This window comes from Acidovorax sp. 62 (assembly GCF_002754495.1).
In the GTDB taxonomy this organism is placed as follows: Bacteria; Pseudomonadota; Gammaproteobacteria; order Burkholderiales; family Burkholderiaceae_C; genus Acidovorax.
Window position 1 is genome coordinate 624,280 of sequence record NZ_PEFJ01000001.1, and the last position, 56,134, is coordinate 680,413.

Sequence of the window (56,134 nt, forward strand, 5' to 3'; positions counted from 1 at the left end):
TGGTTTGTGCTGTGGCGGCTGGATGAAGAGACGGCAGAGGGCGCAGACAGCGCGCAGCGTCTGGCGCGCCCGGTGGAAGTCAGCCTGAGCTACCACGACGCGGGGCGCTGGCTGGATGCGCAAGAGACCGCTGAGCAAGTGCCCGTGCCCCCGGAGGTGTTGGCCGCCTTGCAGGCCTTTGTGGCCGAGCACTACCAACCCGAGCCCAAGCGCCGCAAGCGGCCCGACAGTTTTCAGCCGCTGCAGGACCGGTTTGGCAATCCGGCATCGGTCAGCACTGAAAAGCAGCGTGGGGGTGGTGGCCGTGGCTGATGGCTTTTTGGGCCGCTGGTCGCGGCGCAAGCAGGACGTGCGCGAGGGCAAGCCGCTCCAAGAGCCTGAACCACCACGCCCTGCACCGCCCGTGCTGGCCCAGCAGGCCGTGGTTATGCCCCAAGCGGCGGACCTGCCTGCCAACGCCCCTGAGCCTGCCCCGCTGCCCACACTGCAGGACGCGCAGGCCCTGTCCATCGACTCCGACTTCAAGCCCTTTGTGGGCCGCGCTGTGGCGCCGGAAGTGCGCAACACCGCGATGAAAAAACTGTTTACCGATCCGCACTTCAATGTGATGGACGGGCTGGACACTTACATCGACGACTACACCCAACCTGACCCGCTGCCTGCGGCGATGCTGCGCCAGATGGCCAGCGCGCAATTCATGGGCCTGGTTGAACCCGAGCCTGAACACCCTCAGGCGCTGGCGCCGCAGCCTGCCGATGATGCAGCTGGTGCCTCGAAAGACCCCGCGCCCGCGCCGCAGACCGGGGTCGAACTGGCGGAATCGGCGCAAGACGTGGCACAGTCTGGGGTATGCACAGCCATTCCTAGCCCGCTTGGGGCGGCACCCATGGGCTCAGAACCAGAGCCTGGGGTGCCCGCACCAGCCAGCCACCCAGAACATGACCACGCTCATCTGCGATTGCAACCAGACGATGCCGTTGAACGCCCAGGCCTTGGGCGCAGCGCTTCGTGAAGACCTGACCCTCCACTCCACCCTCTGCCGCCGTGAGGCGGGCGCTTTCACCCAAGCCATCCGTTCGGGCGAAGACGTGGTGGTCGCCTGCACCCAGGAGCAGCGCCTGTTTGCCGAGCTGGGCCAGCAGACCGAAGGGGCGTTGTCGCCCATCCGCTTCGTCAATATCCGCGAAACCGGCGGCTGGAGCCGCGATGCGGCCAAGGCCGGCCCCAAGCTGGCGGCCTTGCTGGCCGCCGCCCATTTGCCAGAGCCTGCGCCCGTGCCTGTGGTCACTTACAAGAGTGCAGGGCGCCTGCTCATCATTGGCCCGCTGGATGCTGCCGAGCAGGTGGCTGCCTTGGTGTCCGATGTGTTGAATGTGACCCTGTTTGCGCAAGGGCCTGGCCCCGCCGGTGGTGCGCAAGAGCGGCGTTACCCTGTGCTGGGTGGCCGCATTGAAGCCCTCACGGGCTGGCTGGGCGCCTTTGAGCTGCGTTGGCGCGATGACAACCCCATCCAGTTGGACCTGTGTACCCGCTGCAACGCTTGCGTAGCGGCCTGCCCTGAGAACGCCATCGGGCTTGAATACCAGGTGGACCTGTCTGCCTGCCAGTCGCACCGCGACTGTGTGAAGGTCTGCCAGGTGGCGGGGGCCATCGATTTCCAGCGCGCTGCCTCGCCTGAGACGGCCCAGTTTGACCTGGTGCTGGACATGCGCCGCGCCGATGCTACGCCCACCTTTTTGCAGCATGCACTGCCGCAGGGCTACCTGCGCAGCGACGGGCGTGATGTGGCCACAGTGCTCAAGTTGCGCGAGCTGGTGGGCGAATTTGAAAAGCCCAAGTTCTTTGAATACAAGCAAAAGCTCTGCGCCCACAGCCGCAATGCCACCGTGGGTTGCAACGCCTGCGTGGACATTTGCTCGGCCGAGGCCATCAGTAGCGACAAGGCCCGCCAGCGCGTGGTCGTCAACCCCAACCTGTGCGTGGGCTGCGGTGCCTGCACCACCGTGTGCCCCACCGGGGCGATGACCTATGCCTACCCGCCTGCGGCGGAGCAGGGCCAGCGCTTCAAGACCTTGCTCTCCACCTACGCGGCGGCCGGCGGCAAGGATGCCGTGCTGCTGCTGCACAGCCAGGAGCGTGGACAAGCATTGGTGAACGAGCTGGGCCGCGCCGCGCAGCTCAAGGTGGCCCATGGCGTGCCCGCCCATGTGATTCCGGTGGCGCTGTGGCACACGGCCAGCACAGGGGTAGACCTGTGGCTGAGTGCTGTGGCATACGGTGCGTCGCAGATTGCGCTGCTGGTGACGGATGAAGAAGCCCCGCAGTATCTGGACGGGCTGCGCGCCCAGATGGATGTGGCGCAGCGCTTGCTCAATGGCCTGGGCTACACCGGCACCCACCTGCGCATGCTGGAGGCCAAGCACCCCACGGAGCTGGACGCCGCGCTGCAAACGCTAGGCCAGACCCGCCAGAAAACCCCTGCGGTGGCGGCACGCTTTGCCGTGGCGCAGGAAAAGCGCAGCACGCTGGAGATGGCGCTGGATCACCTGATCGAGCAGGCCCCGTTGGGCGCTGCTGCCTTGCCTGGCGCCATTGAGTTGCCCGCCCAGGGCTCGCCGTTGGGTGCCATCACTGTCAACAAAGACCGCTGCACCCTGTGCCTGAGCTGCGTGAGCGCCTGCCCGGCCAGCGCCCTGCAAGACAACCCCCAAATGCCGCAGCTGCGCTTTCTGGAAAAGAACTGCGTGCAATGCGGCCTGTGTGAGACCACTTGCCCAGAGAATGCCATCACCTTGCAGCCGCGCCTGCTGCTGGCGCCTGAGCGCGCGCAGTTGCAGGTGCTCAACGAGGCCAAGCCTTGGTCTTGTGTGCGCTGTAGCAAACCCTTTGGCACCGTCAAAGCCATTGAAGCCATGCTGGGCAAGCTGGCCGGGCATGCCATGTTCCAGGGGGAAGCGCTGGAACGCCTGAAGATGTGCAGCGACTGCCGCGTGATCGACCTGTATTCCGCCCAAAATGAATCGAAAGTGACCGACCTGTGAGCGCTACCGCCTCTTTGACCTTGCCCGGCAGCTCCGCGCTGGACGAAGAAACTGCCCGTGCCGAGCTGTACGGCGTGCTGGCGCAGCTGTACTACGCAGCCCCCACGCCAGAGCTGCTGGCCGCACTGCGCGTGGCCGTGACGCAAGCGCCCCTGGAAGGCGGCTTTTTGCAAGAGCCGTGGCAACAACTGGTGGGCGCGGCGCGGGCGCAGGACGATGCAGCCATTGCCGCCGAATACGAGCGCCTGTTTGGTGGCGTGGGCAAGCCCGAGGTGTTTGTGTATGCCTCGCATTACCTTGCAGGTTTTTTGAACGAAAAGCCCCTGGCCCGCCTGCGCAGCGATCTGGACCGCCTGGGCCTGGCGCGGGGCGACACCATGCCCGAGACCGAAGACCATGTGGCCTATCTGTGCGAGGTGATGCGTTACCTGATTGCGGGCGACGACATGGCTGTCTGCAACCTGACGCAGCAACAGGGCTTTTTTGCAACGCATGTGCAGCCCTGGTGGCCAGCCATGTGCGATGCCCTGGAGGCGCACCCTGCCGCCCAGTTCTATGGCGCGGTGGCCCGGCTCACACGGGCCTTCGTGGCGGTGGAGTCGCAGGGCTTTGACATGCTGACTTGACGCAGTGTCGGCGACCCCCGTGTCTTGACATGGGGCAAAGCTCAAGTGCCGCGCTGGGGTTAGGGCCTGCCTCGTTGCGAAGCGGCCTTGGCTCGCTTAGACTCCCTATGCAATTCGTTTCATAACTGCCAGCCCTCCTGGAGACAAGCATGCAGGACCGCCAGCCTTCTGACCGTGTGGCCAATGCCACCGCGGCTTCTTCCTCTTCTTCCCGCCGCAGCTTTTTTGCAGGTGCCGCCGCCGTCAGCGCGGGCGCTGCGGCTGTGGCCGTTCTGCCCCGCGTCACTCCGTCCGAGGTCGTGGCTGCAGAACCCGCCCGCGTTGCGCCTGAAAAGGGGGGTGGCTACCACCTCTCTGCGCACGTCAAGCAGTACTACAAAACCACCCAACTTTGATTTCGGGGCGCACCATGTTGCTCACTAAAAAGTCTGCACATGCACCCCAGGGTGCATCGGCATCGTCTCCTTTTGTTCACAGCCTGCGCCGGGGCCTGGCCCAGGCGCTGCCCACCATGGACCGCCGCTCGTTCCTGCACCGCTCTGGCTTGGGCGTGGGAGTGGGCATCGCTGCATCGCAGCTCACGCTGGTCAAAAAGTCCCAGGCGGCCGAAGGCGCCAAGGTGGGGCTGGGCGACAGCAAGATCGAAGTGCGCCGCACCGTGTGCTCGCACTGTTCGGTGGGCTGCGCGGTCGATGCGGTGGTGGAAAACGGCGTGTGGGTGCGCCAAGAGCCCGTGTTCGATTCGCCCATCAACCTGGGTGCGCACTGCGCCAAGGGTGCGGCGCTGCGTGAGCACGGCCACGGCGAATACCGCCTGCGCTACCCGATGAAGCTCGTCAATGGCAAGTACGAGCGCATCAGCTGGGACACCGCGCTGACCGAAATCACCGACAAGATGAAGGAGCTGCGCCAGGCCAGTGGGCCCGACAGCGTGTACTTCATCGGCTCGTCCAAGCACAACAACGAACAGGCCTATTTGCTGCGCAAGTTCGTGAGCTTCTGGGGCACCAACAACTGCGACCACCAGGCCCGCATCTGCCACTCCACCACCGTGGCGGGCGTTGCCAACACCTGGGGTTATGGCGCCATGACCAATTCGTACAACGACATGCAAAACAGCAAGGTCGCTTTGTACATTGGCTCCAACGCCGCCGAAGCCCACCCCGTGAGCATGCTGCACATGCTGCACGCCAAGGAAACCGGCTGCAAGATGATCGTGGTGGACCCCCGCTTTACCCGCACGGCTGCCAAGGCCGACGAGTACGTGCGCATCCGCTCGGGCACCGACATTCCTTTCCTGTTTGGCTTGCTGTACCACATCTTCAAGAATGGCTGGGAAGACAAGAAGTACCTCCACGACCGTGTCTATGGCATGGACAAGGTGCGCGAGGACGTGCTGGCCAAGTGGACCCCCGACAAGGTGGAAGAGGCCTGCGGCGTCAAGGAAGAGCAGGTCTTCAAGGTCGCCAAGATGCTGCACGAGAACGACCCCGGCACCGTCGTGTGGTGCATGGGCCAGACGCAGCACACCATTGGCAATGCCATCGTGCGCGCTTCGTGCATCTTGCAGCTGGCATTGGGCAACGTGGGCAAGTCGGGCGGCGGCACCAATATCTTCCGTGGCCACGACAACGTGCAAGGCGCCACCGATGTGGGCCCCAACCCTGATTCGCTGCCCGGCTACTACGGCTTGGCCGAAGGTGCCTGGAAGCACTTCGCTGCGACCTGGGGCGTGGACTTTGAGTGGATCAAAAAGCAGTACGCATCGCCTGCGATGATGACCAAGAACGGCATCACCGTCTCGCGCTGGATCGATGGTGTGCTGGAGAAGAACGAGCTGATCGATCAGGACAGCAACCTGCGCGGCGTGTTCTATTGGGGCCATGCGCCCAACTCGCAAACCCGTGGCCTCGAAATGAAGCGCGCCATGGACAAGCTGGACCTGCTGGTGGTGGTGGACCCTTACCCATCGGCTACAGCCGCGATGGCGGCCATGCCTGGCAAACCCGAAGACCTGAACCCCAACCGCGCGGTGTACCTGCTGCCTGCGGCCACGCAGTTTGAAACCAGCGGCTCGTGCACGGCCTCCAACCGCTCCATCCAGTGGCGTGAGAAAGTCATCGAGCCGCTGTGGGAGAGCCGCTCCGACCACATGATCATGTACCAGTTTGCGCAAAAACTGGGCTTCGACAAAGAGCTGGTCAAGAACTACAAGATGCAGAAGGTCAAGGGCATGGACGAGCCCATGGTCGAAGACATCCTGCGTGAAATCAACAAGAGCGTCTGGACCATTGGCTACACCGGCCAAAGCCCTGAGCGCCTGAAGGCCCACATGAAGAACATGCACGTGTTCGATGTGAAGACCCTCAAGGCCAAGGGCGGCAAAGACAAGGAAACCGGCTACGACTTCGCGGGTGACTACTTTGGTCTGCCATGGCCTTGCTTTGGTACGCCCGAGCTCAAGCACCCCGGTTCGCCCAACCTGTACGACACCTCCAAGCACGTCATGGACGGCGGCGGCAACTTCCGCGCCAACTTTGGTGTGGAGCGCAACGGCGAGAACCTGCTGGCAGAAGACGGCTCCCACTCGGTGGGCGCGGACATCACCACGGGCTACCCAGAGTTTGACCATGTGCTGCTGAAAAAGCTGGGCTGGTGGGACGACCTGACCGACGCGGAGAAGAAGGCCGCCGAGGGCAAGAACTGGAAGACCGATCCTTCGGGCGGCATCATCCGTGTGGCGATGAAGGTCCACGGCTGCCACCCGTTTGGCAACGCCAAGGCGCGTGCCGTGGTCTGGAATTTCCCGGACCCCATTCCGCAGCACCGCGAGCCGTTGTATGGCACACGCCCCGACATGGCGGCCAAGTACCCCACCCACGACGACAAGAAGGCCTTCTGGCGCCTGCCCACCTTGTACAAGACCGTGCAAGAGAAGAACGTGGCCGACAAGGTGTACGAGAAATTCCCGCTCATCCTGACGTCGGGCCGCCTGGTCGAGTACGAAGGCGGCGGCGAGGAAACCCGCTCCAACCCTTGGCTGGCCGAGCTGCAACAGGAAGCCTTCGTGGAAATCAACCCCAAGACGGCTGCCGATCGCGGCATTCGCAACGGGGGCCGCGTGTGGCTCAGCTCGCCCACTGGCGCGCGCCTGAATGTGCAGGCCCTGGTGACCGAGCGCGTCGCGCCCGACACGGTGTGGATGCCGTTCCACTTCTCGGGCCGCTGGCAAGGGGCCGACATGCTGGCTCACTACCCCAAGGGCGCAGCGCCCGTGGTGCGCGGCGAGGCGGTGAATACCGCCACCACCTATGGCTACGACAGCGTGACCATGATGCAGGAAACCAAGACCACGGTGTGCAACGTGGAGAGCGCGTGAGCGCCCGCCACTGAGCAGGAGACACAACAATGGCACGAATGAAATTCATCTGCGACGCTGAGCGTTGCATCGAGTGCAACGGCTGCGTGACCGCTTGCAAGAACGAACACGAAGTCCCGTGGGGCGTGAACCGCCGCCGCGTGGTCACCCTCAATGACGGGGTCCCTGGCGAGAAGTCCATCTCGGTGGCCTGCATGCATTGCAGCGATGCGCCTTGCATGGCCGTGTGCCCTGTGAACTGCTTCTACCGCACCGAAGAGGGCGTGGTGCTGCACGACAAGGACGTGTGCATTGGCTGCGGCTACTGCAGCTACGCCTGCCCGTTTGGCGCACCCCAGTTCCCGTCGCAAGGCACGTTTGGCGTGCGCGGCAAGATGGACAAGTGCACCTTCTGTGCGGGTGGGCCTGAAACCCACGGCAGCCAGGCCGAATTCGAAAAGTACGGACGCAACCGCCTGGCCGAAGGCAAGCTGCCTGCCTGCGCCGAAATGTGCTCGACCAAGGCGCTGCTCGCCGGTGATGGCGATGTGGTGGCGGACATCTTCCGCAACCGCGTGGTGCAACGCGGCAAGGGCGCCGAAGTGTGGGGCTGGGGCACGGCCTACGGCTCCAAGCAGGCGGGCCAACCCCCCGCAGGAGCCAAGTCATGAAGCGCATTGTCTCCACCCTCTCCATGGCCCTTGCCTTGTGCGCAGCCCTGTCGGCCTGCTCCGAAAAGCCGCAGACCGGCGGTGGCGTCAAGCACGACGCCGCACCCTACGCTGGCACCGGCAGCAACTTCACGCAGCCCGGCTGGACCACGGGGGACAAGACCAGTTGGGAGCAGCAGTTGCGCACACGCCAGCAGTACGGGCAAAACGAGTACTCCCGCAACCAGAAGCCCTGAGCGAGGTCTGCCATGAAACACAGTCTCTGTGCCTTGCTGCTGACCTTGGGGGCCTTCGCTGCGCACGCCCAGGCGCCTGCCGGGCCGACCGCCTCTGGCACCGTGGGCGAGGTGCCTGCTGCCGCTGCGGTGGCAGGCGTGCAAGGCCAAAACATTTTTGAAGTGAAGCCCGACGCCAGCGCCGAGCCCGGCTATGCCGAGCAAACCAACGGCGAGCGCATGAAGGTGCAGCCCGGCAACAATGCGCCCGTGTGGCGCCAGGTGGGGCAGGGCGTGACGGGCTACAGCAGCCTGCCCAAGACCCAGGCCCCCGAGGCGGGCAACCTGATCCAGCCCTTTGTGCAGTACCCCGGCTCGCGCTTTACCAACGCAGGCCAGGCCTGGCGTGAGGTGCGCAACCAATGGATCATTCCGTACGGTGCTGCGCTGTTCGCCATCGTGCTGCTGGCCCTGGGCATCTTCTACTTCGTCAAAGGCCCCATGGGCCACGACCATCCAGAAACCGGCAGCAAAGGCATCGAGCGTTTCACTCCGTTTGAACGTGCAGCCCACTGGGCCAATGCGTTTGCCTTCATCGCACTGGCCGCTTCCGGCATCGTCATGGCGTTTGGCAAGTTCTTCTTGCTGCCTGTGCTGGGCAGCACGCTGTTTGGCTGGCTGACCTACGCGCTCAAGAACGTGCACAACTTCATGGGCCCGCTGTTTGCGGTGTCGCTGGCGGTCATCGTGCTCACGTTCATCAAGGACAACATTGCCAACCGCGCCGACTTTGTGTGGCTGTCCAAGGGCGGCGGCATGCTGGGCGGTGACGGCCATGAAGTGCCCTCGCACCGCTTCAACGCGGGTGAGAAGGGGCTGTTCTGGTGGGGCATCACCATCCCGGGCATCTTTGTGGTGGCCACGGGTTTGGTGCTCGACAAGCTCATCCCCGGCTTTGGCGATGTGCGCGGCGACATGCAGATCGCCCACATGATCCACGCCACCCTGGCGATCTGGATGATGGCGCTGATTTGCGGCCACATCTACATGGGCACGGTGGGTATGAAGGGCGCCTACAAGGCCATGAAGACGGGCTATGTGAGCGACGCCTGGGCCAAGGAGCACCACGAGCTGTGGTACGACGATGTTCAGGCGGGCAAGATCCCACGGCAACGCAGCGCAGCCCCCCAGGCGGGCGCTGCAGCAACGCCATCTGCGGGCCAGCCCGCACAGGTATGAGGCAACGCACCATGACGCATTTTTTTCGACCCTCCCTGCTCGCAACCTTGGCATTGGGCCTGAGCGCACTGTGCTCTGCGGCCTCTGCCAAGCTGCCAGCCCCCAGCCATGAAGCTGCAGAAAAAGCCGCCGAAGCCGCCGCCAAGGCCGCCTGGGCAGGCAAGGTAGATAACTACAAGCTGTGCCAGTCGCAAGACCGCGTGGCCGCGCACTATCGCAAGACCAATAAGGACGCCAAACCCGCAGCGGCAGCGCCCGCCACCTGTGCCGACCCAGGGCCCTTTGCTTACACCCCGCCAGCGGCCAAGCCGCAAGAGGCGGCCGGTGCCCATTCGCCACCAGGCACGGCCAGCAGCCCGCCGAGCACGAACACGCCAGCGGCCTCGGCGCCCAAGTCTTAAGAGCGGCTAACAAAACTCTTCTGGCGTCGTTGCCGCGTCTTGTCGTACTACGCGTACTGCCTGCGACGCAGCGCCTAGCCAGAACCGCTTCGCTGAGTTTTGTGAGCCGCTCTAACTCTGAAGGGGGCTGATCCCCCTGACTTTCTCAAGCCGCAAGCGCACTTCGCTTGCGGCTTTTTTGCGTGTACCCTGCCGCCATGACCGCTGCCATGCCTCACCCCGTTCCCGCCTCCACCTTGGCCCTGCCGCGCCTGACCCAGGCGCAGGCGCCGCTGACGCATGCGGTGGACGTGATCAATGAACGGGGCGAGACCGAGGCGGTGCACATTCCTGCCGAGCGGCCCCTGACGGTGTATGTGGACCGGCGCGAACTGGTCACCCTGATGACGCTGGGCGCCCACCCTGAGTTGCTGGTGCTGGGTTATCTGCGCAACCAACGGTTGGTGGAGTCGGTGTTTGACATCGAGTCCATCACCGTGGATTGGGACGTGCATGCCGCCGCCGTGCGCACGCGCCACGGCATTGCCCGTATTGAAGAGCGCACCGCCAGCAAGGTGGTGACCACCGGCTGCGGCCAGGGCAGTGTGTTTGGTGGCTTGATGGACGAGGTGGACCGCATCGAACTGCCCGAAGCCCAGCTGACCCAAGCGCAGCTGTACGGCCTGGTCAACGCCATCCGCCTGAAAGAGACCACCTACAAGTCTGCGGGCTCGGTGCATGGCTGCGCGCTGTTTCGGGGCGATGAGATGCTGACCTTTGTAGAGGACGTGGGCCGCCACAACGCGATTGACACCATTGCGGGCTGGATGTGGATGAACCCCGAGCCGGCGCCTCTGGAAGGCACCGATGCCGCAGCAGCGCAGGAGGGGCAGGGCAGTGCAACCCCCTTCCAGCCCATGGCCGGGGCCGACAAAGTGTTCTACACCACCGGGCGGCTGACCAGCGAGATGGTCATCAAATCTGCCCAGATGGGGGTGCCTATCGTCGTCTCGCGCAGCGGCATGACGCAAATGGGCCACGCCGTTGCGCAGCAGCTGGGCCTGTGCGCCATTGGCCGTGCGACCAACCGGCGTTTTGTTTGCTACACAGGCGTACACCGGCTGGTGCTGCAGCCCGAGTTGGCCTGAGCGTGGCGCCGGCCTCTTGGTTGAATGCATGGTTGCTATTAAAAACATAGCTGCTAGCGCTTGTTGAATAAGCGCTAGGTGCCATTTTTATCTAATGGCATGATTGGGCCATGACCGTCGAGCCTCAATCCGCAGAAGTCCCCGCGCCTTCCTCTGTTCCTGCCGCTTCTAGCGCCCCAGTCGCGTTCGTTGCACCAGCGGCATCGTCAGAGGCCGTGGGCGATGCATCGCCATCCCATCCCCCCGTCGCGCCTACTGTGCCTACTGCACCCACGGCGCCCGGGCCTGCTGTGTCCACGCACCTGCCCTGGTACCGCTGGGTGCTAGAGAGCCTGCGCGCCGCTGTCTTCATGGCCCCGCGCACGGGGGCGGCAGCGCCGACCCCGGCGCAGTTGATCAGTGCCATGGTGGTGAGCTGGGGCTTGGTGGTGCTGGGCGAATGGTGGGCTGCCGTGGCCGTGGGGCCGGTGGAATTCAATGCCCAGGCTTGGCTGGGCCAGCACTGGTTGTCGCTGGCATTGCTGGGCGCGGCCTGGTGGGCCATGTGGCCAGTGCAGAAACAGGCGCCTGGACCGGCTGGGGCGCTGGCGGGTGGTGTGCCAGCCTGGCTGTTGTTGAGTAGCCTGGCCGTGCTGCCGTGGGTGATTCCTTTGCTCCTGATTCCTGCGAGCGACGAGGCCAGTGCCGGCATGCCTGCATGGCAAGACCGTTTGGACTGGACGCTGCCCGAGCTGCTGCTGGGGCTGTCGGCCATTGCCGTCATCTTGTGTTCGTATGCCGCCATGGTGCGGCTCACGGCGCGTTTCGTGCGGTCGCGCTGGCGCACAGCGGTGTTTGCGCTGTGCCTGGTGGCGGGCACGGCTGTGCAATTGGGTGTGGGGGTGGAGCCCACCTGGAAGCCCGTGGTGGATGTGCAGGCAGCGGCCGATGCCGCCGCTGCCGAAGGGGCAGACGCGCAACCCGCCGGCATGCCCCTGTCCCAAGCGGTGTTTGAGGGCCAGCAACTCATGCTGGAGGCCTATACCCAAGACCTGACCCCCGAGCGCCCCGGTGTGGTGGATGTGTACGGCCTGGTGTTCGCCCCCTATGCGGGCGAAGAAGTGTTCCGCCGTGAAAGCACCATGGTGAGCGATCTGCTGCAAGACCGCTTCGATGCCGAAGGGCGCGTGCTGCACCTGCTCAACCATGCCGAGACGGCCGACACCCACCTGTGGGCTACGCCAGAGAACCTGCGCAGCGCCGTGGACGCCCTGGCTGCCACCATGGACCGCGAGCAGGACGTGCTCGTGGTTTACATGACCTCGCACGGCGCGCGCAACCACCAACTGGCTGCCGCCCATCCGCCCTTGCAGGTGGACCCCATGACGCCCGAGCTGCTGCGCCACATGCTGGACGATGCGGGCATTCGCCACCGCGTGATCGCGATTTCGGCCTGCTACTCGGGCGGCTGGCTCGATACGCTGGCCACCCCGTCCACCCTCATCATGACGGCTGCGGATGCCACGCACACCTCCTACGGCTGCGGCATGCGCTCTGAGCTGACCTTCTTTGGCCGCGCCGTATTTAACGAGCAACTGCGCAGCACTTACTCCTTCACCGAAGCGTTCAACAAAGCCGTGCCCATCATCGCCCAGCGCGAGGTCGAGGCGGGCAAGGCCGATGGCTTCTCTAACCCGCAGATGCGCGTGGGGGCCGAGATTGACCCGGTGCTCAAGGCCCTGGCCCAGCGTCTGTCGGCAGAGGCTGCAACGCCTTCCTCTGCGCCACGGCCCGGTGGCAAAGGCCTGGTGGCGCAAACCCCTATGGCGCACCGCGCCGTGCAATTGCGCTAAGGTTTGCGCCCATGAATCTGTCTTTCTTGCGCCTGGGTTGGCGCACCTTGCTGCGCGACCTGCGCGCTGGCGAGCTGCGTTTGTTGATTGTGGCCGTCACGCTGGCGGTGGCCGCGCTCACCTCGGTGGGCTTTTTTGCCGACCGCCTGCAAGGCGGCCTACAGCGCGATGCCCTGCAGCTGCTGGGTGGCGATGCTGTGGTGGCCAGCGACAACCCCACGCCAGCGGCCTTTGTGGACAAAGCCCGTGCGTTGGGTCTGCAAACCGTGGGCACCATGGGCTTTCCCACCATGGGCCGCGCCAGCGATGCGCAAGGCGGTGCCAGCAAGCTGGTGGCCCTGAAAAGCGTAGAGACGGGCTACCCGCTGCGCGGCGCCCTCAAAGTGACCGACGCGCCGGGCGGGCCAGAGCAGACCACCCGCGACATTCCCGCCCCTGGCGACGTGTGGGTGGATGCACCGTTGCTGGACGCGCTGGGCCTGGCCATGGGCGACAAGCTGCTGCTGGGCGATGCCCAGTTGCGCATTGCCCGCATCATCGTCATCGAGCCCGATCGGGGCGCGGGCTTCATGAGCTTTGCACCGCGTGTCATGCTCAACGCGGCCGATGTGCCTGCCACCGGCCTGGTGCAGCCCGCCAGCCGCATCACTTACCGATTTGCCGTGGCGGGGGCACCCGCCGCCGTCAAGGCCTTTGCCGACTGGGCCAATGCCGAGGTCAAAAAGCCTGACGTGCGCGCCGTGCGGGTCGAGTCGCTGGAAAGCGGCCGTCCCGAAATGCGCCAGACGCTGGACCGCGCCCAGAAGTTTTTGAACCTGGTGGCCTTGCTGGCCGCGCTGCTCTCGGCCGTGGCCGTGGCGCTGGCGGCACGCGGCTTTGCCACCGACCACCTCGATGCCTCGGCCATGCTGCGCGTGCTGGGGCAAAGCCAGCGCACCATTGCGGGCGCGTACACCACCGAATTTGCGCTGATAGGCCTGTTTGCCAGCGCTTTGGGCGTGGCGCTGGGCTACCTGGTGCACAACGTGTTTGTGATGCTGCTGGCCGGGCTGGTGGAGTCGGCCTTGCCCGCGCCCAGCCTGTGGCCCGTGGCCTTTGGTTTGGGCATGGGGCTCACGCTGCTGTTTGCCTTTGGCCTGCCGCCCGTGCTGCAACTGGCCCAGGTGCCGCCGCTGCGCGTCATCCGCCGCGACGTAGGCGGCCTCAAGCCCGCATCGCTGGCCGTGCTGTGCGTGGGCGTGGCGGGCTTTGCGGCGTTGCTGCTGGCCGTGAGCAGCGACCTCAAGCTGGGCTTCATTGCTGTGGGCGGCTTTGCCGGGGCCGTGGCTTTGTTCGCGGGCCTGAGCTGGGTGGCCGTGAAGCTGCTGCGCAAAAGCGTGAACGAAGCCACGGCCCCGCGCTGGCTGGTGCTGGCCACGCGGCAAATCTCGGCCCGCCCGGCCTATGCCGTGGTGCAGGTCAGCAGCCTGGCCGTGGGCCTGTTGGCGCTGGTGCTGCTGGTGCTGCTGCGCACCGACCTCATCAGCAGCTGGCGCCAGGCCACCCCGCCCGATGCGCCCAACCGTTTCGTCATCAACGTGATGCCCGAGCAAGCTGACGATTTTCAGAAGACCCTGCAAACCAGCGGCGTGGCCAAGTACGACTGGTACCCCATGATCCGCGGCCGCCTGCTGGCCGTGAACGGCCAGCCCGTGGGGCCTGACACCTACACCGAAGACCGCGCCAAGCGCCTGGTGGACCGCGAGTTCAACCTCTCCACCGCCGTGCAGCAGCCCGCCCACAACCAGATCGTGGCAGGCCATTGGACCGACAACGAGGCTGGTGCCGTGAGCGTGGAAGAGGGCATTGCGCAAACCTTGGGCCTGAAGCTGGGCGACAGCCTGCTGTTTGACATTGGCGGTGTGCAGAACGAAGCCCGCATCACCAGCCTGCGCAAGGTGGACTGGGGCTCCATGCGTGCCAACTTCTTTGTGATGTACCCGGTGCAGCAGCTCGAAGGTGTGGCTGTCACCTACCTGGCGGCTTACCGCGCGCCCGAGGCCCAGGGCTTTGACAACGCGCTGGTGCGCCAATTCCCCAACATCACCAACGTGGACATGGCCAGCACCATCACCCAGGTGCAGCGTGTGCTCGACCAGGTCATCCGCGCGGTGGAGTTTTTGTTCGCCTTCACCCTGGCCGCTGGGCTGGTGGTGCTGTTTGCCGCCGTCACCGCCACACGCGAAGAGCGCGCCCGTGAGTTCGCCATCATGCGCGCCGTGGGCGCCCGCGCCAGCCTGCTGCGCCAGGTGCAGCGGGCCGAGCTGATGGGCGTGGGGCTGCTGGCGGGCTTTTTGGCCAGCGCCGTGGCCGTGGCCGTGGGCTGGGCCCTGGCCCGCTACGTGTTTGACTTTGCCTGGACGGCATCGCTGTGGGTGCCCCTGGCCGGGGCCTTGGCCGGTGCCGTGCTGGCCCTGTTGGCGGGCTGGTGGGGCCTGCGTGACGTGCTGCGCCGCCCCGTGGTCGATACACTGCGCCGCGCTGCGGAGTGACGGGACTGATCGCCCGCAGAGGCGCTGGCTGTTTTATGCAGCCAGCGCAAAGGGCGTGCGGATGTCCGACAGAAACTGCTGGGCCCGTGGGTGCTGGGGGCGGTTGAAAAAGTCGTCTGGGGTGGCACGCTCCAGCACCTGCCCTTGGTCGAGAAACAGCACCCGGTCGGCCACTTCGCGGGCAAACCCCATTTCATGCGTGACGACCACCATGGTCATGCCGTCGCGGGCCAGATCGCGCATCACCAGCAGCACCTCTCCCACCATCTCGGGGTCGAGCGCACTGGTGGGCTCGTCAAACAGAATCACCGGGGGCTCCATGGCCAGCGTGCGGGCTATGGCAACGCGTTGCTGCTGACCGCCAGACAGCTCGGTGGGGTACGCCTGGGCTTTGTGCGCCAAGCCGACCCGATCAAGCAAGGCCAGGGCGCGGCGCTCGGCTTCGGCCGGGGCGAGTTTGCCGAGCTGGGTGGGGGCGAGCGTGCAGTTTTGCAGCGCCGTGAGGTGCGGGAACAAATTGAACTGCTGGAACACAAAACCCACCCGTGAGCGAAACTGGTTCAGCGGGAGCCCAGGGCGGTAAATGTCTTCTCCCTGCACCAGAATGCGCCCGCCCTGAATGGGCTCCAGCCGATTGATGGTGCGTATCAGTGTGGACTTGCCAGAGCCCGATGGACCGCACACCACCACCACCTCGCCTGCGTGAATGGTCTCGTTCACATCGCGCAGCGCCTGGTAGCTGCCAAACCATTTTTGTACGTTGTCAAACCGGATCATGCGGTGGCTCCTGCCAGGGATGTGGGTGTGGGTAGGGCTTGGGTGGGCGGCTTGGCGCGCCGAGCCAGCCGCTGCTCCAGCCCATAGGCCAGGCGCGTCAGGCCAAAGCACAGGACGAAATAGGTGAGGGCCAGCACGGCATAAATTTGCGCGGGCAGCACGAACACCAGGGAGTTGATTTGTGTCGCAATCATGGCGACCTCATTGAGGCCAATGATGAAGCCCAGCGATGTCTCCTTGATCGTGGACACCAGCTGGTTCAGCAGCGAGGGCAGCATGTGGCGCAGCGCCTGTGGCAGCACCACCTTCCGCATCGCCTGCAGGTAGCTCAGCCCCAGTGCGCGGGCGCACTCCATTTGCCCGCGTGGCAGGCCTTGGATGCCCGCGCGCACGATTTCGGCCAGGTAGGCACCATTGAACAAGGCCAGTGCCAGCAGCATGGTGGTGAACTGGTCGGTTTTGTGGCCTGTCACGCTGGGCAAAAAGAAGTAGGCCCAGAACACCACCATGAGCAGTGGCGTGCTGCGCACCAGGAACACCAGCGCAGTGACAGGCCAGCGCAGCCAGCGCCAGGGGCTGACACGGCCCAGCCCCAGCAGAAGCCCCACCGGCAGCGCCGACACCAGGCCCAGGCTGGCCAGTATCAAGGTGAGTGCCAGCCCCCCCAGTGGCCCCTGTGGGTACTGGCCCACCAGAAAGTACAGCCAGTAGGTGTCCACCATTTCCAAAAAACTCATGTGCAATGCCTTGGAGAGGAGGGCTGCAGCGCCAGCCTCTGCGGTGCGCGGGGCGCCTGTTGGCTGAGGGTTTGTGCCATGCTGCCCCTGTCACGTCCGCACGGGGTAGCTGTGCTGGTACCAGGCTGCCAGCCCGGTGATCACCAGCGACAGCGCCACGTAGCTTGCCGTCGCAAAAACAAACGCCTCGAAGCTGCGGAAGGTGGCGCTTTCCACTTTGGCGGCCTGGTACATCAGCTCGGCGGCACCAATCACGGTGGCAATGCTGGTGTTCTTCCACAGGTTCAGCGTTTGGGAGATGAGCGGTGGCACCGTGACGCGCAGTGCCTGCGGCAAGATGACCAAGCGCATGGTGGCCAGAAACCCCAGACCCAGCGCCCGCCCCGCCTCGAACTGCACGGCAGGTATGCCGCGAATACCGCTGCGAATGTCTTCCGCCATGAACGCGGCCGTGTACAGGGTGAGCGCTGCCACGGCTGCGGTAGCCTCGTAGTTGTGTCCGTACAGCCATTCCTTGGCGGCTTCGGGCAGCAACTCGGGCGCGCCAAAGTACCAAAACAGCATGTGGGCCAAAAGGGGGACGTTGCGGATGGATTCCACATACACAGCCCCCAGCCAACGCAGCGCAGCCACGGGTGCCAGCCGCAGCAGCGCCACCACCACCACCACCGCCAGCGGCAGTGCCAGTACCAGCGTGGAGGCCAGCAGCGCCAGCGACAGGCGCAGCCCGGCCAGCAGCATGCCAAGGTAGGGGCCCGAGAGCAGCAGTGAAAAATCTAAAACAGGCATGGAACAAAGGCGGTCAGACCACACAGAAAAGCCCGCCGTAGCGAGCTGTCGGCCGCATGTCCGGTATTTAGCTGTCTACCTTGTCGCTCTCGATCTTGAACTCGCGCTTGGGGAACTTGAGCTTGCTGTCGGGGCCGTACCACTTGATGAAGAGCTTCTCGGCTTCGCCTGACTTTTCAAGCTCGCGCAGTGTTTCGTCCACCACGGTCTTGATGGCCACTTCCCCCTTCTTGATGCCAAAAGCCAGAGGTTCCACGCTCAGGTTTTGCGGCAGGATCACGTAGTCCTTGGCCTTGGGGCCCAGCTTGGCGTAGTCGGCCAGCAGGCTGGCTTCATCGTTCACGTAGGCCACGCCCTTGCCCTGCTGCAGGGCCTGAAACGCCTGCTGTGTGGATTCAAAGGTCACGACATCGGCGGTGGGGGCGGCTTTCAGCAGGTTAGGGCCTTGCGTGCCACCCTTCACGGTCAATGCTTTTTTGCCAGCGAGGTCTGCCACGCTCTTGATGCCGCTGCTGGTTTTGACCAGCACCTTTTGGCCGGTGACCAAGTGCGTTAAGCCAAAGTCCACCTGCGACTCACGCTCCTTGTTGTGCGTCAGCGAGGCGGCCAGAACGTCCACATGGCCTTGCTGCAGCTCAGGGATGCGCGCAGCCACTGCCACTTGTTTGAACACGGGTTTCACACCGATTTTCTGGGCCACAGCGCGTGCAAGGTCCACTTCGTAGCCAATGAATTCGCGGGTCTTGGCGTCAATGAAGCTGTTGGGCTCATCAATGCCCAGCACGCCGAACACGATCTCGCCGCGCTTCTTGATGTCGGCCAGTTGGTCTGCATGGGCGGCCGCTGCAAACAATGCCAGGGTGGCGGCGGTGATCACCGGGAAAATCGAGCGTCTGCGCATAAAGGTGGGTCCCTCAAGTGGTTTGGAACAATGGATGGCTGTCAGGGGGAACCAGGGAAGGCACAGCCCCCCAACCTGCAGCACAGGCCTTTGCCAACGCCTTCCCGGTTCCTTGGGTCATGAGCGTAGGTGGGCGGTGCTTGCCTGTGAAATAAGGAATGCAAATATCATTAGTCGCCGCATGCTGTGCGGCCTCACCTTTGCGCGCATCGCCACGCCGCAGTGCAACGCCCTGCGTATCCCCAGCGAAACACCGTTTTTTCTCAGGCACCTAGCCACGCTTTTTTCACGCATGACCGACAACGCTACCGACGCAGCCAACGACACCGCGGCTCCTGCAACCCCCTTTGAGTGGATCGGGGGCGAGGCCCGCGTACAGGCCTTGACCGACCGCTTCTACGACCTGATGGACTTGGAGCCTGCCTATACAGAGCTGCGTGCGGCCCACGGCCCAGAGCTGGACAGCGCCCGGCAAAAGCTGTTCTGGTTCTTGTGCGGCTGGCTCGGCGGCCCTTCGTACTACACCGACCAGTTCGGCCACCCGCGCCTGCGTGCGCGGCACATGCCGTTTGCCATCGGCATCAAAGAGCGTGACCAGTGGGTAGCCTGCATGGACCAGGCCATGGGCGAGACCGGCGTGCCAGACGATTTGCGCGCCCGTCTGCGCGAGAGCTTCATGGGCACGGCCGACTGGATGCGCAACAAGGGGGTATGAGTTGCCGCTAGCGGGTCAGGCCGGGACCGTTCGGGTCACAGCGGAATCAATAGGCTCGCAGTGAGACCTTGCCCTGGCTGGCTTTGCAGGCGCAGCTCGCCATGGTGCAAGCCGACGATCATGTCGGCCAAGGTGAGACCCAGACCAAAGCCTGGATGCTCTCCGGATTGATCGACGCGGTAGAACCGCTCTTTGGCTCTGGCAAGCTGGGGCTCGGTCATCCCTGCGCCCTCGTTGCTGACCCGCAGTTCCACCGCCGCCGCGCCGCTCTTGAGTTGACCTTTGAGCAGTTCCACCCGCACTTCGCTGTCAGGCGGGGAGAACAGGTAGGCGTTGGACAGCAGCTCGTGCACCGCGCGTTGCAGCTTGCGCCGGTCCACCGTTCCGTTGACGGCGGGCACCTGTGCACTCCACGTTGGCGGCATGCGGTGCACTGGTACTTTGAAGCTGGCACAGACTTGCTGTGCCCAGTCGAGCATTTCAGTGTCTACCCGCTTGAGGCATGCAGCGCCGTTGAGCTCCAGCTCGGCAACGCTCAATAGTTTGGTGATCAGCTCCTGGATTTGGCGAGAGTGCTGTGTGATCTGCGACAGCATGTCGTGCCGCAAGGCAGGTGCGGTGTCTGGCCTGGCAAGCAGTAGTTCGCTGTAGCCGAGGATGCTGGTCAGTGGGGTGCGAATCTCATGCGCTGCGCTGGCAATGAACTGGGACTTGGAGTGTTCCAGTTGCTCATCTTGGGTGACGTCTACCAGCAGCATCACTTTGCGGATAGGGCCGTGCTCGTAGTGGATGAATTCGATATCTACACTGCGGCTCAATCCATCCTCGGACTGGAGCTTGGCGCGGTGCAGTCGGCAAGACGGGTTGTGGTGGGCCAGTTCTTGAGAGATCCATTGCGAGAATGAAAAATCTCCCAGGCCCGTCATGCTCAAGCGGGCTTCCATGTGCTGCAGCACGGCGGACAGGGCTGGTCGTTGCTCTGCCCAGGAGCCGCCCAGCAGGCGTTCGCTGGCCTTGTTGGCCAACACCCATTGGTCTTGGGCATCGAATGCCATGTAGCCGACCGGTGTTTGGTCAATGATGGCGGTGAGCTGTTCCAAGTTCTGGCGGTAGTGCTGCATTGCGTCTTGCAACACCATCTGGCTTTGCTCCAGCTCAATCGTGCGTTCCAGCACTTCGTGCCGCAGTTGGTCCTGTTGCCCTGATGTGAGCAAAAACAACACCGACAGCACACTGGTGAGCAAGAGACAGACGGAGAAAACCAAGTGGGGCTGGCCCGATAAGCTGTGGGTCCAGAACGTGGCCAAGGGCTGTGCCTGGAGTTGGTACCTGTTGCCCATGAAGGCAAATTGGTACACGCTTGGGTTTGGCAGCTTGGGTGTGGCCAGTGGGGCCAGCCAACCGGACGTTGCGGTCTGCTCGGTGGTGTCCGCAGGCCAGTCGGATGACCAAAGCACCTGTGCGGCTTCGGGCGCTGAGAGGTCTGTAAACCGATACGCTTGCAGGGCGATCTCTGCTGCAGCGGCATCGTGTGTGGGGCGGAATTTCTGTGGTTGCACCACGGCCTGGATCAGCGATTCCATCTGAATGACCGCTGTGGCAAAGCCCTTGATGCCTTGCCAGCTCGTACCGTCTGGTTGCACGCCATGGTGCTGCAGCACGGGGTCAAGCGCTAGCAAAGCCCATGAGGCAGTGTTGTCTTGAACCAGGCGGATGCGCTGCGTCACGCTGGTGCGGCGGGTGCGCAGGGCGTCTTCAATGGCTTGGCGGCGTACTGCGTCTGAGTAGATGTCAAAGCCCAGGGCTGCCTGGTTCTGGGCTCTGGGCTCGATGGCTTGCACTGCAACGTGCACGTTGCGGTAGGCGGCTTGCACCAGTGCGCCTTCAGCATTTCGCTCGGTGATGGTGGCGGGCTGGCGCTCGGCCTGCTGTCCCAAATAGGTCTCAAAGCCCGCGCGCTCGTGGGCGTGAATGACGGGGTTCCAGGAGAGTGCGTACAGATTCTCAGCCAGCGCGAGCAGGGGTTTGGTGAGCCGGGCAAAGTCCGCACTCTCGACCCCTGGGCTGTTTGCAATGGCCGCTGCCAGGGCATGCAGCGCCTCCTCATGGCTTCGCAAGTCGTTTTGCAGCGCGTGGTGTATCCGCTCATTGGACTCGCTCAGCCTTTGCCGCACCAGCTCGACTTCTGCCGAGAGCACCAGTTGGCCAGCGGCCATGCTCACCGCCATGCCCGCTATCACGATGGCCGAAAGACCAAACTTGCGCGTGCGGTAGTGGGCGCCTGATAGGCTCCAAAAGATGAGTGCAGGGGATATGAGCACAATGGCCATCGCACCTGCCAACGCTTGGTCGCCGTAAGCCGCCCACATCGCGCTGCGCCAAGCAGAGGGCCCGGCCATCCATTGTTGGGCGGCGGACAGTGTGGGGTGCACCAGCGCGGACACAGCACCCAGGCCCACCAGCCGGAACACTTGCCCTGGTTCCCGAAGCATTGCAGGCCAAACCAGGCTGCGGTGCAGCAGGGCATGGCCCGCCCAGGCTTGAAGGGTGACAAAAGAGGCGTCGGTAATGCCGGATGGCCAAGGGCTTTCCCCCCCTAGCAGACCCCAGGACAGAAGCAACCCACCCCAGTGGCCCAGCCAGATGCCCGCCAGTGCTTTGCGTCCCAGCACCATGACGGCTGCCAGTGCAAAACCGACGGCTGGCAGCAAGCAATGGCCCGTGGGTGCCAAGCCCGCAGAAAGCACCAGGCCCAGGCCGTAGAAGACGCTGTAACCCGCGATCACCAAGACCAGCGAAGGCCGCCAGTCCAAAGATTTCCAGCGGCGGTATTGTTTGAGGAGCTCGGCATGCTCATCGGTGGCAGGAAGGTTTGCATTCATCAGCCTGCTCCATTCAGTTGCATTGCTGGTTGATTGCCCTCACCGTAAAGCAGGCTGGTTCCCAGCGGAAAATGCAAGGTAAAGCTAGACCCTTGGCCCAACTGGCTTTCGACGGTGATCTGCCCACCCATGCGCTCCGTCAGCTCCTTGGCAATGCACAGCCCCAGCCCCGTGCCCTCAATGTCTCCATCCGGGTCCACCCGAAAGAACTTGGTGAACAAGCGTTTGAGCGTGGTGGGGCTCATGCCTATGCCTTGATCGCGCACCGTAATCAGAGCCTCTTGCCCATCTTGAGAGAGGTCTGCCTTGACCGTGACAGGGCCGGAATCGGGTGAGGAGTATTTCAGTGCGTTGCTTAGCAAGTTGATCAGTACCTGCTCAAACTTAGATGCATGCACGTTGATTTGCAGCGTCTGAAGATGGCTGTCCAGCCGAATCTGGTCGGCCCGGCCGGAGGTGTCGAAAGAGCGTATGGCATCTTCCAGCGCGCTGTGGAGGCTGACGGGCGTTAACTGCAGCCCCCCAGTGCCTTGGGCTTCGATCCGAGAAAGGTCTAGCAGGTCGTTGAGTAGGTCGCTCAAGCGTTTGGCCTGCCGGTGGATGCGGTCCACCAGATCCCGGCGCACAGGCTCCGGGTAGTCGCGCGTCAGCATCAGCTCAGAAAAGCCCCGAATGCTGCCCATGGGGGCTCGCATCTCATGGGCCGCTGTTGCGAGGAAATGCGACTGCATCTTGTACAGCTGCACCTCTGCGGTGACGTCTCGGAACACCAGCAGCCCTGGTCCTCCGTCCTTGTGCTTTTCTCCGCTGCGTACTTCAATGACACGCTCTTGGGGTTTGACCAAGTGCAAGTGCGTGGTTTGCTGTTCGCTCAGCAGCTGGGCGATTTCGCCGTGGCCCGGCGACAGCAGTGTTTGCAGCGCTTGGTACAGCTGTGCGCGGTGCATGCCGTTGGTGGTGAGCCCTGTCAACTGACGGAATGCAAGATTGCTCAAGCTGACCTGGCCGCCTTCGTCGAAAGCCAGCATGCCATTGGGGTTGTCATGGTGCAGTGCCTGCAGCATTTCTGACTGAGCTCTGAGCATCAGAAGTTGCTGCCTCAGCTCTGTCGCATCGGTCTGGCGTCCAACGTAGTGCGTGATGAGGCCGGTCTGGGGGTCCCGCATGGGGCTGATGTTGAGCTGGTTCCAGAACATGGAGCCATTTTTGTGAAAATTCTTGAGAAGAACGTTGATTGAGCGGCCCTCGCGCAGCGCCTCACCCAAAAGCCTGGCTTCTGGCTGGTCTTTCTCAGACCCTTGAAGAAACGAGCACGACAAGCCCATGACTTCTTCCGGGCTGTAGCCCGTGATGCGGCAAAAACTCTGGTTGACATAAACAATGGGTTCACCCGGCAGGGTGTGGTCGGTGATCACCACGCCGTTGCTGGCTTGGTCAAAGGCCAGCTCGCGCACTCGGTGGAGTTGCCAGCCCCGCACGTACTCAGAAACATCTACCAAGTCGCCCTTCCACAAAGGCTCCTGCGATCGTGTGGGGCTGTCACTGCGGGCTTTGACCAAGCCAAGCTCCACCCAGCAAATGCCGCCGTCACGCCTCACCAGTGGCAGACGGGTTCTTCCCGCCGTGCCTTTGCCAAGCTGCGTGCTTTCTTTCAGCGTCTGCCACGTTTGCAATCCATTGGGGTGCACCATGTGTGCCACGGGCGTTCCCAGGCTCTCTTGGGGGGTATATCCGGTCAATTGCTGCCATGCGTGGCCCAGCTGTGTCCATTGCAACTCGGCATCCAGCGCAAACTCGACATGCAAATTGTCTTGGTTGCCAGGCCCCTGTGCCGCCAATGCGGGCCAGCGCACAGGGGCCGACGCGAAGGTGACCACGCTGCGCAAAACGCTGGCTCTTGTTGCGGTCGCTGCGGGGGCCTCCTGAGTGGCCACAGGGCTGACGCTGAGCAAGTAGCCTTGGCGTGCGGTGGCTGCCTCGCCCAACTCAATTTGCCACGCCAGTTGGCTTTGGTTTTCGATCGCATCCCGCAGCCTTTCCGTGCACAGAAGGGGGAGTCCAGCGTTGTGCCAGTCTTGCATGAACGGCCCTGAAAAGGGCACAGCGAGCAGTCGCGCAAAGCTTTCGTCAGCGACTTCGAGGCGATAGATGCCACTGGCTGGGTCCAGAGACAGCACACAGGTGGCGGGGGCAGAGTGGGTGTTCATGGCGTGTGCCTTGGAAGATCAAGCGGGGAGGTGCTATCCCAAAGAGCGTAGCGAGCGGGATTGCGGGCGGCCTTGGTGTGCGTGGAGCGTGGTGTCTTGGTCATTTCCACCGCTCCAGCAAATCACGCACTGCGTTTTGGTAGTCTGCTGCAGCCCGGCTGGCAGGCGAATGGGCGATCAAGGGCTTGCCTGCCGCAAAGGCTTCAACCATGCGAATGTCGTTCCGTATGCCAGGCAACAACCGCGTGGGGCCGAACTGTGTGGCCAGCCCCTGCATGACGTTGCGGTGCTGCACGATCCGACTGTCCAGCATGACTGGCAAAAAGCCCAACAGGCGCAGGTTGTCGTTGCTGCCTCGGCTGGCAATGCGGAACAAGACCCGGGCCAGCTGCCGCACGCCCTCACCCGCCAGAAAGTGGGGCACAAAGGGGACCAAGACCCGGTCTGATGCGCACAGGGCATTCATCAGCAAGCCATCCAGCGACGGGGGCGTGTCCAGAACCACCATGTCATATTGGGCCTGAATCCCCTCATCGCTCAGCGCACGGCGCAGTGTGTCTTCGCCGCCAATCCCCGAACCGTGGTCAAACAGAGGGTCGCCGGCAATCAGGTCAAGACCCGTCCATTGCGTCTTGAGCACCGCGTCGGCCAAGGCGTGGTGCCCTGCCATGAACCCGTGCAGCGTAGGGGAGTTGCGCTGCACTTTGATGCCCAGACCCGGCGCGCAATGGCTCTGGGTGTCCATGTCCACCAGCAGCACACGTTGCCCCTGTGCGGCCAGCTGCGCAGCGATGTTTACAGCGCTGCTGGTCTTGCCGCTGCCGCCTTTGCGGTTGCTGATTGCCAGGGTGCGGCCCATGGCGATCAGAACAGTTCAATCTTGGGCCGCTCTTCGACAGCGGCCTCTTCTACAGTGCCACCGGTCACAGACTGGTGGGTCGACAGCTGGCTGTGCATGACATAGCGCTGCACCTGCGCGTCCAGGCGGGTTCTCAGCGTGGTCATTTTTTCGGGGTTCCAGGCGGAGTCGGTCAGTTGATCGGCCATCTCCTGCAGGTGCTCGTCCAGCTCCAGCATGGCGCCTTGTACATGCTCTACGCGTTGGCGCATCACGTCATGGAACTGGATTTGCCCCAAGGCCTCTGTCAACAGGCCTGCCAGTGCCTGGTGCCCCTGGCTGACATCGTCAATCACCTCCTGCATGCGGTTGGTGTTGGATGCGGCGGCAAAGCGCGCTTGCATGCCTTTGATATCGGCCAACACCTTGCGCATGTTGCCGGTGGAGGAGTTGCGGTTGCCTGCTTCCACTGCGCTGGCCAGTTCCTGGTCAATGCCATCGGTGGCGGCATTGATCTTGGAGGCAATCTCTGTGGCTGCACCGGCCGTGAGGGTGGACAGCTGGCGGATCTCGGTGGCCACCACGGCAAACCCCTTGCCCGCAGCGCCAGCCCGCGCAGCCTCGATGGCTGCATTGATGGCCAGAAAGTTCGTTTGGCGCGCCACACGGGCAATCACGTCCACCAAAGGCGTCAGGGCCTTGACTTCCTGCAGGCGCTGGATGCGGGTCAGGTTGGCGCTGACATCCTCTTCCTGCTTGTCCACAAACATTTGCAGGATGGCTCCCAACTGTTGGTCGATTAGCAGCTTCTCCTTGATCACTTGCAGCAGCTCGTTTCCATTTTCTTGCGACGCGGCAATGCGCCGCAGTTGCTCGTTGGAGACGTTGTGCATTTGGTCCAGCAGCGTGATCAAGGAGACGACCCCTGTTTCTGTTTCCTTGAGGGAGCCTCCCAGTTGTTCACTGAGGATTGCCAGGTAGGGCGCGACGTCGCGAACCTCATGGACCGCTTGCGAAACAGGCATGCTGCGGTGCTTGCGGCGCCCCTTGGCGCTGAGCCCGGGGGCAAAAGCCAGTGCGCTAAGCAAGGCCGCCGCACAGGCTGGCAGGCCCGCAACCAGGACCATGGACAGCGTAGGCCACCAGTGGCCCGCAGCCGGGGCCTGCGGCAAAAGGTACACCTGAGCCATCCACCCGATCAGGATTGCCAGCGAGCAAATGCCGATGAATGAAGGTGCGGAGCGCACCACGATGAACACCAGCCGAGGCATTCTCCTGGCGGGTGAAAGCGTATGGGTGGACATGGAACATACCTCCACTCAAGCACCTGGAACGACTTGCTTGACGATCTTCACCAGGTCCGGGCCAGAGACGGGTTTGACGAGCCAACCTGTGGCCCCCAGCTTCTTGCTTTCTTCACGCTTCTTGGGATCGCTCTCGGTGGTGAGCGTCAGGATGGGCGTGAAGCGCAAACCAGGCAACGCCTTGGCCATGCGGATCAACTCCATGCCCCCCATGCGGGGCATGTTGATGTCGGTGATGATCAGGTCCGGCTTGAAGCCGGCCTTGAGTTTGTCCAGCGCCTGTACGCCATCGGATGCGGTCTCAACCTTGAAGCCATTGAGCTCCAGGCTGGACTTCAAGCTCAAGGTCATGGTGACGGAGTCATCAACGATCAGAATAGTTTTGGCCATGATTCACTTGCCTTTCTGCTGCTCATGGGAAATAAAAACGGATTCAATAAAGCCGCGCAACGGGAGGTCGTTGGGCCAGGCCAGTACCTTGGTTTGGGCGGCAAGGAGGACCTGTAAATTCGCGGGGTGCAGGTGTGAGCAGGCGGACAGGTCTGCGGCGAGCCCTGGCTTTTTCTGCAGCCAGGCCAGGATCGTCTCTGCGTCTTCCACGCCGACCACATCCTTGAAAACCACCTTGTTTTTTCGCAGTTCGATGGGCATCAGATCATCTCCTTGATGTTCAGAACCATCAGCACCGAGCCGTCGCCCATCAGGGCAGAGCCTGCATAGGCGCGCAGGCTGGCCAGCACGCCCACCATGGGTTTGAGGATGATGTCTGCGGTTTCCTGGAAATCGTCGACCAGCAGGCCGAAGACGTCGTCGCCTACGCGCACCACCAGCACCGCCAGCTCATCACGGTCGTTGGTCAAAGGCGGCATGGCCAGCCCCAGCAGCTGATTGAGTGACCTCAACGCCAGCACCTTGCCGCGCAGAACGGTCACCATGCCTTGCTTGATGCTGCGAACCGCTGTGTGCGGAACACGCACGGTTTCGATGACCGAGTCCATCGGAACCCCGAAGATTTGGCCTGCGGCCTCAATCGTCATCACGTTGGTGACAGCCATGGACAGGGGCAACGACAGGCGAATCTGGGTGCCCTGGCCCAGCACGCTGGACAGAGAAACCGTTCCGTTGACGCGTTCAATCGCCGTCCTCACCACGTCCATGCCGACGCCCCGGCCCGACAGGTCCGACACGGTCTCTGCGGTAGAGAAGCCCGGCAGAAAAATCAGCTGGATGGCTTCCTGGTCGCTGATGCGCTCCAGTGTGGCCTCATCAATCAAACCCTTTTCATAGGCTTTGCGCTTGATGACGGCAGAATCAATGCCCTTGCCGTCGTCGCTGATTTCAATCAGCACACGGTCTGCCTCCTGGCGGGCGCTGATGCGCAATGTGCCTGCTTCAGGTTTGCCCTGCGCTTTGCGTGTTTCGGGTAGCTCCAGCCCATGGTCCAGGCTGTTGCGCACCATGTGCACCAGAGGGTCGCCCAGGGATTCGATGATGTTTTTGTCTGCGGCAGTCTCTTGTCCTTCCAGCACCAGATGGACCTCTTTGCCCAAGCGGCGTGAGGTGTCTCGCACCAGGCGGGGAAAGCGCTGGAATACGAAAGACACGGGCATCATGCGCACTTGCATGATTGCGTCCTGCATCTCTTCCGAGATGCGGTTGATGACGGCGTACTGGGCCTTGATTTCCCTGGAAAGATCTCGCACACCATAGTGCGTCTCTGCCCGATTGGCCAAGTAGGGAATGGCATTCTTGGCCACCACCATCTCGCCAATGAGGTTCATCAATCGGTCAATTTTGGATTGCTCGACCTTGAGGCTTTTCGGGCTGTGCGGCTCATCGGCCTTGCGCACAAAGCGACCTTCGCTTGCATCGCCTTCAAGGGCGTTGCCATCCATGGTGTTGTCGGCTCCACCGTCCGTTGCCAGAGGCGTTGGCGCCGAGGGGATCTTCTGTGCCGTGTTGGCAGCAGAGGGTGCTGCGGCGTCGGCTTGCGTGTGGGCTGGTGATGCCAGCAAGGCATCCAGCCAACGTGCCAGTGGTGCAGCGCTGTTGGCTTGCAACGCGGCTTCGCCCGCCTGCGTCAAATGCGGCACCTGGGCCGAGCGCCCCGCGGCCTGCAGACAGGATTCGAGTACGGCCACCACGCCTTTGAGCCTGCCAGCCAGCCAGGGCACGTCGTCCGGCAGCGCCAGGATCTGGCGCTGGGTTTGCAATACAGACGCCAGGGTTTGCGGGTCTGGCTGTGGCTCCGTTGCGGCCTGTGTTTGCGCAGCGGCATTCACCGCTTTCGCTTCGGTAGGGTGGGGCTGTGCCAGTGCCAGCGCTGGGTCGATGGGGAGGTCCAGGGTGCGCAAGGAGACGACCAACGCCTTGATCGCATCCACGTCAGGTGTGCGCTGCTCCAGCATGCGCTGGAGCCACCTCAGTGCGCTGGCAAGCCACAGTGCAGGGTTGGACAACTCCAGCATGCTGTCCACGGCGCGGCGCAAGCTCGCGAGAAAGCCTTTTTCTAAGAACGCCAGGGCGTCACAGACAAAGTCCTCGTACACCGCACCACCATTGGTGTCGCCTTGCGGGATTACCAACGCCATGGCGGGTATTTCCGTCACAGTGATTTGGTCGGGTACATAGCGGAAATGGGCTTCCAGTTCCTCCCTTGCCACGCCCACCATCAGGTGAAAATCCAGCTGGCAGCGGTAGGCATCCAGTTCATTCAATGGGGGCCAGGCACCGCGCTCGGCGATACCGCCCCACAGCAGGCCGGGGCATATGCGGGCCTGGTGCAGGGGGTCGTCGCCCTGAAAAAAGCACTCTTCATCGGGGCGATAGTGGACCCAAAAAAGCGATTGACCCGTGTGTGCCAGCTGCCATGCCTGCATGCGTTGGGCTTCTGGCACCCGGCCCAGCAGATGGGGAGCTGGCATCTGGTTGGCAGGCGCAGGTGCGGGCGTTTGCGTGGGGATTGCGGGCGCTGCCAGTTCTGCTGCATTGCCGCTGTCAGGCGCTGAACTGTTTTGCGCGAGGAGTTCGCGCAGCGAGTCCGCCAGCTGCAGGGCCTGGTGGGCAACGGCTGCACCAGGGGGCTGGCCACTCTCTGCCTCATCGCACAGCATGCCGACAAAATCCATGGCGTTGAGCAGGCGGTCTGCCAGGGTCTGTGAATAGCCAACCCGCTGGTTGCGCACGGCGTCCATCAAATCTTCGCCTGCGTGCAGCACGCGTGTCATCTCAGGAAAATCAAACAGCCCGCTATTGCCTTTGAGCGTGTGCACCAGCCTGAAAAGCTGGGTCATCAGCTCCACATCGTCGGGGGCGCTTTCAAGCTCCATCAGCTTGGTGGCAATGCCCTCCAATGCGTCACGTGCTTCTGCAAAAAACTGTTCCAGCAGTTCGTTCATGGCCGCCCCCCTTTCAGGAAGAGATGAATGGGGGCCAGAAGCTGGTCGGGGCGCGTGGGCTTGATCAGGTAGAAATTGGCCCCCGAGGCAAATGCGCGCAGGCGATCTTGCTCGGTGGCTTCGGTCGACACCATGATCACAGGCACTTGCTCCAGGGGTTGCAGCCGCAGCTGGCACAGGAACCCGTAGCCATCGAGCTTGGGCATGTTCACGTCGACCAGGTACAGATCGAACGGAGTGAGCAGCGCTTTTTCCAGCGCTTCCAGTCCATTGACTGCCTCTTCGACGGCATAGCCCGCGCTCTCTAAGATGCCCCGGTGGTACATGCGCACGGTGGCTGCATCGTCAACAATCAAAATCCGTTTCATGGCCTCACTCCATGGCTTTCTGGTAAACGATGGCCTCCGGGAACTTGCGTACCCTGTAGAGGGAAGAAATGCGGCTCATGGACTCGGAGTGCCCCAGACAGATGAAGCCGCCGGGCTTCATGGCGTCATAGAACGTCTCTGCGGCCGCCTTGCGCGACACGTCATCAAAGTAAATGAGCAGGTTGCGACAGAAGACGACATCAAAGTCCCGGTAGCCCCGGGTGTCGGCCCTGTCTGACAGGTTCACCCGTGTGAACTCCACGCTGGAGCGAACGTCATCGATCAGCTGGTACCCCGCGCTGGTGTGGCGAAAGTACTTTTGCAGGTAAGACGCTGGCATTTGTGCGACCGCACGTGGCGAGTACAGCCCCGCCCGCGCAGCGGCCAGGATGTGCGTGTCAATGTCTGAGGCGACGATTTCAATGTCGTATTCGTTCAGCAGCGCCCAGCGCTCCAGCAGGCAGATGGCGATGGAATACGCTTCCTCTCCAGAGGAGGACGGCAGCACCCAGATGCGCAGCGGCGCCTTGTCCTTTTTGCGGGCTATCAGGTCTGGCAGCAGCGAATTGACGAGGCAACGGAACTGGTACTCCTCGCGAAAGAAGTAGGTCTCGTTGACCGTCATGAGGTTGGTCAGGGATTGCAGCTCTTCGCCGGAGGCTTGGAAGCGCAGCATGGTGAAGTAAGCGCGAAACGATGCGCTGTCGGTGGCTGCCATGCGATCGAGCAAGCGCTTGTCGACAAAGTACCGCTTGCTGGCTTCAAACTGAATGCCAGTCTTGCGGTAGAAGAACTCGCGGAACTTGTCGAAGTCTTCGTCGCTGAGGGTGGGCGAAGTCATGGTGACTCAACTTTCCTGAATCCGCTTGAGCGCCAGGTTGGCCGCAAACTGGATGTAGGGCTCGTGCGCGAAGCGCGCCTTGAGCTGGTTCAGGGGCTGCACTGCCGAGGACGAACCCACTTCGCCCAGCAAGTCCACCGCAGTGGCGCACACATTGATGTGGGCGTCATTGGCAATCACGTCGATCAGCCACGCCTCCACCGAGGGGTGTCTCAGTGACTCCAGGACGTTCACCGCAAAGATGCGCACATCGCTGTCTTCATCGGCCAGCAATTGGCGCATGAGGGGGGCAACCGCATCAGGCAACTGTTTGAGGGCTTCGACCGATTCATTGCGCAGCGCTGCGTCTTCGCTGCGCAGGCATTCGACCAGTGCGTCGACTGCGGTTGCGTCTCCAATCCTCACCAAGGTGGTCAAAATGACCTCTCTCACCGAGTCGTCTTGTTCGTGGGGCAAGCGTTGCGTCAGCAATTGGCTGCAGTTCGGGCAGTCGATGAGGTCTCTGGCAGCCCAACGTCTGGCAATGGCCCGCATGTCTTGCAACTGAGCGGCCAACACGGCGCAATCTCGCTCGGGTCGGATGGTGCGCTGTAGTTCTTCGCTGGGCTGTTGCGCGGCTGGCTCTGGTGATTTGATCAACCCCATGATGGCGTTCCTTTTTATGAGCGGGCGGCCCAGGCTTTGACCTGTGCAGCCACTTTGTCCAGGGGCAGTACCAACGACGCACCCCCGCGAGCAATCAGCTCGCCTGGCATGCCGAAGACCACCGCGGTGTCTTCGGACTCGGCCACGGTGCGGCCTCCGCGTTGTTTGATTTCGGTGAAAGCGTCTGCGCCGTCGTACCCCATGCCTGTGAGCATCACGCCCACCAGCCGATGCGCATCGATGTGTTCCAGCGCAGAGCGGGCCATCAGTTCTACCGAGGGGTGCCACAGGTATTCAGACGCCTCGGGCTTGGGCAGCACGGTGAGCGTGCCGCCTCGGCGGGTCACGATCATGTCGGCACCGCCCTTGGCGACGTAGATGCGCCCAGCCTCCATGGCCATGGGGCGCGAGGCTTCGACCACCTCCAGCGCACACACTGCGTTCAGGCGTGCGGCAAAGGGTGCGGTAAAGCTGGCAGGCATGTGCTGTGCCACCAGCACAGGCCACGGAAAATCTGCAGGCAGTGCGGGCAGGACTTCTTCCAGCGCCCGTGGCCCGCCGGTGGACACGCCCACCAGCAGCACGCCGTTTTTGCCTGGCGCAGGCTGCTCCGCCGCCTTGAAGCTGGCACGCACCGGGGTCTCGCGTGCCTTGAGGGGCTGTGCGCGATGGGCGCTGGACGCGATGGCCCCACTGGGCTTGCGCGTGGGCCGGGCGCGCACGGCGCCCCGCACCTTGGTCAGCAACTCGGCCTTGACGACATCCAGGGAGAGCGAAATCGTGCCCCCGGGTTTGGCCACATAGTCCACGGCCCCCAGGTTCAAGGCCTCAAACGTTGCCAAGGCCCCTTTTTCGGTCAGCGACGACACCATGATCACCGGGACTGGGCGCTCGGCCATGATCAGCGACAGCGCCGTGATGCCATCCATTTCCGGCATGTTGATGTCCAGCGTCACCACATCAGGCTGGAAGTCGCGGTTCTCCACCACGGCCTCCACACCATTGCGGGCCTGGCGCACCTCAAAATCGCCTTGGGTCTGGAACAGCATCGTGAGCTGACGCCGCATCAGGGCAGAGTCGTCAACAATCAGCAGTTTGATCATGGTGTGCCGCCTTTGCTTGCTCAGGCGCTGATCTCGGCCATGCCCGCCAGGTCCATGCTGGAGAGCAGGTGGTCCGGGGCAATGAGCTGCAACATGCGTTTTTGCTTGTCGATGTTGGCCATCCGGGCCAGCAGCGTGGCTTGCTCTGCAGAGACGCGTGGAGCGGGTTCAATGGCTTGGCGAGGAACCTTGAGCACCTCGGCCACGGCATCGACGATGAAGCCGGTGCGTGCGCCTTTGATGAGCAGCACCACAATGCGCTGGCCTTCGTTGCGAGCGACCGAGGCAAGCCCCAGGCGCCGACGCAGATCCACCACGGGCAAGACCGAGCCACGCAGGTTGATCACGCCTTCGACCGCATCCGGGGCTTTGGGAACGTGGGTCAGAGTCTCTGGAACCCGGACGATTTCCTGCACGCTGTCGATGGGCACGCCGAACTCCTCGGAACCCAAACGGAATACCACCACCTGTTCATCATCTCCGGCCCCCGCGTCACGGACGGTGGTGGTGCCTGTCTGCATGTCTTGGGCGTTCACGGCGGTCAATGCCTCCTGGATGGCGGAATGGCGGAAGAGGTTTTCTGTAGAGACGATGGAGACCAGTCTGTCTCCACCCGCGAGCCTGCAGATGTCGGTGATGTCCGCCATATCGCCACTGCGGGCCAGCATGCTGGGCATGCCTTCCACGTCGGCACGAGGGACTCTGAGCACTTCATTGACGTTGTCCACCACGATGCCCACCGATGTGCCCGCAATCGACACCACGACGATGCGGCTTTGCTCGTTGGCAGACGGATCCGGCATGGCAAACATGCGGCGCAGCCCGACCAGCGGCAGAAGGCGGTTGCGCAAAGTCATGATGCCGATGACATGGGACTGCGCGCGCGGTACTTTGATGATCAGATCGGGGACCTGAACGATTTCCTGGACATCCTCGATCGCGATGGCGTATTCCTGGCCCATCACGTCAAAGCTGACCAGGTGCAGTTCTTCCTCGCTGCTGCCCGTGGCATGGCCTTGGTCGTGGCTGCTTGGCTCCATGGCGCCCGCCAGTGCATGGCTTTGGCCCAGCTGACTGAGCTGAGCAAACTCCTGAGCGATCAGCTTTTCAAAGTTCAGCACCATGACCATGGCGTGGCCGCCCACGTCCTTGATCAGGCCCGAGAGCAGGTCGGCATTGACGGTGCTGCCAATGCCTTGAACCCCTTCGATCTTGGAGGCGTCCACACCCACCACGCTGGCCACGCGGTCCACCACAAAGCCCATGGGCTGGCCGATGTCGATCACCACAGCGCGGGATGCGTCGTCGCTTTCCCGATCGGCAAAGCCCAGGGCCCGCCTCAGGGAGACGATCGGCAGCACCTTGCCGCGCAGGTTGGCCAGGCCCTCCAGCGTGGGGGGGGCCAGCGGTACGCGCACGACCTCCGGTACGCGGATGATTTCCTGTACGGGCGCCATTTCGACGGCAAACACTTCGTCACCGGCGGTGAAGGTCACGTACTGGCAAGTGCCCGAGCCATCGGGTTCGCTGCTGGCCGTGGGGCCTGCAGTGGATTCAGACAGAGATTCTTGGGTCATGACATGCCCCTGGTTCAGGCGCTTTGCAGCTCGTCTGCGAGCGATGCCACTTCTTCAATGGCGGCGGCAAGCTCTTCCGCACCTTGGGACTGCTGGCGGGCCGCAGCGGCGGCTTCGTCGGAAGCCTTGGCCGCTTCTTGTGCGGCCGAAGAAATCTGCTCTACACCGCGTTTGACCTGCGTGACTGCAGCGCCGATCTCAGTGGCCGCCGCCAGGATTTCGGTGGTGCCGCGCTCCACTTCCATGATGTCTGTCTCGATCGTTTGCAGGTTGACGGTGGTGAGCTTGGCCTTTTCCACTTCAGCCGATGCCGTGAGCACAATCTCACCCAGGTCGCGGCCCACCACTTCAATTTGGTCTTGAATGGCCTTGACCAGGTCTTTGATGCGGTCTGCGTTCTCTGCAGAGTCCTGGGCCAGGTTGCGGATGTCGGTGGCAACCACCACAAAGCCTTTGCCAAACTCACCGGCACGGGCCGCTTCAATGGAGCCGTTCACCGCCAGCATGTTGGTCTGGATAGACACTGTGGTGATGGCGTCCACGATCTTGTCGATGCGGCGCGACACCAGCTCCAGCTCTTTGACCTGGCGGATGCTCAGGCGTGTGGCCTCTGCAGAAGAGGACACGTTGGCAATCAGGGAGTCCACCGTGGTTTTGTTCACTGCCAGCAGTTGGCGGATGGCCGCCACTTTTTCGCCGCCGGTTTTGCCGCGCTCCATGGCCATTTGCGCGCCCCGCTCGATCTGGCTGATGGCCGCTGCAGACTCTTCCGTGCCTGCGGACTGCACTTCAGCGCCTTTGCGGATCTGATCGATGGCCGTCATGATCTGCGCGCCAGAGCGGCTGATCTCTTGCACTGCAGACGACAGCTCTTCTGCTGCCGACGCCACTTCTTCGGCGCTCTTGGCCACATCGGTCGAGTTTTTCAAGTCCTCAGAGAGCTCCGAAAGGCTGGCTGCGGTTTGCTCGCTTTGCGCCAGGGCCAGGGCCTGTTCTGCCACGGTTTTGGCCGCTTCTTCGGCGGCTGCTGACTGCTCCTGTGCTGCTGCCGCAATGTCTTCCGCTCCCTTGAGCGCCTGGCGTGTGGCCACCGCAGATTGCTGGGCGCCCGTGGCAATTTCGTTGACGCCCTTGACGATCTCTACTGCGTCGTTGCGGATCTGGTCGAGCTGCTGGGTGATCACTTTGCCGTTTTGGACTTCGCTCTCCACCGTCTTGGCAGACTCGCCAATGCCATCGGCAATGACCTTCACCTCTTGCTGGATCTGGCCGACCAGGTCCTGAATCTGCTTGGCGCTTTTTTCCGAGGTTTCTGCCAGGGTGCGCACTTCGTCGGCCACCACGGCAAAGCCTTTGCCGTGCTGGCCTGCACGGGCCGCTTCAATGGCCGCGTTCAGGGCGAGCAAATTGGTTTGGTCTGCAATGCGTGCCACGGCCTTGACGATGTCGCCAATGTTGGCCGCCTGCTTTTCCAGCTCAGCCACCATTGCCACCGAGCCCGCTTGGCGTTCGGCAGACACCGCAACGTTGCTGACCAGGGCTGCCACTTCGGCGCTGGTGCGTGCCACCAGGCCTTGGCACGCTTCGGCTTTGTCGCGGCTGATATCCGCATTTTTGAGCTGCCGGGTGACGGAGCCTTCTACCTGCTTGAAGGCTGCCAAGGATTCCTGGGCGGCACTGGATGCTTCTTCTGCGCCTGTGGCAATCTGGTCTGCCGAACGTTTGAGCTCTTCGGCGGCCGACGCTGCTTCTGCGATACCAGAGGACATTTGCCCCGTTGCGGCGGCAATGCGCTCTGCCGCCTGTTGCTGCTTGGCCAGTGTGCGGGCACGCTTGCGTTGCTGTTCGGCCTCGCGGGTTGCGCTGGCCGAGCTGCGGGAGCTGGCGTTGGCACTATGTTCTGTGGTGGATACGCTGGAAACAGGCTTTTTGACGAGTGCCATGACAGGCTCCTTTCAGGTCGGTTGGGGGATGGTGGGGAACGTGGGGGAGGGGGCTCAGGCTGGGGCGCGTTGGCCCAGCAAATGCACGATCAGTTTGAGAAGTTCTACGGGGCCAAATGGCTTGTTCAGATAGGCCTTCGCCCCCGCCTCCATGCCCGCATCCATGTCACTGTCGCGGTCCAGTGCGGTGAGCATCACGACGGGAATGTTCTTGAGCGCAGGGTCTGCACGCATCGTGGTGCTGACGGCCAGACCGTCCAGGCCGGGCATCATCACGTCCAGCAGCACCAGGTCTGGCTTGTGGGTGCGCGCAAGGTGCAGGCCTTCTTCCCCGTCGCTGGCTTCCAAGACCTTGTAGCCATCAAACTCCAAAGTCATTCGCACCAGTCGGCGTATGTCCGCTTGGTCGTCAATGGTGAGCACAGTCTTTGCCACTGCCTTGTCCTTTTGATAAAAATGATACCTTTTGGCGAATTTTGTTGAACGGCATTCACTTTGCGTGGCCGATTTTTGATAAATCATACGATACAAATGCTTTTTTTGATTCTTTTTGTTTCAAAAAAACATTGAAATTGATTTTTCGGTCCGGTGTTCTTGCGCGTAAATGTCAAATTTATGTACCAAGGCTTGCATGGACCCTGGCCGCACTCCGAACACGCCCAGCGACAGCGCAGCCCTTGGGGCTGAAGGGGGGCGGTGGCCCATGTCTGCGCAGCGGGTTGTTACTGCACCCGGCTTTGTGCAGCGAGGGGCGGGCCGTGGTGTTGGCCTGTGGCAAGAAGGGCTGGCACTCTGGCAGGGCGATGTGCGTGCCCTGCACGTTGCCAGCGGCAGCGTGAGGTGCTGCCCAGCCTGGTGACTGAGATACAGCACTGCATTGTCGAATATTGCTATAAAAAATATAGCTGCTAGCGCTTGTGTATAAAGCGCTAGGGGCAATTCGGACTATGAAAAATGACGCTCCGGCCATTTCCATGGGGGGGATGGAGTTAGAGCCCGCCTACACCGAGCAGCACCGAGCTGCTCGGTTGCGCGGGCATCTCATGGCTGCGCCCCACGGTCTGGGCAACCAAGGCGTGCAGGGCGACGCCCATGGTGCGCAGCACCAAGCCAGCGCTGCGCCATACACCCATCACCCATAGGCCCATGCGGGTGTTTTAGGGCCCTTCTTTGCACAATGGCCCGGTCATTGTTGACAGAGACAAACCACCACCCATGAAGATATCGACCCGTTCCTCTGCCGCCGTTGCAGCCTTGGCCATGGCCGCTTTGCTGGCGCCGCACCTTGCCCACGCCAAGCGGCTGGGTGGTGGCAAATCCGTGCAGCCCACCCGCAGCGCACCGGCGCCAGCGGCCCCCGCAGCGACCAAGGCCACGAGCCCGGCCGCACCAGCGGCTGCCACCCCGGCCACGGCCGCCCCTGCCGCAACATCGGCTGCACCCGCTGCAGCCCCGGCAGCAGCGCCCAGCATGATGGGCACCATGGGGGCGGTCGCCGTAGGCGCCGTGGCAGGCAGCATGGCTGGCAATGCGCTGGCCAATGCCAACGCGCCATCCGACAAGGAAAAGAAAGCCAAGGAAGCTGAAGCAGCAGACAAAGAGGCGGCGGAGTTGCAGCGCAAAACCGACGAAGCCAAAGCCCGCGCCGAGGCGGCACGCAAAGTCAACAAACCCAAGGATGCAGAGGCTGCAGACAAGGAAGCGGCCGAACTGCAGCGCAAGGCCACCGAGGCCAAAGCCAAGGCAGACGCTGCCAGGGCTGCCACCAAGTAGGCCCGCAGGGCAGGGCGCTTCCTGTGCCGACCCCTATGCAGGGTTGGACGGCAGGTAAAAAAACGGGCCGCGAGGGCCCGTTTTGCTAGGGATGACCTGCATCACCCTCGCGAGGCGGTGGTAGCGCGGATCGGGATGGGACGCAAGGCGTCTTTTGGCAGCCAATAGCCCGGCTATTGGCAAGAAAAGCAACGCAGCGGACCGCCCGAGGCCGCGGTGCCACAGACCGCAGGGAGTTATGCAGGTCATCCCTAGGTGTTCTGGCTGAGGTTCAGTGTTGTCGGTGGGCGTGGATCAGGCGGCGGGCCATGATCTTGCGCTCGCTCGCAGCAGCCCCTGCGCAGTTTGGCTGAACCGGTCACCTGCGGGGCTGCATCCCTTCGGCGGATGGTCGCAGGCTATGAAGGGCAGGGGCGCGCGCCCAATCCAACCTTTTGCCGTTCGGCCGCGTCTCGGTAGGCCAGCAAAAAACCATCAGACGCCACCTGATCGGCCAACGCCCTCAGCATGCCTGCGGATTCAGGCCCCAGCACCTCTTCTACGCGGTGGTTCACGGCAGACCACGCCTGCAATGCCTGCTTGAGGCGCGCCTTCCCGTGCTCGGTGAGTGCCGCACGCTTGGTGCGTTTGTCTTGGGCATCAGGTTGCAGGGTGATGAGCCCATCGCGCACCAAAGGCCTCAGCGCATGGGTCAGTGCCGAAATCTGGATCGCGAGCCCGGCGGCCAGCTCCAGCAGCGTTGGGCCCAGCGCCGTTTGAACATCGGTCATCTGGTCGATCGTGCCCGCCAGGGTGACTTGGGTTGCTTTCAAGTCCACACACTCTGCCGCCTCGTCGTACAGATACGCTAGCCTGCGGGCCGCCCGCCGGATCGAGATGTTCGTGCACGGCAAATCCCCCAGCGCTTCTCTTTTGTAGGCGCAAGGGTTCACAGGGTCGATGTCCGTCGTCGACTGGTTTGTCATCGTGCAGATTGTCTATCAGCCCGATGCACTGTCCAAGCACACTTTGCTATTCACTTGAGTGCTCAATGGTTTTAATAAGGGCATATAGTTGTGTACTCAACCCAGTTGCATTGGCTACCCAGCGCACTTCGCGCACAGCCCTTTTTCCACCCTGACCGCGATCCATCCCATGCTATTTAACCCCCTGCAAGCCGGCGCCCTGACACTTCCCAACCGCATCCTGATGGCCCCCCTGACGCGCGCACGCGCAGATGCCGGCCACATGCCCAACGCCATGATGGCCGAGTACTACGCCCAGCGCGCCAGCGGGGGCCTGCTGATCACCGAATGCACCATGGTGGCGCCCAACACCTCCGCATTCATCGCCGAGCCAGGCATTTACTCCGACGAGCAGGTCGCCGCCTGGAAGCAAGTGACCTCGGCCGTGCACGCCAAGGGTGGCCGCATCTTCATGCAAATCTGGCACGCGGGCCGGGCTGCCCATCCCGCCATCAACGGGGGCGCGCCCACCGTGTCGTCCACTGCCACGCCGGTGGAAGGTGACATCCACACGCCCACGGGCAAGGTGCCTCACGTCGCAGCCCATGTGCTGACAGAAGCTGAAATTCCGGCCATCGTGGCCGCCTTTGTCCAGGGTGCCAAAAACGCGATTGCCGCAGGCTTCGATGGCGTGGAAGTGCACGGAGCCAACGGCTACCTGATCGACCAGTTTTTGCGCGATGGCGCGAACGACCGCACCGACGGCTACGGCGGCACCATGGAAAACCGCGCACGTTTCCTGTTTGAAGTGCTGACCGCCGTGACCGCCGCTATCGGCAGCGACCGCGTGGGCCTGCGCCTGTCGCCCCTGAACAGCTACAACAGCATGAAAGACAGCGACCCGCTGGCCCTGATTGGCTTCCTGGCCGAAAAGCTCAATGCCTACAAGCTGGCCTATCTGCATGTGATGCGCGCAGATTTTCTGCAGGCCCAGCACGGTGATGTGCTCTCGGTGGCGCGTGCCAAGTACCACGGGGTGCTGGTCGGCAACATGGGCTACACCGCAGAAGAAGCCGAGCAGGCCATCGCCAACGGCAAGCTGGATGCGGTAGCCTTTGGCACCAGCTTCTTGGCCAACCCTGATCTGCCAGAGCGTATCAAGGCAGGCGCGGCACTGAACGCGCCCAACCCCAACACGTTCTACTCTCCCGGCCCCGTGGGCTACACCGACTACCCCACGATGGCCGGCTGAGGCGGCCATCGCCACGCACCGCTGTATACCGCTCCCATCCGACTTGCTTGCGGCGTCGCAACGGCGCAAAGCGGCAGGGAGGTGGTCGGGGCGGCGAGGCGGTGCATGGCGAGTGTGCGGTCCGTGTTTGAACCGGTACTTGCAGGCCATGCGCCCCAGCAGTGGGCTGCGCGTTGTGCGTCAGCCCCGCCCGACGAAAGGCATCTTGGTGGCCATCACGGTGTGAAAGAGCACGTTGGCCTCCAGAGGCAGGCTGGCCATGTAGCGCACCGACTCACCCACGATGGCCACATCGATCAGCGGCTCCACCGCGATCTCGCCGTTGGCCTGTGGCACGCCTTTGCCCATGCGCGAGGCCAGCTCGGTCAAAGCGTTGCCAATATCGATCTGCCCCACGGCAATGTTGTACTTGCGGCCATCCAGGGCACCGGTTTTGGTCAATCCCATCACGGCATGCTTGGTCGCCGTGTAGGCGATGGAGTTGGGGCGCGGCGCGTGGGCAGATATAGAGCCGTTGTTGATGATGCGCCCACCTTGCGGCGTCTGCGCACGCATCACGCGAAACGCTTGCTGCATGCAGAAAAACATGCCGTTGAGGTTAACGTCCACCACCTCCCGCCATTGCTCGGCCGTCCAATCGGTGAAATCACCAGGCGGGTTGCCCCGGCCCGCATTGTTGAACAGCACATCGACGCGCCCAAACTGCGAAACCGCTTGGGCAAACAGCGCCTCCACCGCTGCCGCGTCGCCCACGTCGGTGGGCACACACAGAACGCGGTCTGCCGCACCGTGCAATGCGTCCGCCTGGGCTCGCACCTCCTCGAGCATGGCGGCGCGGCGCCCTGCCAGAACGGCGTGGTACCCGTCGCTGATCAGCGCCAGCGCCACAGCCTTGCCAACACCCGATCCCGCGCCGGTAATGACGGCCACCTTTTTTGTACTCGCTTGCACATCGATCTCCTGTTTCAGATGTTCATGTAGGCGGAGCGCACACGCACGCCATCGCCGGGCCGGGCAATGGGCCCGGGGGCTCACCTTCTAGCACGGTGGCCGGTTTTGCCGGTCGCTCGTTGAAATACCCCGCAGCAGCGATTGCTTATGACGCAGGGGTGGGGTGCATGCGGATTGCGCAAGGTGCCTGGGCAGACGTAGCAACAAGGCGGTGCGGTGTACTGCCAGCCTGGCAGCAGAAGTGAACATCCTGCCGAATCAAACTGGCATCCCGTGCCAGCGGGGCGAGGGGAGTCGCAGTGGTCACTCATGCGGTAGCAAAGACCGCCGAAGACAAAAAAAGCACCTCGTGCCGGGTGCTTTTTACATACTGGCGGAGACTGTGAGAGCTTGGATGCTAGAAGATTCGGGCGTTCTAGAGGGGTTTCATCTGTCTGTAGGCCAATCTGTAGGCCAAAAAATTCAGCGTGGAAATAGGCATGTGTTGTTTGTTTGATACCTCGCAATTCGTCGCCGAAGTGCCGCATCAGGCCAAGATCGTTCTGTTACTGCAGTTGAATGCGGGTGCTCAATGTTCAAACTAATAGGCTGAAGCCCTCTGCTTGAGCGGGCTTTTGGATGACTCTCACCAAAACTGCCACCAAGGCTTTTGAATTGCCTTCACTGGTCGGGCACTTGGAATTTGAGCACGGGTAGGAGTGCTCGCCGGGATTTTGCGGGCAAGGACCGTAAATGGATTGCTCTCCTCGTCGTCTCTAAACTGATCGTGCTTGAAACCTGTAATGCTCTGCGCCAACTCGGTTGGCACTTCAAAAATGTAGTCGCACGGTTGTGGGTCAGCTGCTAATTGCGCTAGCAAACGATCTCGAATAGCGCCAAATTGTTCAGGGAGCTCACCCTCGGTTTCAAGATGCTCTGCCCCTAGGTCGGAGTCATGCACTACAGCCCATTTCTTCACTCCGTTGCTGAAGTAACTTGCCATTGAAACCATTGCGGCTTCCTCTGCAACGCAAGTGACTACATCGGCCAGCACCGATAGCCGTTCTAGCGAAGAGTTTGAAAGCTCATGAGGCTGAGGATCATTGAAATGCACAAGATACCAGCCAGAAGAGAGCAGAACAGCGTCTACTTCAGACTCCGGAACTGGACCGCGATCTTCTGTTTCAATGAGTGCAAGTTCGGAACGAACCGCTTCCGGAGGCTTGCCGCGCACTGCCAACCAAGAGATATGAAAGCCCACAAAGTTCTCCTATTGCATTCAACCTAAATTGGACTGAAAACTGTCGGGATAAACTGAGCAGTGCGCAACCCCACGCGCAGGGTTATTCACACCGTGTTTTCCGCTTTTTTCGCCAACATCTAATCAGGAATCTACATGCTCGCCACGAGATATCAGAATGGAAATACAAGTAGGAACGAGTCCACTCTTCTCGGCCTGATCAATGATCCCGCGTGCTCTGCCGTTACGCTGTTTTGTTCACCGGGCACGCCTACCGCTGACTTTAGCCAAACAGACGGTTCCGAAAACAATCTGCCCTTACTCGCAGCATTGGCCAAGTACTCCATTCCCGGAATCGATGATGTTTACATCGTTTTTGACGGGATGTTTCTGACGGCGGCACGCCGTCCGCGGTATTTGGAAGTCCGCCAAATATTGGACACGTCCGAGAAGTCTGGGAAGGTTTCATTCGCAACCAAACCGGTCCCGTTCACTTCTGCACTTTCGCCCGCTGAGGCCGTGCAAACATTGCTGAACGCGCAGCCTACTGTCCAACTTCTCGGATCAACTCGTGCTCAGTACTTTGCTTTGCTATGCAGTATTCCCGAAGCACAATACCCCTAACATGTTGTTAGAGGCGACCTACACAGAATGCCGCGCAGGTCGCCTCAAATCAACGTAGAGGAGCACCGCTTGAATTTGATGTGGGCAAAGTGTTGTTGGCTGAGTTCATCCGTTCGGATGAACCACCGCGAACAGCAAGCATTGCGGTGAATTCCCAACATTTCCCGACAGCTAACGCCCGAGTCCGCCCTCCGGGTAGGCCTGACCAGCGTTTGCCTACATACGAATCGGCACCCTCGACAAAAGCGACACATCAAGCGGGCGGGCGCGGCGGGGTCTCGACGGCGCGCCGCGGGGTAAGCGTGCGGGGCACTGGGCGGTTGGGGTGGGGTGTTTGGCTGGGTGTGGGGCGTGGGACAACCGGCACCCCATCTGAAGCTATCGGAGTAGGGGGCTGCGGGGTCTTTGGCGCCTAACCGGACAGGTACACTGTCTAAGTCATCGTCACACACACTAACTGTGCTGATCTTTAACGAAGGCCAACGGCCTCTACTTGAGTTCTTGAGGAACCTGACCCCTCAGGTTCTATTGGCTACAACAGCGCTGTTGCTGTGGGCCAATCTGGATTTCAGTCGATTTGATTTTTCGAACTGGCTTCCAACCCTTGCGTTTTTTCTCTGCGCGGGGCTGTTCTGTTTGGCATTTCTGGCCAACACCAATCAGTTTCTCGATGCAATTCTTGAGAATCTGGGGCTGTATGCACGCTTCGCCAGGCGTCAACGTGCCGGTGGCATGAGTCCACGGCGTGCAACATTCGCGGCTTTTGGGGTCATGTTTCGGCATCGTCCGACCCTGCTTCTGGACTTTATTGGCACCGTAGTGATCGTGAACATGGGCCTGGTCGCGATTGCCTTCGCTGCCTTTAACGCTGCGCGGTCTGCTTGGCGCTGATGAGTCTCTCGTGAGAGAGGTTGCATGCGCCACGTATCGTTGCTGGCTGCCCGACTTCAGGAAGGTGTGTCCTGTAAGAGATACGGCTTGAACGCGCATACCGTACCACCGGCCCAGGTGTTGATTGCGTGCGCCATGCGCGCCTGCAGCGGCGCGATTTCATTGCGGGCAAACACCATGGCCGCCTTTTCCACATCCCCAAAGCCTCCCACGTTGTTGGGCAGCATGCCCATCAGCTGGGGCGGCACGCGGTGGGCGGCCAGCACATCGTCGCGGCTGGCGTTCTTGATGTTCAGGAAGTCGTCCTTGGCGGCCACCTCGCTGATGGGGATCAGCTGGATGCCTTCTTTCCTGCCGTTGGGCGCGTAGTAGAAAAGGTTCTTGAAGTTGCCGCCGCCCTTGGTCTTTGTCAACTGCTCGCGCATCTTGTCCACATCGCCCTGGGACTGTGCCGCATCGGTCACGTAGAGGATGAAGCCCGCGTGGCTACCGTTGTTGTAGTAGCGGCGGCGGAACAGCGTTGCCGACTCGTTCAGCATGGCTGACTGCAGGGCGCCCAGGTAGGGCGGCAGCCCGTAGATTTCCTGGTGAATGTCCTGCTCGCGCAGCTGGAAAACATCGTGGCGCGGGAATTCGTGTGGCGCCTGAATGTCTGTGATGAAAAAGAAGCGGCCAGCCTCGATGCCCCTGCGGGTGTACTTGCCCAGCGCGTGGCGCAGTTCCAGCAGATCGCCCAGCCGGTTGCGACGGCGCTCCAGGTAGGCATTGCCCAGCACCATGTAATCCAGCGCGAAGCCGCTGAAGGCTTCGGCGCTCAGTGCCTGCGATGGGATGAAGGTGCTGGACAGAACATTGATCTTGAAGCGCAGCGCGGATTCGTGGTGCGCGCCCACGCGCAGCAGGCGTGCCAGCGCGGCCAGGCTGACAGGCGGCTCGTACCAGTCGCCACACTGCAGGCATTCGGCGTACTCCAGTAGGGCTGAGCGCCCACCGATCACCGGCTCGGGCTCGCCCAGATCGAAGCTGAATGCCTGTGCCTGCGGCGGCGCTGTGGTTGGTGCTGTCGCTGGCGTTGCTGTCTGTTGTGCCCGTGCTGGCACGCGGCTGTGTCTTTTAGTCATGGTCAGTCAGAAATTTCGAGGAAGGATTGGCCCTGTGGTGTGGCCAGGTCGGTGCCTGTCTCCAAGGGCTCGTGGCTGATAGCGTTCATCGTTGCCCAGGCCAGATCAGAGTGGCCCGTCTGCTCGCTGCGTCCTGCTGCGTAGGTCACGTTCCGCCCGCTGGCCGTCATCTCGCGTTTGATGGCCATGAAGCTGGCTGCCAGCTCCTTGTTGCCCGCGTCGAACTCAAGCCTGCCCGCATTGATGACCTGTTGCGCCTTCAGCACCAGCATCGTCTTGCTGTCCACGCTGTAGTTGATGCCGCGCACGGCGGGGTAGAACTTCTGCACCAGCTGATAGACGCCTTGCCCGATGCCGGTGGTGTCCACCGTCATGCCAGCCACGTTGTAGCGTTCGGTGATGGTCTTGATGGCCTTGGCCTGGGCTTCAAAGTCCATGCCCTTGAACTGCTCTGCGTGCAGCACGCGCAGCACGCCGCCCGGCTTCGTGGGAAGTGCAACCACCACCAGCCCGGCAGCGTCACCCGTGTGGCTCGGGTCATATCCCACCCACACCGGCAACCATCCGTAGGGCCTCTGGCTAAACGGCTTGAAGTCGCTCCACAGCTCCCAGCTGTCCACCATGCAGCCCTGCAGCATCGAAAGCGGGAACACCGAGAACGAATCATCGACAAACCCGCACATCAGCAGGTTGGCAAACTCCGCATCGGAATATTCCAGCTTGAGTTCTTCTAGGTCGAACAGGTCACAGCCGCCCGCGAGCGCATCCATGATCGTGACGATGTTGCGCCACACCCGGTCTTCACCAGTGAAGCCACCAGCCAGGCGAGCGTGGGTCAAGTCCACTTCAATCCTGGACTTCTTCTTGACCCGCAGGCCGGACCAGAACGCGTACGCCGCGTGCTGAATGCTGCTAGGCGTGCTGAAGTAGGTCTTGCGCCATTTCTTGTGCATGGCCATGCCACTGGCCACCTTGTTAAGGCGCTCAAAGTCCTGAGTCCAAAAGAACTCATCAAAGTAGAAATTGCCGTGATAGCCCTGAGCGGTGCGTGCGTTGCTGCCCAGGAAATACAGCGTGGCACCGTTGGCCAGCACGATGGGGTCGCCCTTCAACTCCACCCCCGTGACTTCATGCACGAACGCGCAGATGTACTGCTTGAAGATGTGGGCCTGGGCCTTGCTGGCAGACAGGAAAATCTGGTTGCGACCAGTCTCCAGCGCATCTATCAAAGCCTCGCGCGCAAAGTACCAGGTGGCGCCGATCTGGCGGCTTTTGAGAATGGCCCGCGTGCGTTGCTGGCTGCTTTGCCACCAGCCCAGCTGGTACTTGAACAGCGAATCAAGGAAAGCGCTTTTCAGCTGCTCCACCTGTTCCTCTGGCAGGTGGTTTTTGCCGCGTGCCTTCTTTGGCCCGGCGTTGCGCGCATCAATGGCCGGGTTCAGATCGGCTTCGCGCCCCGTGCGTTCGTACTTGCCGATGCGGGCCAGGCGTTCCAGCTGGCGGCCCAGCAGGTCAATTTCCTTGAAGTCGCCGCCCGTCTTTACGTCCTTCGCTATCAGCGTTGAAAGCCGCGCCTCCAGCGCGTACTCCACGCGCTGCGCCGCTGGTGCGTCCTGCCACTTTTCCGCCTTGCACCAGCCGTGCAAAGTGCCCCGGGGCACCCCCAGGTGCTCCGCGATGTGCGACAGCTTCCAGCCCATCCAGAACAATGCACGCGCTTCACGGCGCACACCTGCACCGCCGTCTACCGGGCTGGTTTCGCCGCCCGGCTGAACGTCTTTGAAGATGGCCTTGGCGCGGCTGGTGATGGCCTTCTGTGCAGCGCTTCCCGTGTTGTGCACGGCGCTGACCGGGCGCTTTGGCTTGGCTGTGGTGGCTGGTTTGGTGGCGGTTTCGCTTGTCATGGGCTGCCAGTGTCTGCCGCGCGCGCGCGGAACGCAGCAACGGCAATATGTGACTCGCGCAGCCACAGCGCGCACAAATTGCGGCAAGTGCAAGGCATGCAGAACATAGGCGGTAGATCAACTCACCGCACGAAAGCCGCACCATGCCAGCACCGTCCAAGTTCTACCGCGTAGCCGTCGAAGGCCCGACCATCGACGGGCGAAACATCCAGCGTGAATGGCTGAAGCAGGCCGCAGCCAACTATGACCCCGAGGTGTACGGTGCCCGCGTGTGGGTTGAGCACATGCGCAGCGCGCTTGCTGACAGCCCCTTTTCTGCGCAAGGCGACGTGATCGCGTTGAAGGCGGAAGAAATCAAGACCGGCAAGCTGGCCGGAAAGATGGCCTTGTTTGCCCAGCTGAAGCCGCTTGCAGGTCTGCTGAACCTCAACAAGAACGGCAAGAAGATGTTCACCAGCATCGAGCTGGTGCCCAATTTCGCGGAGTCGGGCGAAGCCTACGTGACGGGCTTGGCCGTGACCGACGAACCGGGCAGCCTTGGCACTGAAATGCTCAAGTTCTCCGCGAAGGGTGCAGACAACAAGCTCACCAGCGAGTTCATGGAAACGACTCTGGACATGGAGGCTGGCTCGGACACCGACCCAGACAGCGGCAGCCTCGCGGGCCAGATGGTCAAGGCATTCAGCAGCATGCTGGAAAGTTTGCGCGGCATCACCGCGCCCAGGCACACACCAGAAACCACCGAGGCTTTCGCTGCCAAAACGCTGGAAGTGCTGGGCGCGGCTGATGCCGCCATTCAACACCAGTCCAAAGAACTGGCCGCCGAAAAGGCCGCCCGCGAGAAGCTGGCGGGCGAGTTCTCTGCGCTGGCAAAGCAGTTCAACGAACTGACCGTGAAGCTCAGCGTGCAAGACGGCAGCACCACCGGGCGCCCAGAAGCCACCGGCACCGAAGGCGCCGTGCTGGCCGACTGCTGAGCCAGAACCACCACGCGCTCAACACACGACACCGCAGACCACAAACGAACCCAAGGGACAGACCATGAAGAACCAAACACGTAAGCACTTTTCCGCCTACCTCTCCCAGCTCGCAACGCTCAACGGCGTGGAGTCTGCCGCGCAAATGTTCACAGTCACGCCCACCGTGCAGCAGAAGCTGGAAAGCCGCATTCAGGAAAGTAGCGAGTTCCTGAAATCGATTGGCATCTACCCGGTGGACGAAATGCAGGGCCAGAAGATCGGCATCGGCACCGATGGCCCAGTGGCCAGCCGCACCGACACCACTGCAGGTGATCGCGTCACGCGCGACGCTGCCTCGCTGGGCGGCCAGGGCTACCAATGCGTGCAAACCAACTACGACACGCACGTGCGCTACGCCACCCTGGACATGTGGGCCAAGTTCCCCGACTTCCAGCTGCGCCTGTCGCGCGCCATCCAGCAGCAGTGTGCGCTGGACCGCATCATGACCGGCTTCAACGGCACCAGCGCGGCGGCCAATACCAACCGCGTCACGAATCCGCTGCTGCAGGATGTGAACAAGGGCTGGCTGCAATACCTGCGCGAAAACGCACCAGAGCGCGTCATGGACCACGGCGCCGCGGCGGGCAAGGTGGTAGTGGGCGCCACTGGCGACTACAAGACGCTGGACGGCCTCGTGTACGACGCCACCGAATCGCTGCTGGACGCCTGGCACGCCGAAGCGGGCGACCTCGTGGCCATCGTCGGCCGCGGCCTCATGCACGACAAGCTGTTCCCGCTTGTGGACGGCCAGACCGCCCCCACCGAAATGCTGGCCGCTGACATCGTGCGAAGCCAGCGCCGTCTGGGGGGCAAGCCGGGCATCACCGTGCCTTACATGAAGCCCAACGCCATCCTCATCACCAGCCTGAAAAACCTGTCCATCTACTACCAGGACGGCAGCCGCCGCCGTGCAGTCATCGACAACCCCAAGCGCGACCGCATCGAGACATTCGAGAGCAGCAACGATGCCTTTGTGGTGGAAGACCTGGGCAAAGCCTGCCTGATCGAAAACATCGAGCTGCAGGACTGACGCACAGCAGCTGGCCGCAAATAGCTGCTCTTAAAAAAGGGAGCCGCTATTTGCAAGCCTACCGCCACAGCACCGACAAGAAGCACGGGAAACACCAGCAATGCGACAGACACCAGCCCAGCGGCACCGCATGCACAGCCTTGCATCGCAACAGGCCGCGCAACGCGAAGCCGACAACGCCCACGGCCAGACCGTAGGCACCGCCTACGAACTGCAGCTGGCCCAACTGCACCAGCACCGCCTGCGCCTGAAAGACATGCACAGCGTGGAAAAGAAGATCGAGGCCAAGGGCGCGATGCTGCCCGAATACGACGCCTACGTGGACGGTGTTCTGCAGGCCCGGCCAGGCACGCAGGACGATGTACTGGCCACCGTGCTGGTGTGGCATATCGACGCAGGCAACTACGCCCGCGCGCTGGAGATTGCAGAGTACGCGCTGGCCAGCGGCATCAAGCCGCCAGACCAGTACAACCGCAATCTGCCCACCATCGTGCAGGACGAAGTGGCCGAAGCCATCCTGGCGGGCAAGCTGAGCGGCGCCGATGCGCTGCAGGTGGCAGCCAAGGCCATGGCGCTGACCGACCAGGCTGACACGCCCGACCAAGCCAAAAGCAAGCTGTACAAGGCCGCAGGCTGGGCGGTGCTGGGCAAGACCGGCAGCCACGATGTGGACATGGCTACCCGCACCCTCAAAGCGTGCAAGGAAGCACTGCCCCTGCTGCAGCGCGCCATGGAGCTGGACACCCGAGCCGGTGTGAAAAAAGACATTGAGCGGCTGGAGCGCCGCCTGGCCCCAAAGACCAAGTAAGCCAGGCGAAGTAACCCAGCCGCTGTAACCCGGGCGTACCCCGCACCCGTGGCGGCCCCAGGGCAGACAGGCGCACACCCGTGCACCCCTGCAATGCCCTGGGCCACCGCCACACCTCACACCATCCACCAAGCAAAGTGCACCATGTCGTTCATCGCCACAGCCAACCCGCCCGTCATTGGCGCAGAGCAGCCGGTACAAAACCACCCCTGGTTTCCGGCTGTCTCATTGCCCGACCTGCGCAAAGTCTGCCTGCTCGACGGCACGGTAACGCCCAACCGCCTGCGCCATGCGCTGCTCCATGCGCTGGACACGGTGAACGGCGAGCTGCGGGCCTTTCGCGTCCAGCACGAAGCCCAGGGGCACGCCAGCCTGGCCGCCGTGCCCTGCGAGCAGCTGGACGGCACCAGCGCCAACGTGGCGCGCTACCTGCGCGCCGTGTATGCCCACGTGCAGGCCGACATGGCCGAGGCCTACCGCGACATTGACACCACGCCCTCGGGCGACGGCAAGGCCGAGCGCGTGCGCGAGAAGATCGAAGCCAAGATCGAGGAACACCGCCGCACCATGCGCTGGGCCTTGTCTGATCTGCTGGCCATCCCCCGCACCACCGTGGAGCTGATCTGATGCCCAGCGTGATCGCCAACGACCACGAAACCGTGGACGCCCTGTGCATGCGCACCCTGGGCCAAACCGCTGGGGTTGTTGAGGCCACCCTGGCCATGAATCCCGGCCTGGCGGCCAAAGGCCCCCACCTGCCTGTTGGCACGGTGGTGGAGCTGCCCGCCATCACCGCCGCACAAAAGACCATCAAAACCATCCAGCTGTGGGACTGACCATGGACAAAGAAAGCATTGCAAAAGCCATCGCGGTGGAAAGCGCCAAGGCATCGCCACCCGTTGCCGTGGTGGCCCACCAAGTGGCCAACGGGTGGACGCTGAGCCACACCCTCACCGCCCTGACCATCCTCTACGTGGGCGCGCAGCTGGCCTACCTGCTGTGGAAGTGGCGCAACGAACGCGCCGAGCGCGCAGCCCGGGGGCTGTGATGACCACGACACGGCAAACAGTTGCGCGGGTGGCGGTGGCCTTTCTCACCATGTCGGCCACCGGCTACGCCACCTGGCAGGCGAGCGAGGGATTCACCGCAGGGCCAGTCATCCCCACCGCTGGCGACGTGCCCACCATTGGCCACGGCTCCACCCGCTACGAAGACGGCACGCCCGTCACGATGGCCGACCCGCCCATCACCCGCCAGCGGGCCGACCAGCTGGCGCGCAACCTGAACGATCAGGCCGAGCAGCGCTTTAAGGCCAGCCTGCCCGGTGTGCTGCTGTACCAGGGCGAGTTCGACCTGTACATGGACTGGGTGGGCCAGTTCGGCATAGGCAACTGGCACAAGCCGCAATCTCCCCGCACATCGCTACTGCGCGGCGACCACGTGGGCGCCTGCCAGGCTCTGCTGCATTGGCGCTACCAGGCCAAGCGCGATTGCCGCGAACCTGTCAATTGGGGGCGGAAAGGCTGCAAAGGCGTGTGGACACGCCAGCAGAAACGAAACCGCGACTGCATGGAGCTGCAACCGTGAAACACCTTCCATTGACCAGCGCCGCGCTGGTGCTCATCGCCTGCATGCCCCTGAAAGCGCAGGCCAGCGGCTTCTACCTGCCGCCCATTGCTGAGGCAATGTTGTGGCTGCTCATCAATCCCGAAGGCTGGGCGGTGCTGGGCGTGACCATCGTGCTGGTGCTCGTTTGCATCGTCGCGCTCATCCGGCGCAAGCGGGGCGGGCGGTGACCTTCGGCCAACTTAAAGCCTACGCCTGGCAGCTTGCAGCCATCGCCCTGGGCGTCCTGCTGGCGGTGCAATCCGTGCGGCTGGCCAATGCCCAGCGCGACCACGCCAGGGCGGTGGGCGTGTTCAACGCTGCCGCCGCAACTGCAGAGCGCAAGGCGCGCGAACAGTCCGAAACCTACCGAGCCAAAGAAAAGGAACTGCGCAATGCACACGACAAGATCGAGCGCGAGACACAGGCCACCCTTGCCGCTGCTACTGCTGGCGCTGATCGCGCTGTTGCTGCTGGCCAGCGGTTGCGCCGCGACCTTACCGACTACATCACCGCCCACCGTGAGCGGGCCCCAGCTGCCGCCGCTGCCAGCCAGTGCGCGCCAGACGCCCCCGCCCTTGATCTGCTTGCCGACCTGTTCCGACGCGCTGACCAGCGAGCGGGAGAGCTGGCGGCAATCGCTGACACCGCCCGTGCCCGTGGCACCGCCTGCGAGCGCGCCCACGATGCAGCCCGCGACACCTTGAACGAAGCCGCCCCCCATGCTCAAGCCCGGTAGCCTGCGCGCCCACCTCACGACGGCCGTGCCATCACTGGCCGCCAACCCGCACAACCTGATCGTGGTGGCCCGTGGTGGGCGCACACAGACCACAGGCACGGGCAGCTTGTCGTTTGAGTACGCGTACACGCTGCAGGTGATCGTGCTGGACTACGCCGGGCACGCTGACGCCATCGTGGTGCCGGTGCTTGCGTGGATTTCCCGTAACCAGCCCGAGCTGTTCGACAACCCCGAGCGCGCCAAGCAGGCGCTGCGCTTTGATGTGGAATACCTCACCGCCCAAAGCATCGACCTGGCGCTAGAGATCGACCTCACCGAGCGCGTGCTGGTGCGCCCCAGGCCCAACGCCGAGCCCGGCGCGCTGGAGCTGCACCACGTTCCCGAGCCACCGCACCCCGCGCACCTCGACAAGCCCGAGCACTGGTCCCTGTGGCTGCGGGGCGAGAAGCTGGCCGAGTGGGACCACGACCCCAGGTAAGCCATGGACGACGATCTGCAGCGGCTGGAAGATTGGGTTGCGCCCCTGCTGGCGCGGCTGAGTCCAGCCGAGCGCCGGGGCCTGGCCCGCGCCGTAGCGCGCGACCTGCGCGCCGCCAATGCCGAGACCATGCGAGCGCAGACCGCGCCCGATGGCAGCGCGTGGGAGCCCAGAAAGAACAAGCTGCGCGACGAACGCGGCCGCATCAGGCAAAAGGCCAAAGCCCAGGCTATGTTCGTGCGCCTGCGCGCTGCAAAGCACCTCAAGGCCCAGGCCACCCCATCCGAAGCCATGGTGGCGTTTGCAGGCCGGGCCGAGCGCATCGCCCGCGTGCACCAGTTCGGGCTGGAGGACCGCGTGAAGCCCGGCGGGCCGACCTACCGCTACCCCGTGCGCGAGCTGCTGGGCATCACCGACTCCCAGGTGGAGCGCGTGCGCGATCTGGTGTTGTCTCACATGGCTGGCAAAGGTCAGTAGGGCAGGGCGCAGGCAGTGTGCATAGCGCAGCCACAGCGATGGCTGCGTGCTTTTCCACGCGCGCGCGGGCACCATCAAATGCATGGATCGCCCCGTCAATCAGTCCGAATCGCCACTCGAAATCCTGCGCCGCTTAGAGAACCTTCTGCGCGCCGGAACGGTGGAGCAAGTGCGCCACGGCAAGCCCGCGCGCTGCCGCATTCGCACGGGTGACTTGCTCACCAACTGGGTGCCCTGGATGGCGGGCCGTGCCGGTAAAAAGCGCCGCCAGTGGTGGCCGCCTGAGATTGGCGAGCAGTGCCTGCTGCTGGCCCCTGGTGGCGACCTCATGAATGCCGTGGCCATGCCAGGCATCCCCAGCGACAAGGCCCCCCAGGGCAGCGAGAGCGAAACCGAGTGCCGCACCGACTGGAGCGAAACCGACCACATGAGCCATGACAGCAACGGCGGCCATCTGGTCATCGAGTGCGTGGGCTCCATCTCATTCAAAGTGGGCAACACGGTACTGACGCTCACCCCCGAGGGCGCCACGGTGGTGCCCGACCTGGTGGGTGGTGGCCACGTCAGTCTGGTGCAGCACGTCCACGGCGAAGTGCGCAGGGGCACCGACACGTCGGGGGCGCCTGTATGAACCGCAACACCGGCCGCGCCGTCACCGGGCTGGAGCACCTGCGCCAGTCCGTGGCCGACATCCTCACCACCCCCGTGGGTTCGCGCGTCATGCGCCGCGACTACGGCTCCCTGGTGCCCGAGCTGATCGACCAGCCCGACAACGAAACCACCCAGGTGCGGCTGTTCTCTGCCGTGGCCGGGGCGCTGATGCGCTGGGAACCGCGCCTGCGCCTGTCGCGCGTGGCCACTGCCCGTGATGCCGCCCAGCCCGGCGCCGTGGTGCTGACCATCGAGGGCGTGTACCTCAACGAATACAGCCGGGCCGAGCAGCTGGCGCTGTCTCTACAAATCGCGGGGCGCACAGCATGACAACGCAAGACCTGACCCAGCTGCCCGCCCCCAACGTGGTGGAGACCCTGGACTTTGAAACAATCCTGGCCAGCCACCGCGCGGACCTGATCGCGCGCTACCCTGTCGCGGCCAGTGTCATCGCGCTGGAGTCTGAACCCCTGGCCAAGCTGCTGGAGGCGCACGCCATGCGCGAGCTGGTCTACCGCCAACGGGTGAACGATGCGGCCCGAGCCTACCTGCTGGCCTACGCCACCGGCTCAGACCTCGACCACAAAGGCGCGTTCTATGGCGTGCCCCGCCTGCCTAGCGAAACCGATGAACGCTACCGCGTGCGCATTCAACTGCGCATCCGCGCGCTGGCAGGCAACGGCACCCGCGAGCATTACGAGCTGGTGGCCATGACGGCCGACCAGAACGTGTACGACGCCACCGCCGTGCAACCAGCGCCCGGCCGCGTGCAGGTACTGCTGTGGCTGCACGATCTGGCCCAGGCCGCCGCCACCCAGGCCACGGTGCTGGCAGCGCTCAATGCCGAGGATGCGCGCCCCCTGGGCGTGCCGGTGTCCGTGGCCCTGGCCCGGCCCCGCGCCATCCACATCACCGCCACCATCACCCGCGAGGCGGGCGCGCCGGTCAACCTGCTGACGCAGCTGCAGGCCGCGCTGCCCAAGGCCATGGCCACCTATGCCCGCCTGGGCCGGGGCGTGCCCCGTTCGTGGATTACCACGCAGCTGCATGTGGCTGGCGTGGCCGCCGTGCGCTACCCCAATGCCGACGCACCGGCAGAACTGACGACGCTGGCCGCCGACGAATACCCCACGCTAGGCACCCTGCAGCTGATCGATGGGGGCCTGGTGTGACCGCCACCACCCTGGCCCCGCGCCGCACCCTGCTGCCGCCCCAGTCCACAGAGCTGGAGCGCGCCCTCGACCAGACCTTCCCCCAGTGGGATGCCCTGGCCGCTGCCTTCACCGTGCCCAGCCTGGGCGAGCCCGAGCAGTTCGCGCCCTGGCTGGCCGCCGAGTACGAGCTGGCCCAGTTCGCGCCGTACTTCCCCACCACGGCCGAGCTGATCGAGCAGGGCCTGCAATGGCTGTTCACGCGCGGCACCGCCGCCAGCGTGGTGCGCGCCCTGGGCTGGGTGGGCTTTGCCGGGTCCAAGGTGGACGAAGACGGCGCCTACCTGCACATCAACCTGGGCCGCCCCGCCACCGCCGAAGAAATGGCCCGCGTGGCCCATGTGGTGCGCGCCAGCCTGCCTGCCCATGTGCACTTCTACCGGGTGTTCAACCCCCTGAACGATGTGCGCCGCATCGTGCTGGACCGTGCCCCGCCGCTTGACACCGGGATGCTGGACGGCGATTCCGGCGTGATGGGGCCGGATGGCGTGAAGCTGTCCTTCGGGGAGCGCAGCGGGGCCACCTTGCCCGCAGCGCCTGCCGGTGCGCTGCCCGCGATTTCCACGCAGCAGCGCGTGGGCCTGATCCGCTACGACGACATGCCCGTGCTTGACGCCTGGCGCCTGGATTCGCACGTCCTCATGGGCGTGTCGGGTGGCGTGATGGAGCTGTTTCGCAGCACCACCACGGCCCACACCCCAGGCGGCGGCGCCCTGGCCACGGCCGAGGCCCGCGCCAGCGTGGCCCCCTGGGTGGCGCCTGACCCCGTGGCGGCCGGGGCTGCTGCCCACATTTCCACCGCGCCCGAGCCCATCAGCCCACCGCGCCGCTGGGGCGGCCCGTGGGGTAGCCCGTGGCGCCAAGCCTTCCTACTCATTCAATCCGAGGAAACCTGAACCATGGCAGTTTTGCAGAACCAAGGCCGCACCGCGCTGGCCCGAGCCATCGCCAGCCAGTCGCTGTACCTGGCCTGGGGCCGGGGCCTGCCCGCGTGGGATGCCGCGCCCGAGCCCGAGCCCACCAACGCCACCGCGCTGGTGGACGAAATCGGCCGGCGCCTGGCTACGGCGGTGCAGTACGTGGTGCCCAACCCTGCGGGCGAGATCGAGCTGCCAGACGGTAGCCGCTATTCGCCCACCGCACAGCCCTCGAAGTGGCTGCATGTGCGCTGGACGTACGACTACGCCGACGCAGAGGGCGAGACCGTGCGCGAGCTGGGCATTTTTGTGGGGGGCACCACAGCGGCAGGCCTGCCCGCTGGCCAGCGCTACTTCACCGCCGCCCAGGTGGCCACGCCTGGCGACCTCTACACGCTGGAGCGCCTGCCCAAGTTCACCCGCAACGGCGCGGTGCGCCAGGTCCAAGAGTACG

General features: G+C 63.2%; 57 protein-coding genes (2 of these 57 running past the window's edge). 33 read left to right on the forward strand and 24 right to left on the reverse strand.

What is annotated here, in order from left to right; translation table 11 throughout:
- The 13 genes from CLU86_RS02815 to CLU86_RS02875 form a co-directional block, all read left to right on the forward strand.
- Positions 1–312, forward strand: the 3' portion of a protein-coding gene (locus tag CLU86_RS02815; RefSeq protein ID WP_099740528.1) for a DUF3305 domain-containing protein. The gene continues 246 nt to the left of window position 1, outside the view; only the last 312 of its 558 coding nucleotides appear in the window; its start codon lies beyond the left edge, outside the window; it ends in the stop codon at positions 310–312.
- Positions 305–1,012 carry a DUF3306 domain-containing protein gene (locus CLU86_RS02820; protein ID WP_099743237.1) on the forward strand — a complete coding sequence of 236 codons (708 nt, stop codon included), beginning with the start codon at positions 305–307 and terminating at the stop codon, positions 1,010–1,012. Before CLU86_RS02815 ends, CLU86_RS02820 begins: the two co-directional genes overlap by 8 nt.
- Positions 972–3,041 (forward strand): 4Fe-4S binding protein, encoded by a 2,070-nt coding sequence (locus CLU86_RS02825; RefSeq protein WP_099740529.1) that lies wholly within the window; start codon positions 972–974, stop codon positions 3,039–3,041. The genes CLU86_RS02820 and CLU86_RS02825 overlap by 41 nt, the downstream gene beginning before the upstream one ends.
- The gene (locus CLU86_RS02830; RefSeq protein ID WP_099740530.1) at positions 3,038–3,667 is read left to right on the forward strand and encodes a molecular chaperone; all 630 of its coding nucleotides are present in this window, start codon (positions 3,038–3,040) and stop codon (positions 3,665–3,667) included. Before CLU86_RS02825 ends, CLU86_RS02830 begins: the two co-directional genes overlap by 4 nt.
- A gap of 149 nt (positions 3,668–3,816) precedes the next feature.
- Positions 3,817–4,062: a formate dehydrogenase gene (locus tag CLU86_RS02835; RefSeq protein WP_099740531.1), complete on the forward strand. Its 246-nt coding sequence runs from the start codon at positions 3,817–3,819 to the stop codon at positions 4,060–4,062.
- Between the two features lie 14 nt (positions 4,063–4,076).
- On the forward strand, positions 4,077–7,046 hold the full coding sequence (locus CLU86_RS02840; RefSeq protein ID WP_099740532.1) for a formate dehydrogenase subunit alpha: 2,970 nt from the start codon (positions 4,077–4,079) through the stop codon (positions 7,044–7,046).
- A gap of 29 nt (positions 7,047–7,075) precedes the next feature.
- Entirely contained in the window at positions 7,076–7,696 is a 621-nt protein-coding gene (fdh3B, locus tag CLU86_RS02845) for a formate dehydrogenase FDH3 subunit beta (RefSeq protein ID WP_099658511.1), read from the forward strand.
- Positions 7,693–7,932: a hypothetical protein gene (locus CLU86_RS02850; protein WP_099740533.1), complete on the forward strand. Its 240-nt coding sequence runs from the start codon at positions 7,693–7,695 to the stop codon at positions 7,930–7,932. The genes fdh3B and CLU86_RS02850 overlap by 4 nt, the downstream gene beginning before the upstream one ends.
- Positions 7,933–7,944: 12 nt before the next feature.
- Positions 7,945–9,150 (forward strand): formate dehydrogenase subunit gamma, encoded by a 1,206-nt coding sequence (locus CLU86_RS02855; protein ID WP_099740534.1) that lies wholly within the window; start codon positions 7,945–7,947, stop codon positions 9,148–9,150.
- A gap of 11 nt (positions 9,151–9,161) precedes the next feature.
- Entirely contained in the window at positions 9,162–9,551 is a 390-nt protein-coding gene (locus CLU86_RS02860) for a hypothetical protein (protein ID WP_099743238.1), read from the forward strand.
- A 197-nt stretch (positions 9,552–9,748) separates the two neighbouring features.
- The gene (locus CLU86_RS02865; RefSeq protein WP_099740535.1) at positions 9,749–10,678 is read left to right on the forward strand and encodes a formate dehydrogenase accessory sulfurtransferase FdhD; all 930 of its coding nucleotides are present in this window, start codon (positions 9,749–9,751) and stop codon (positions 10,676–10,678) included.
- Between the two features lie 110 nt (positions 10,679–10,788).
- Positions 10,789–12,510: a C13 family peptidase gene (locus CLU86_RS02870; protein WP_099740536.1), complete on the forward strand. Its 1,722-nt coding sequence runs from the start codon at positions 10,789–10,791 to the stop codon at positions 12,508–12,510.
- Positions 12,511–12,521: 11 nt separating this feature from the next.
- On the forward strand, positions 12,522–15,041 hold the full coding sequence (locus CLU86_RS02875; protein ID WP_099740537.1) for an ABC transporter permease: 2,520 nt from the start codon (positions 12,522–12,524) through the stop codon (positions 15,039–15,041).
- Between the two features lie 33 nt (positions 15,042–15,074).
- Here CLU86_RS02875 and CLU86_RS02880 read toward each other — a convergent pair whose 3' ends face one another.
- From CLU86_RS02880 to CLU86_RS02895, 4 genes are all read right to left on the reverse strand, one after another.
- Positions 15,075–15,818 carry an amino acid ABC transporter ATP-binding protein gene (locus CLU86_RS02880; protein ID WP_099740538.1) on the reverse strand — a complete coding sequence of 248 codons (744 nt, stop codon included), beginning with the start codon at positions 15,816–15,818 and terminating at the stop codon, positions 15,075–15,077.
- Positions 15,815–16,555, reverse strand: coding sequence for an amino acid ABC transporter permease (locus CLU86_RS02885; protein WP_099740539.1), 741 nt, complete (start codon positions 16,553–16,555; stop codon positions 15,815–15,817). Before CLU86_RS02885 ends, CLU86_RS02880 begins: the two co-directional genes overlap by 4 nt.
- Positions 16,556–16,645: 90 nt before the next feature.
- Positions 16,646–17,344: an amino acid ABC transporter permease gene (locus tag CLU86_RS02890; protein WP_099740540.1), complete on the reverse strand. Its 699-nt coding sequence runs from the start codon at positions 17,342–17,344 to the stop codon at positions 16,646–16,648.
- A gap of 67 nt (positions 17,345–17,411) precedes the next feature.
- Positions 17,412–18,245: an ABC transporter substrate-binding protein gene (locus CLU86_RS02895; protein WP_099740541.1), complete on the reverse strand. Its 834-nt coding sequence runs from the start codon at positions 18,243–18,245 to the stop codon at positions 17,412–17,414.
- A gap of 292 nt (positions 18,246–18,537) precedes the next feature.
- Between CLU86_RS02895 and CLU86_RS02900 the strand changes: the two genes are divergently transcribed.
- Positions 18,538–18,960 (forward strand): group II truncated hemoglobin, encoded by a 423-nt coding sequence (locus CLU86_RS02900; RefSeq protein WP_099743239.1) that lies wholly within the window; start codon positions 18,538–18,540, stop codon positions 18,958–18,960.
- A 35-nt stretch (positions 18,961–18,995) separates the two neighbouring features.
- Here CLU86_RS02900 and CLU86_RS02905 read toward each other — a convergent pair whose 3' ends face one another.
- The 15 genes from CLU86_RS02905 to CLU86_RS22765 form a co-directional block, all read right to left on the reverse strand.
- Positions 18,996–21,842 carry a CHASE domain-containing protein gene (locus CLU86_RS02905; protein WP_099740542.1) on the reverse strand — a complete coding sequence of 949 codons (2,847 nt, stop codon included), beginning with the start codon at positions 21,840–21,842 and terminating at the stop codon, positions 18,996–18,998.
- Positions 21,842–24,049 (reverse strand): PAS domain-containing sensor histidine kinase, encoded by a 2,208-nt coding sequence (locus CLU86_RS02910; protein ID WP_099740543.1) that lies wholly within the window; start codon positions 24,047–24,049, stop codon positions 21,842–21,844. The genes CLU86_RS02905 and CLU86_RS02910 overlap by 1 nt, the downstream gene beginning before the upstream one ends.
- 100 nt (positions 24,050–24,149) lie before the next feature.
- Complete coding sequence (locus CLU86_RS02915; RefSeq protein WP_099740544.1) at positions 24,150–24,908, reverse strand: ParA family protein; 759 nt, start codon at positions 24,906–24,908, stop codon at positions 24,150–24,152.
- Between the two features lie 5 nt (positions 24,909–24,913).
- The gene (locus tag CLU86_RS23225) at positions 24,914–26,191 is read right to left on the reverse strand and encodes a methyl-accepting chemotaxis protein (protein WP_099740545.1); all 1,278 of its coding nucleotides are present in this window, start codon (positions 26,189–26,191) and stop codon (positions 24,914–24,916) included.
- A gap of 15 nt (positions 26,192–26,206) precedes the next feature.
- Complete coding sequence (locus CLU86_RS02925; protein ID WP_099740546.1) at positions 26,207–26,581, reverse strand: response regulator; 375 nt, start codon at positions 26,579–26,581, stop codon at positions 26,207–26,209.
- Between the two features lie 3 nt (positions 26,582–26,584).
- Entirely contained in the window at positions 26,585–26,842 is a 258-nt protein-coding gene (locus CLU86_RS02930) for a hypothetical protein (protein ID WP_099740547.1), read from the reverse strand.
- Positions 26,842–29,589: a chemotaxis protein CheA gene (locus CLU86_RS02935; RefSeq protein WP_099740548.1), complete on the reverse strand. Its 2,748-nt coding sequence runs from the start codon at positions 29,587–29,589 to the stop codon at positions 26,842–26,844. Before CLU86_RS02935 ends, CLU86_RS02930 begins: the two co-directional genes overlap by 1 nt.
- Positions 29,586–29,957, reverse strand: a complete 372-nt coding sequence (locus tag CLU86_RS02940; protein ID WP_099740549.1) for a PleD family two-component system response regulator — start codon at positions 29,955–29,957, stop codon at positions 29,586–29,588. Before CLU86_RS02940 ends, CLU86_RS02935 begins: the two co-directional genes overlap by 4 nt.
- A 4-nt stretch (positions 29,958–29,961) precedes the next feature.
- Positions 29,962–30,798, reverse strand: coding sequence for a protein-glutamate O-methyltransferase CheR (locus tag CLU86_RS02945; RefSeq protein ID WP_099740550.1), 837 nt, complete (start codon positions 30,796–30,798; stop codon positions 29,962–29,964).
- A 6-nt stretch (positions 30,799–30,804) separates the two neighbouring features.
- Positions 30,805–31,443: a HEAT repeat domain-containing protein gene (locus tag CLU86_RS02950; RefSeq protein WP_099740551.1), complete on the reverse strand. Its 639-nt coding sequence runs from the start codon at positions 31,441–31,443 to the stop codon at positions 30,805–30,807.
- Between the two features lie 14 nt (positions 31,444–31,457).
- Positions 31,458–32,546 carry a chemotaxis-specific protein-glutamate methyltransferase CheB gene (gene cheB / locus CLU86_RS02955; RefSeq protein ID WP_099740552.1) on the reverse strand — a complete coding sequence of 363 codons (1,089 nt, stop codon included), beginning with the start codon at positions 32,544–32,546 and terminating at the stop codon, positions 31,458–31,460.
- 20 nt (positions 32,547–32,566) lie between these two features.
- Positions 32,567–34,123: a chemotaxis protein CheW gene (locus tag CLU86_RS02960; RefSeq protein ID WP_099740553.1), complete on the reverse strand. Its 1,557-nt coding sequence runs from the start codon at positions 34,121–34,123 to the stop codon at positions 32,567–32,569.
- Positions 34,124–34,137: 14 nt separating this feature from the next.
- Positions 34,138–36,066, reverse strand: coding sequence for a methyl-accepting chemotaxis protein (locus CLU86_RS02965; RefSeq protein ID WP_099740554.1), 1,929 nt, complete (start codon positions 36,064–36,066; stop codon positions 34,138–34,140).
- A gap of 54 nt (positions 36,067–36,120) precedes the next feature.
- The gene (locus CLU86_RS02970; RefSeq protein WP_233194754.1) at positions 36,121–36,501 is read right to left on the reverse strand and encodes a response regulator transcription factor; all 381 of its coding nucleotides are present in this window, start codon (positions 36,499–36,501) and stop codon (positions 36,121–36,123) included.
- A 554-nt stretch (positions 36,502–37,055) separates the two neighbouring features.
- A complete protein-coding gene (locus CLU86_RS22765) occupies positions 37,056–37,214 on the reverse strand; it encodes a hypothetical protein (protein WP_158236294.1) in 159 nt (52 codons plus the stop codon).
- A 67-nt stretch (positions 37,215–37,281) separates the two neighbouring features.
- Here CLU86_RS22765 and CLU86_RS02975 point away from each other — a divergent pair, with 67 nt between their 5' ends.
- Positions 37,282–37,839 (forward strand): ABC transporter substrate-binding protein, encoded by a 558-nt coding sequence (locus CLU86_RS02975; RefSeq protein WP_369803801.1) that lies wholly within the window; start codon positions 37,282–37,284, stop codon positions 37,837–37,839.
- Positions 37,840–38,237: 398 nt separating this feature from the next.
- On the opposite strand, the gene CLU86_RS02980 is transcribed toward CLU86_RS02975, so the two are convergent.
- Positions 38,238–38,804, reverse strand: a complete 567-nt coding sequence (locus tag CLU86_RS02980; protein ID WP_099740556.1) for a MarR family winged helix-turn-helix transcriptional regulator — start codon at positions 38,802–38,804, stop codon at positions 38,238–38,240.
- Between the two features lie 169 nt (positions 38,805–38,973).
- On the opposite strand from CLU86_RS02980, the gene CLU86_RS02985 reads away from it, so the two are divergent.
- On the forward strand, positions 38,974–40,035 hold the full coding sequence (locus CLU86_RS02985; protein ID WP_099740557.1) for an alkene reductase: 1,062 nt from the start codon (positions 38,974–38,976) through the stop codon (positions 40,033–40,035).
- A gap of 180 nt (positions 40,036–40,215) precedes the next feature.
- On the opposite strand, the gene CLU86_RS02990 is transcribed toward CLU86_RS02985, so the two are convergent.
- Both CLU86_RS02990 and CLU86_RS22515 read right to left on the reverse strand, forming a co-directional pair.
- Positions 40,216–40,986 (reverse strand): SDR family oxidoreductase, encoded by a 771-nt coding sequence (locus CLU86_RS02990; RefSeq protein WP_369803802.1) that lies wholly within the window; start codon positions 40,984–40,986, stop codon positions 40,216–40,218.
- 625 nt (positions 40,987–41,611) lie between these two features.
- Positions 41,612–42,226 carry a hypothetical protein gene (locus CLU86_RS22515; RefSeq protein ID WP_143226642.1) on the reverse strand — a complete coding sequence of 205 codons (615 nt, stop codon included), beginning with the start codon at positions 42,224–42,226 and terminating at the stop codon, positions 41,612–41,614.
- A 1,062-nt stretch (positions 42,227–43,288) separates the two neighbouring features.
- Here CLU86_RS22515 and CLU86_RS03000 point away from each other — a divergent pair.
- Positions 43,289–43,720: a hypothetical protein gene (locus CLU86_RS03000; RefSeq protein WP_099740559.1), complete on the forward strand. Its 432-nt coding sequence runs from the start codon at positions 43,289–43,291 to the stop codon at positions 43,718–43,720.
- Between the two features lie 56 nt (positions 43,721–43,776).
- Here the strand turns inward: CLU86_RS03000 and CLU86_RS03005 are convergent, their stop codons facing one another.
- Positions 43,777–44,841 carry a phage portal protein gene (locus tag CLU86_RS03005; protein WP_099740560.1) on the reverse strand — a complete coding sequence of 355 codons (1,065 nt, stop codon included), beginning with the start codon at positions 44,839–44,841 and terminating at the stop codon, positions 43,777–43,779.
- A 2-nt stretch (positions 44,842–44,843) separates the two neighbouring features.
- On the reverse strand, positions 44,844–46,745 hold the full coding sequence (locus tag CLU86_RS03010) for a terminase large subunit domain-containing protein (protein ID WP_099740561.1): 1,902 nt from the start codon (positions 46,743–46,745) through the stop codon (positions 44,844–44,846).
- A gap of 143 nt (positions 46,746–46,888) precedes the next feature.
- Here CLU86_RS03010 and CLU86_RS03015 point away from each other — a divergent pair, with 143 nt between their 5' ends.
- The 16 genes from CLU86_RS03015 to CLU86_RS03090 all read left to right on the forward strand — a co-directional run.
- Positions 46,889–47,722, forward strand: coding sequence for a GPO family capsid scaffolding protein (locus tag CLU86_RS03015; protein ID WP_099740562.1), 834 nt, complete (start codon positions 46,889–46,891; stop codon positions 47,720–47,722).
- A gap of 64 nt (positions 47,723–47,786) precedes the next feature.
- Positions 47,787–48,794, forward strand: coding sequence for a phage major capsid protein, P2 family (locus CLU86_RS03020; RefSeq protein WP_099740563.1), 1,008 nt, complete (start codon positions 47,787–47,789; stop codon positions 48,792–48,794).
- Positions 48,795–48,924: 130 nt separating this feature from the next.
- The gene (gene gpM / locus CLU86_RS03025) at positions 48,925–49,602 is read left to right on the forward strand and encodes a phage terminase small subunit (protein ID WP_233194758.1); all 678 of its coding nucleotides are present in this window, start codon (positions 48,925–48,927) and stop codon (positions 49,600–49,602) included.
- Between the two features lie 144 nt (positions 49,603–49,746).
- Positions 49,747–50,229, forward strand: coding sequence for a head completion/stabilization protein (locus tag CLU86_RS03030; RefSeq protein ID WP_099743241.1), 483 nt, complete (start codon positions 49,747–49,749; stop codon positions 50,227–50,229).
- A complete protein-coding gene (locus CLU86_RS03035) occupies positions 50,229–50,438 on the forward strand; it encodes a tail protein X (protein WP_099740565.1) in 210 nt (69 codons plus the stop codon). The genes CLU86_RS03030 and CLU86_RS03035 overlap by 1 nt, the downstream gene beginning before the upstream one ends.
- A gap of 2 nt (positions 50,439–50,440) precedes the next feature.
- A complete protein-coding gene (locus CLU86_RS03040; RefSeq protein WP_099740566.1) occupies positions 50,441–50,650 on the forward strand; it encodes a hypothetical protein in 210 nt (69 codons plus the stop codon).
- The gene (locus CLU86_RS03045) at positions 50,650–51,189 is read left to right on the forward strand and encodes a lysozyme (RefSeq protein WP_099740567.1); all 540 of its coding nucleotides are present in this window, start codon (positions 50,650–50,652) and stop codon (positions 51,187–51,189) included. The genes CLU86_RS03040 and CLU86_RS03045 overlap by 1 nt, the downstream gene beginning before the upstream one ends.
- A complete protein-coding gene (locus tag CLU86_RS03050) occupies positions 51,186–51,398 on the forward strand; it encodes a hypothetical protein (RefSeq protein ID WP_143226643.1) in 213 nt (70 codons plus the stop codon). The genes CLU86_RS03045 and CLU86_RS03050 overlap by 4 nt, the downstream gene beginning before the upstream one ends.
- On the forward strand, positions 51,395–51,946 hold the full coding sequence (locus CLU86_RS03055; RefSeq protein WP_099740569.1) for a DUF2514 family protein: 552 nt from the start codon (positions 51,395–51,397) through the stop codon (positions 51,944–51,946). The genes CLU86_RS03050 and CLU86_RS03055 overlap by 4 nt, the downstream gene beginning before the upstream one ends.
- Positions 51,930–52,424: a phage tail protein gene (locus tag CLU86_RS03060; RefSeq protein WP_099740570.1), complete on the forward strand. Its 495-nt coding sequence runs from the start codon at positions 51,930–51,932 to the stop codon at positions 52,422–52,424. The genes CLU86_RS03055 and CLU86_RS03060 overlap by 17 nt, the downstream gene beginning before the upstream one ends.
- Before the next feature lie 3 nt (positions 52,425–52,427).
- Positions 52,428–52,901, forward strand: a complete 474-nt coding sequence (locus tag CLU86_RS03065; RefSeq protein ID WP_099740571.1) for a phage virion morphogenesis protein — start codon at positions 52,428–52,430, stop codon at positions 52,899–52,901.
- An 82-nt stretch (positions 52,902–52,983) separates the two neighbouring features.
- Entirely contained in the window at positions 52,984–53,532 is a 549-nt protein-coding gene (locus tag CLU86_RS03070; protein WP_099740572.1) for a phage baseplate assembly protein V, read from the forward strand.
- Positions 53,529–53,882: a GPW/gp25 family protein gene (locus tag CLU86_RS03075; RefSeq protein ID WP_099740573.1), complete on the forward strand. Its 354-nt coding sequence runs from the start codon at positions 53,529–53,531 to the stop codon at positions 53,880–53,882. The genes CLU86_RS03070 and CLU86_RS03075 overlap by 4 nt, the downstream gene beginning before the upstream one ends.
- Positions 53,879–54,724, forward strand: coding sequence for a baseplate J/gp47 family protein (locus tag CLU86_RS03080; RefSeq protein WP_099740574.1), 846 nt, complete (start codon positions 53,879–53,881; stop codon positions 54,722–54,724). Before CLU86_RS03075 ends, CLU86_RS03080 begins: the two co-directional genes overlap by 4 nt.
- Positions 54,721–55,659, forward strand: a complete 939-nt coding sequence (locus CLU86_RS03085; RefSeq protein ID WP_158236295.1) for a phage tail protein — start codon at positions 54,721–54,723, stop codon at positions 55,657–55,659. The genes CLU86_RS03080 and CLU86_RS03085 overlap by 4 nt, the downstream gene beginning before the upstream one ends.
- Positions 55,660–55,662: 3 nt before the next feature.
- Positions 55,663–56,134, forward strand: partial view of a hypothetical protein gene (locus CLU86_RS03090; protein WP_099740576.1) — the 5' portion only. 14 nt of this gene lie beyond the right edge of the window; only the first 472 of its 486 coding nucleotides appear in the window; the start codon lies at positions 55,663–55,665; the stop codon falls past the right edge of the window.

Coding starts and splice junctions, on each gene's coding strand:
- CLU86_RS02825 (WP_099740529.1), top strand. CDS start 972: ATGCCGTTGAACGCCCAGGCCTTGGGCGCAGCGCTTCGTGAAGACCTG.
- CLU86_RS02835 (WP_099740531.1), top strand. CDS start 3,817: ATGCAGGACCGCCAGCCTTCTGACCGTGTGGCCAATGCCACCGCGGCT.
- CLU86_RS02840 (WP_099740532.1), top strand. CDS start 4,077: ATGTTGCTCACTAAAAAGTCTGCACATGCACCCCAGGGTGCATCGGCA.
- fdh3B (WP_099658511.1), top strand. CDS start 7,076: ATGGCACGAATGAAATTCATCTGCGACGCTGAGCGTTGCATCGAGTGC.
- CLU86_RS02850 (WP_099740533.1), top strand. CDS start 7,693: ATGAAGCGCATTGTCTCCACCCTCTCCATGGCCCTTGCCTTGTGCGCA.
- CLU86_RS02855 (WP_099740534.1), top strand. CDS start 7,945: ATGAAACACAGTCTCTGTGCCTTGCTGCTGACCTTGGGGGCCTTCGCT.
- CLU86_RS02860 (WP_099743238.1), top strand. CDS start 9,162: ATGACGCATTTTTTTCGACCCTCCCTGCTCGCAACCTTGGCATTGGGC.
- CLU86_RS02865 (WP_099740535.1), top strand. CDS start 9,749: ATGACCGCTGCCATGCCTCACCCCGTTCCCGCCTCCACCTTGGCCCTG.
- CLU86_RS02870 (WP_099740536.1), top strand. CDS start 10,789: ATGACCGTCGAGCCTCAATCCGCAGAAGTCCCCGCGCCTTCCTCTGTT.
- CLU86_RS02875 (WP_099740537.1), top strand. CDS start 12,522: ATGAATCTGTCTTTCTTGCGCCTGGGTTGGCGCACCTTGCTGCGCGAC.
- CLU86_RS02880 (WP_099740538.1), bottom strand. CDS start 15,818: ATGATCCGGTTTGACAACGTACAAAAATGGTTTGGCAGCTACCAGGCG.
- CLU86_RS02885 (WP_099740539.1), bottom strand. CDS start 16,555: ATGAGTTTTTTGGAAATGGTGGACACCTACTGGCTGTACTTTCTGGTG.
- CLU86_RS02890 (WP_099740540.1), bottom strand. CDS start 17,344: ATGCCTGTTTTAGATTTTTCACTGCTGCTCTCGGGCCCCTACCTTGGC.
- CLU86_RS02895 (WP_099740541.1), bottom strand. CDS start 18,245: ATGCGCAGACGCTCGATTTTCCCGGTGATCACCGCCGCCACCCTGGCA.
- CLU86_RS02900 (WP_099743239.1), top strand. CDS start 18,538: ATGACCGACAACGCTACCGACGCAGCCAACGACACCGCGGCTCCTGCA.
- CLU86_RS02905 (WP_099740542.1), bottom strand. CDS start 21,842: ATGAATGCAAACCTTCCTGCCACCGATGAGCATGCCGAGCTCCTCAAA.
- CLU86_RS02910 (WP_099740543.1), bottom strand. CDS start 24,049: ATGAACACCCACTCTGCCCCCGCCACCTGTGTGCTGTCTCTGGACCCA.
- CLU86_RS02915 (WP_099740544.1), bottom strand. CDS start 24,908: ATGGGCCGCACCCTGGCAATCAGCAACCGCAAAGGCGGCAGCGGCAAG.
- CLU86_RS23225 (WP_099740545.1), bottom strand. CDS start 26,191: ATGTCCACCCATACGCTTTCACCCGCCAGGAGAATGCCTCGGCTGGTG.
- CLU86_RS02925 (WP_099740546.1), bottom strand. CDS start 26,581: ATGGCCAAAACTATTCTGATCGTTGATGACTCCGTCACCATGACCTTG.
- CLU86_RS02930 (WP_099740547.1), bottom strand. CDS start 26,842: ATGCCCATCGAACTGCGAAAAAACAAGGTGGTTTTCAAGGATGTGGTC.
- CLU86_RS02935 (WP_099740548.1), bottom strand. CDS start 29,589: ATGAACGAACTGCTGGAACAGTTTTTTGCAGAAGCACGTGACGCATTG.
- CLU86_RS02940 (WP_099740549.1), bottom strand. CDS start 29,957: ATGAAACGGATTTTGATTGTTGACGATGCAGCCACCGTGCGCATGTAC.
- CLU86_RS02945 (WP_099740550.1), bottom strand. CDS start 30,798: ATGACTTCGCCCACCCTCAGCGACGAAGACTTCGACAAGTTCCGCGAG.
- CLU86_RS02950 (WP_099740551.1), bottom strand. CDS start 31,443: ATGGGGTTGATCAAATCACCAGAGCCAGCCGCGCAACAGCCCAGCGAA.
- cheB (WP_099740552.1), bottom strand. CDS start 32,546: ATGATCAAACTGCTGATTGTTGACGACTCTGCCCTGATGCGGCGTCAG.
- CLU86_RS02960 (WP_099740553.1), bottom strand. CDS start 34,123: ATGACCCAAGAATCTCTGTCTGAATCCACTGCAGGCCCCACGGCCAGC.
- CLU86_RS02965 (WP_099740554.1), bottom strand. CDS start 36,066: ATGGCACTCGTCAAAAAGCCTGTTTCCAGCGTATCCACCACAGAACAT.
- CLU86_RS22765 (WP_158236294.1), bottom strand. CDS start 37,214: ATGGGCCTATGGGTGATGGGTGTATGGCGCAGCGCTGGCTTGGTGCTG.
- CLU86_RS02975 (WP_369803801.1), top strand. CDS start 37,282: ATGAAGATATCGACCCGTTCCTCTGCCGCCGTTGCAGCCTTGGCCATG.
- CLU86_RS02980 (WP_099740556.1), bottom strand. CDS start 38,804: ATGACAAACCAGTCGACGACGGACATCGACCCTGTGAACCCTTGCGCC.
- CLU86_RS02985 (WP_099740557.1), top strand. CDS start 38,974: ATGCTATTTAACCCCCTGCAAGCCGGCGCCCTGACACTTCCCAACCGC.
- CLU86_RS03005 (WP_099740560.1), bottom strand. CDS start 44,841: ATGACTAAAAGACACAGCCGCGTGCCAGCACGGGCACAACAGACAGCA.
- CLU86_RS03010 (WP_099740561.1), bottom strand. CDS start 46,745: ATGACAAGCGAAACCGCCACCAAACCAGCCACCACAGCCAAGCCAAAG.
- CLU86_RS03015 (WP_099740562.1), top strand. CDS start 46,889: ATGCCAGCACCGTCCAAGTTCTACCGCGTAGCCGTCGAAGGCCCGACC.
- CLU86_RS03020 (WP_099740563.1), top strand. CDS start 47,787: ATGAAGAACCAAACACGTAAGCACTTTTCCGCCTACCTCTCCCAGCTC.
- gpM (WP_233194758.1), top strand. CDS start 48,925: ATGCACAGCCTTGCATCGCAACAGGCCGCGCAACGCGAAGCCGACAAC.
- CLU86_RS03030 (WP_099743241.1), top strand. CDS start 49,747: ATGTCGTTCATCGCCACAGCCAACCCGCCCGTCATTGGCGCAGAGCAG.
- CLU86_RS03035 (WP_099740565.1), top strand. CDS start 50,229: ATGCCCAGCGTGATCGCCAACGACCACGAAACCGTGGACGCCCTGTGC.
- CLU86_RS03040 (WP_099740566.1), top strand. CDS start 50,441: ATGGACAAAGAAAGCATTGCAAAAGCCATCGCGGTGGAAAGCGCCAAG.
- CLU86_RS03045 (WP_099740567.1), top strand. CDS start 50,650: ATGACCACGACACGGCAAACAGTTGCGCGGGTGGCGGTGGCCTTTCTC.
- CLU86_RS03060 (WP_099740570.1), top strand. CDS start 51,930: ATGCTCAAGCCCGGTAGCCTGCGCGCCCACCTCACGACGGCCGTGCCA.
- CLU86_RS03065 (WP_099740571.1), top strand. CDS start 52,428: ATGGACGACGATCTGCAGCGGCTGGAAGATTGGGTTGCGCCCCTGCTG.
- CLU86_RS03070 (WP_099740572.1), top strand. CDS start 52,984: ATGGATCGCCCCGTCAATCAGTCCGAATCGCCACTCGAAATCCTGCGC.
- CLU86_RS03075 (WP_099740573.1), top strand. CDS start 53,529: ATGAACCGCAACACCGGCCGCGCCGTCACCGGGCTGGAGCACCTGCGC.
- CLU86_RS03080 (WP_099740574.1), top strand. CDS start 53,879: ATGACAACGCAAGACCTGACCCAGCTGCCCGCCCCCAACGTGGTGGAG.